General features: G+C 54.0%; 55 protein-coding genes, 4 tRNA genes and 1 other RNA gene (1 of these 60 only partly in view). 38 read left to right on the top strand and 22 right to left on the bottom strand.

The window, feature by feature from the left end; translation table 11 throughout:
• From GM557_RS08395 to GM557_RS08370, 6 genes are all read right to left on the bottom strand, one after another.
• Positions 1-361 carry the start of a hypothetical protein gene (locus GM557_RS08395; protein ID WP_155573894.1) on the bottom strand. 401 nt of this gene lie to the left of the window's left edge, so the window shows 361 of its 762 coding nt (coding positions 1-361); it begins with the start codon at positions 359-361; the stop codon falls past the left edge of the window.
• Complete coding sequence (locus tag GM557_RS08390; RefSeq protein ID WP_155573893.1) at positions 358-1,422, bottom strand: hypothetical protein; 1,065 nt, start codon at positions 1,420-1,422, stop codon at positions 358-360. Before GM557_RS08390 ends, GM557_RS08395 begins: the two co-directional genes overlap by 4 nt.
• On the bottom strand, positions 1,419-2,405 hold the full coding sequence (locus GM557_RS08385; protein WP_155573892.1) for an Hsp33 family molecular chaperone HslO: 987 nt from the start codon (positions 2,403-2,405) through the stop codon (positions 1,419-1,421). Before GM557_RS08385 ends, GM557_RS08390 begins: the two co-directional genes overlap by 4 nt.
• A gap of 50 nt (positions 2,406-2,455) precedes the next feature.
• Positions 2,456-3,424, bottom strand: a complete 969-nt coding sequence (gene argF, locus GM557_RS08380; protein WP_370513461.1) for an ornithine carbamoyltransferase — start codon at positions 3,422-3,424, stop codon at positions 2,456-2,458.
• 13 nt (positions 3,425-3,437) lie between these two features.
• Entirely contained in the window at positions 3,438-4,613 is a 1,176-nt protein-coding gene (locus GM557_RS08375) for an aspartate aminotransferase family protein (RefSeq protein WP_155573891.1), read from the bottom strand.
• A gap of 159 nt (positions 4,614-4,772) precedes the next feature.
• Positions 4,773-6,455, bottom strand: coding sequence for a D-aminopeptidase (locus GM557_RS08370; protein ID WP_155573890.1), 1,683 nt, complete (start codon positions 6,453-6,455; stop codon positions 4,773-4,775).
• Between the two features lie 90 nt (positions 6,456-6,545).
• Between GM557_RS08370 and GM557_RS08365 the strand changes: the two genes are divergently transcribed.
• From GM557_RS08365 to dld, 9 genes are all read left to right on the top strand, one after another.
• Complete coding sequence (locus tag GM557_RS08365; protein ID WP_155573889.1) at positions 6,546-7,151, top strand: regulatory protein RecX; 606 nt, start codon at positions 6,546-6,548, stop codon at positions 7,149-7,151.
• A gap of 26 nt (positions 7,152-7,177) precedes the next feature.
• Positions 7,178-7,654 (top strand): CHAP domain-containing protein, encoded by a 477-nt coding sequence (locus GM557_RS08360; RefSeq protein WP_370513460.1) that lies wholly within the window; start codon positions 7,178-7,180, stop codon positions 7,652-7,654.
• 108 nt (positions 7,655-7,762) lie between these two features.
• Entirely contained in the window at positions 7,763-8,065 is a 303-nt protein-coding gene (locus tag GM557_RS08355) for a twin-arginine translocase TatA/TatE family subunit (RefSeq protein ID WP_155573888.1), read from the top strand.
• Between the two features lie 31 nt (positions 8,066-8,096).
• A complete protein-coding gene (locus GM557_RS08350) occupies positions 8,097-9,026 on the top strand; it encodes a bifunctional riboflavin kinase/FAD synthetase (RefSeq protein ID WP_155573887.1) in 930 nt (309 codons plus the stop codon).
• A 67-nt stretch (positions 9,027-9,093) separates the two neighbouring features.
• Positions 9,094-12,063 (top strand): isoleucine--tRNA ligase, encoded by a 2,970-nt coding sequence (gene ileS / locus GM557_RS08345; protein WP_155573886.1) that lies wholly within the window; start codon positions 9,094-9,096, stop codon positions 12,061-12,063.
• Positions 12,060-12,605 carry a signal peptidase II gene (gene lspA, locus GM557_RS08340; RefSeq protein ID WP_230880654.1) on the top strand — a complete coding sequence of 182 codons (546 nt, stop codon included), beginning with the start codon at positions 12,060-12,062 and terminating at the stop codon, positions 12,603-12,605. The genes ileS and lspA overlap by 4 nt, the downstream gene beginning before the upstream one ends.
• An 82-nt stretch (positions 12,606-12,687) precedes the next feature.
• Positions 12,688-13,224, top strand: a complete 537-nt coding sequence (locus GM557_RS08335) for a DUF3035 domain-containing protein (protein ID WP_155573922.1) — start codon at positions 12,688-12,690, stop codon at positions 13,222-13,224.
• Positions 13,225-13,271: 47 nt separating this feature from the next.
• Positions 13,272-15,161 (top strand): DNA mismatch repair endonuclease MutL, encoded by a 1,890-nt coding sequence (gene mutL / locus GM557_RS08330; RefSeq protein WP_155573885.1) that lies wholly within the window; start codon positions 13,272-13,274, stop codon positions 15,159-15,161.
• Between the two features lie 167 nt (positions 15,162-15,328).
• On the top strand, positions 15,329-17,044 hold the full coding sequence (gene dld / locus GM557_RS08325; RefSeq protein ID WP_155573884.1) for a D-lactate dehydrogenase: 1,716 nt from the start codon (positions 15,329-15,331) through the stop codon (positions 17,042-17,044).
• A 14-nt stretch (positions 17,045-17,058) separates the two neighbouring features.
• On the opposite strand, the gene GM557_RS08320 is transcribed toward dld, so the two are convergent.
• Positions 17,059-17,619: a DUF1643 domain-containing protein gene (locus GM557_RS08320; protein ID WP_155573883.1), complete on the bottom strand. Its 561-nt coding sequence runs from the start codon at positions 17,617-17,619 to the stop codon at positions 17,059-17,061.
• A gap of 26 nt (positions 17,620-17,645) precedes the next feature.
• Complete coding sequence (locus GM557_RS08315) at positions 17,646-18,827, bottom strand: transglycosylase SLT domain-containing protein (protein WP_230873328.1); 1,182 nt, start codon at positions 18,825-18,827, stop codon at positions 17,646-17,648.
• A 199-nt stretch (positions 18,828-19,026) separates the two neighbouring features.
• Between GM557_RS08315 and GM557_RS08310 the strand changes: the two genes are divergently transcribed.
• On the top strand, positions 19,027-19,242 hold the full coding sequence (locus GM557_RS08310; protein ID WP_155573882.1) for a hypothetical protein: 216 nt from the start codon (positions 19,027-19,029) through the stop codon (positions 19,240-19,242).
• A gap of 84 nt (positions 19,243-19,326) precedes the next feature.
• Positions 19,327-20,193, top strand: a complete 867-nt coding sequence (locus GM557_RS08305; RefSeq protein ID WP_155573881.1) for a hypothetical protein — start codon at positions 19,327-19,329, stop codon at positions 20,191-20,193.
• A 70-nt stretch (positions 20,194-20,263) separates the two neighbouring features.
• Here GM557_RS08305 and GM557_RS08300 read toward each other — a convergent pair whose 3' ends face one another.
• The 3 genes from GM557_RS08300 to ssrA form a co-directional block, all read right to left on the bottom strand.
• Positions 20,264-21,361, bottom strand: coding sequence for an AbrB family transcriptional regulator (locus tag GM557_RS08300; protein WP_155573880.1), 1,098 nt, complete (start codon positions 21,359-21,361; stop codon positions 20,264-20,266).
• A gap of 15 nt (positions 21,362-21,376) precedes the next feature.
• Positions 21,377-21,970: an SspB family protein gene (locus tag GM557_RS08295; protein WP_155573879.1), complete on the bottom strand. Its 594-nt coding sequence runs from the start codon at positions 21,968-21,970 to the stop codon at positions 21,377-21,379.
• A gap of 113 nt (positions 21,971-22,083) precedes the next feature.
• Positions 22,084-22,403: a transfer-messenger RNA gene (gene ssrA / locus GM557_RS08290) on the bottom strand.
• A 90-nt stretch (positions 22,404-22,493) separates the two neighbouring features.
• Between ssrA and thyX the strand changes: the two genes are divergently transcribed.
• Entirely contained in the window at positions 22,494-23,399 is a 906-nt protein-coding gene (gene thyX / locus GM557_RS08285) for an FAD-dependent thymidylate synthase (protein WP_155573878.1), read from the top strand.
• A gap of 7 nt (positions 23,400-23,406) precedes the next feature.
• Positions 23,407-23,715 (top strand): hypothetical protein, encoded by a 309-nt coding sequence (locus GM557_RS08280; protein ID WP_155573877.1) that lies wholly within the window; start codon positions 23,407-23,409, stop codon positions 23,713-23,715.
• A gap of 39 nt (positions 23,716-23,754) precedes the next feature.
• Here the strand turns inward: GM557_RS08280 and fbaA are convergent, their stop codons facing one another.
• Positions 23,755-24,864 (bottom strand): class II fructose-bisphosphate aldolase, encoded by a 1,110-nt coding sequence (fbaA, locus tag GM557_RS08275; RefSeq protein WP_155573876.1) that lies wholly within the window; start codon positions 24,862-24,864, stop codon positions 23,755-23,757.
• 186 nt (positions 24,865-25,050) lie between these two features.
• Here fbaA and GM557_RS08270 point away from each other — a divergent pair, with 186 nt between their 5' ends.
• From GM557_RS08270 to GM557_RS08230, 9 genes are all read left to right on the top strand, one after another.
• Positions 25,051-25,614 carry a NifU family protein gene (locus GM557_RS08270; RefSeq protein WP_155573919.1) on the top strand — a complete coding sequence of 188 codons (564 nt, stop codon included), beginning with the start codon at positions 25,051-25,053 and terminating at the stop codon, positions 25,612-25,614.
• Positions 25,615-25,620: 6 nt separating this feature from the next.
• Positions 25,621-26,259 carry a malonic semialdehyde reductase gene (locus tag GM557_RS08265; protein WP_155573875.1) on the top strand — a complete coding sequence of 213 codons (639 nt, stop codon included), beginning with the start codon at positions 25,621-25,623 and terminating at the stop codon, positions 26,257-26,259.
• On the top strand, positions 26,256-26,939 hold the full coding sequence (gene tsaB, locus GM557_RS08260) for a tRNA (adenosine(37)-N6)-threonylcarbamoyltransferase complex dimerization subunit type 1 TsaB (RefSeq protein ID WP_230880659.1): 684 nt from the start codon (positions 26,256-26,258) through the stop codon (positions 26,937-26,939). The genes GM557_RS08265 and tsaB overlap by 4 nt, the downstream gene beginning before the upstream one ends.
• 20 nt (positions 26,940-26,959) lie before the next feature.
• Positions 26,960-27,457, top strand: coding sequence for a ribosomal protein S18-alanine N-acetyltransferase (gene rimI, locus GM557_RS08255; RefSeq protein ID WP_155573874.1), 498 nt, complete (start codon positions 26,960-26,962; stop codon positions 27,455-27,457).
• A 435-nt stretch (positions 27,458-27,892) separates the two neighbouring features.
• On the top strand, positions 27,893-28,312 hold the full coding sequence (locus tag GM557_RS08250; RefSeq protein ID WP_155573873.1) for a MucR family transcriptional regulator: 420 nt from the start codon (positions 27,893-27,895) through the stop codon (positions 28,310-28,312).
• 110 nt (positions 28,313-28,422) lie between these two features.
• On the top strand, positions 28,423-28,932 hold the full coding sequence (locus GM557_RS08245; protein ID WP_155573872.1) for a Fur family transcriptional regulator: 510 nt from the start codon (positions 28,423-28,425) through the stop codon (positions 28,930-28,932).
• A gap of 82 nt (positions 28,933-29,014) precedes the next feature.
• Positions 29,015-29,884, top strand: a complete 870-nt coding sequence (locus GM557_RS08240; protein WP_230880653.1) for a GNAT family N-acetyltransferase — start codon at positions 29,015-29,017, stop codon at positions 29,882-29,884.
• A gap of 91 nt (positions 29,885-29,975) precedes the next feature.
• Positions 29,976-31,469: an apolipoprotein N-acyltransferase gene (gene lnt / locus GM557_RS08235; protein ID WP_230873327.1), complete on the top strand. Its 1,494-nt coding sequence runs from the start codon at positions 29,976-29,978 to the stop codon at positions 31,467-31,469.
• 80 nt (positions 31,470-31,549) lie between these two features.
• Positions 31,550-32,005 (top strand): helix-turn-helix domain-containing protein, encoded by a 456-nt coding sequence (locus tag GM557_RS08230; RefSeq protein ID WP_155573869.1) that lies wholly within the window; start codon positions 31,550-31,552, stop codon positions 32,003-32,005.
• Positions 32,006-32,030: 25 nt separating this feature from the next.
• On the opposite strand, the gene GM557_RS08225 is transcribed toward GM557_RS08230, so the two are convergent.
• On the bottom strand, positions 32,031-32,690 hold the full coding sequence (locus tag GM557_RS08225; RefSeq protein ID WP_155573868.1) for a tyrosine-protein phosphatase: 660 nt from the start codon (positions 32,688-32,690) through the stop codon (positions 32,031-32,033).
• A gap of 60 nt (positions 32,691-32,750) precedes the next feature.
• Here GM557_RS08225 and GM557_RS08220 point away from each other — a divergent pair, with 60 nt between their 5' ends.
• The gene (locus tag GM557_RS08220) at positions 32,751-33,140 is read left to right on the top strand and encodes a hypothetical protein (RefSeq protein WP_155573867.1); all 390 of its coding nucleotides are present in this window, start codon (positions 32,751-32,753) and stop codon (positions 33,138-33,140) included.
• A gap of 22 nt (positions 33,141-33,162) precedes the next feature.
• On the opposite strand, the gene GM557_RS08215 is transcribed toward GM557_RS08220, so the two are convergent.
• From GM557_RS08215 to GM557_RS08205, 3 genes are read right to left on the bottom strand one after another with little or no spacing between them, the layout of a single operon-like run.
• Positions 33,163-33,348, bottom strand: a complete 186-nt coding sequence (locus tag GM557_RS08215; RefSeq protein WP_155573866.1) for a Trm112 family protein — start codon at positions 33,346-33,348, stop codon at positions 33,163-33,165.
• 30 nt (positions 33,349-33,378) lie between these two features.
• Positions 33,379-34,059, bottom strand: coding sequence for an LON peptidase substrate-binding domain-containing protein (locus GM557_RS08210; protein WP_266137918.1), 681 nt, complete (start codon positions 34,057-34,059; stop codon positions 33,379-33,381).
• Between the two features lie 50 nt (positions 34,060-34,109).
• On the bottom strand, positions 34,110-35,030 hold the full coding sequence (locus GM557_RS08205) for a tetratricopeptide repeat protein (protein WP_155573865.1): 921 nt from the start codon (positions 35,028-35,030) through the stop codon (positions 34,110-34,112).
• Between the two features lie 174 nt (positions 35,031-35,204).
• On the opposite strand from GM557_RS08205, the gene GM557_RS08200 reads away from it, so the two are divergent.
• Together GM557_RS08200 and GM557_RS08195 are read left to right on the top strand one after the other, a co-directional pair.
• Positions 35,205-35,279 (top strand) — tRNA-Gly (locus GM557_RS08200).
• A gap of 37 nt (positions 35,280-35,316) precedes the next feature.
• A tRNA-Gly gene (locus GM557_RS08195) sits at positions 35,317-35,391 on the top strand.
• Positions 35,392-35,525: 134 nt separating this feature from the next.
• Here GM557_RS08195 and ppa read toward each other — a convergent pair.
• Entirely contained in the window at positions 35,526-36,050 is a 525-nt protein-coding gene (ppa, locus tag GM557_RS08190) for an inorganic diphosphatase (protein WP_099027418.1), read from the bottom strand.
• Between the two features lie 179 nt (positions 36,051-36,229).
• Between ppa and GM557_RS08185 the strand changes: the two genes are divergently transcribed.
• The 5 genes from GM557_RS08185 (at position 36,230) to GM557_RS08165 (ending at position 39,734) form a co-directional block, all read left to right on the top strand.
• Positions 36,230-36,303, top strand: a tRNA-Ile gene (locus GM557_RS08185).
• Between the two features lie 116 nt (positions 36,304-36,419).
• Complete coding sequence (ettA, locus tag GM557_RS08180; protein WP_099027417.1) at positions 36,420-38,099, top strand: energy-dependent translational throttle protein EttA; 1,680 nt, start codon at positions 36,420-36,422, stop codon at positions 38,097-38,099.
• Between the two features lie 21 nt (positions 38,100-38,120).
• Positions 38,121-38,630: a GNAT family N-acetyltransferase gene (locus GM557_RS08175; RefSeq protein ID WP_266137920.1), complete on the top strand. Its 510-nt coding sequence runs from the start codon at positions 38,121-38,123 to the stop codon at positions 38,628-38,630.
• A gap of 20 nt (positions 38,631-38,650) precedes the next feature.
• Entirely contained in the window at positions 38,651-39,556 is a 906-nt protein-coding gene (argC, locus tag GM557_RS08170) for an N-acetyl-gamma-glutamyl-phosphate reductase (RefSeq protein ID WP_155573864.1), read from the top strand.
• Between the two features lie 93 nt (positions 39,557-39,649).
• Positions 39,650-39,734: transfer RNA gene (locus GM557_RS08165), tRNA-Leu, on the top strand.
• 15 nt (positions 39,735-39,749) lie between these two features.
• Here GM557_RS08165 and GM557_RS08160 read toward each other — a convergent pair.
• Positions 39,750-41,420 (bottom strand): phosphoethanolamine transferase, encoded by a 1,671-nt coding sequence (locus GM557_RS08160; RefSeq protein ID WP_155573863.1) that lies wholly within the window; start codon positions 41,418-41,420, stop codon positions 39,750-39,752.
• A gap of 107 nt (positions 41,421-41,527) precedes the next feature.
• Between GM557_RS08160 and GM557_RS08155 the strand changes: the two genes are divergently transcribed.
• The 4 genes from GM557_RS08155 (at position 41,528) to GM557_RS08140 (ending at position 45,667) form a co-directional block, all read left to right on the top strand.
• Positions 41,528-42,712 carry a phosphoserine transaminase gene (locus tag GM557_RS08155; protein ID WP_230880657.1) on the top strand — a complete coding sequence of 395 codons (1,185 nt, stop codon included), beginning with the start codon at positions 41,528-41,530 and terminating at the stop codon, positions 42,710-42,712.
• Positions 42,709-43,854 carry an ATP phosphoribosyltransferase regulatory subunit gene (locus GM557_RS08150; RefSeq protein ID WP_155573862.1) on the top strand — a complete coding sequence of 382 codons (1,146 nt, stop codon included), beginning with the start codon at positions 42,709-42,711 and terminating at the stop codon, positions 43,852-43,854. The genes GM557_RS08155 and GM557_RS08150 overlap by 4 nt, the downstream gene beginning before the upstream one ends.
• Positions 43,855-43,903: 49 nt before the next feature.
• Positions 43,904-45,193: an adenylosuccinate synthase gene (locus GM557_RS08145; protein WP_155573861.1), complete on the top strand. Its 1,290-nt coding sequence runs from the start codon at positions 43,904-43,906 to the stop codon at positions 45,191-45,193.
• Positions 45,194-45,403: 210 nt separating this feature from the next.
• Positions 45,404-45,667, top strand: a complete 264-nt coding sequence (locus GM557_RS08140; RefSeq protein ID WP_230880652.1) for a hypothetical protein — start codon at positions 45,404-45,406, stop codon at positions 45,665-45,667.
• A 92-nt stretch (positions 45,668-45,759) separates the two neighbouring features.
• On the opposite strand, the gene ftsY is transcribed toward GM557_RS08140, so the two are convergent.
• Genes ftsY through dapF form a run of 3 tightly spaced genes read right to left on the bottom strand, consistent with a single transcriptional unit; the run spans position 45,760 to position 48,751 of the window.
• Positions 45,760-46,674 (bottom strand): signal recognition particle-docking protein FtsY, encoded by a 915-nt coding sequence (gene ftsY / locus GM557_RS08135; protein WP_155573860.1) that lies wholly within the window; start codon positions 46,672-46,674, stop codon positions 45,760-45,762.
• 44 nt (positions 46,675-46,718) lie between these two features.
• Entirely contained in the window at positions 46,719-47,945 is a 1,227-nt protein-coding gene (locus tag GM557_RS08130) for a MiaB/RimO family radical SAM methylthiotransferase (RefSeq protein ID WP_155573859.1), read from the bottom strand.
• Positions 47,942-48,751, bottom strand: a complete 810-nt coding sequence (gene dapF, locus GM557_RS08125) for a diaminopimelate epimerase (protein ID WP_155573858.1) — start codon at positions 48,749-48,751, stop codon at positions 47,942-47,944. The genes GM557_RS08130 and dapF overlap by 4 nt, the downstream gene beginning before the upstream one ends.
• Before the next feature lie 137 nt (positions 48,752-48,888).
• Between dapF and GM557_RS08120 the strand changes: the two genes are divergently transcribed.
• On the top strand, positions 48,889-49,524 hold the full coding sequence (locus GM557_RS08120) for a class I SAM-dependent methyltransferase (protein ID WP_370513459.1): 636 nt from the start codon (positions 48,889-48,891) through the stop codon (positions 49,522-49,524).
• A gap of 132 nt (positions 49,525-49,656) precedes the next feature.
• Positions 49,657-51,462: a DEAD/DEAH box helicase gene (locus GM557_RS08115; protein WP_155573914.1), complete on the top strand. Its 1,806-nt coding sequence runs from the start codon at positions 49,657-49,659 to the stop codon at positions 51,460-51,462.
• A gap of 18 nt (positions 51,463-51,480) precedes the next feature.
• Here GM557_RS08115 and GM557_RS08110 read toward each other — a convergent pair whose 3' ends face one another.
• Complete coding sequence (locus GM557_RS08110) at positions 51,481-52,242, bottom strand: SDR family NAD(P)-dependent oxidoreductase (RefSeq protein WP_155573857.1); 762 nt, start codon at positions 52,240-52,242, stop codon at positions 51,481-51,483.
• Between the two features lie 84 nt (positions 52,243-52,326).
• On the opposite strand from GM557_RS08110, the gene GM557_RS08105 reads away from it, so the two are divergent.
• Together GM557_RS08105 and clpB are read left to right on the top strand one after the other, a co-directional pair.
• Positions 52,327-52,929: a YqgE/AlgH family protein gene (locus GM557_RS08105; RefSeq protein ID WP_099027405.1), complete on the top strand. Its 603-nt coding sequence runs from the start codon at positions 52,327-52,329 to the stop codon at positions 52,927-52,929.
• A gap of 195 nt (positions 52,930-53,124) precedes the next feature.
• Positions 53,125-55,725, top strand: a complete 2,601-nt coding sequence (gene clpB, locus GM557_RS08100) for an ATP-dependent chaperone ClpB (RefSeq protein WP_155573856.1) — start codon at positions 53,125-53,127, stop codon at positions 55,723-55,725.
• Positions 55,726-55,938 lie beyond the last annotated feature (213 nt).

The raw sequence follows: 55,938 nt of genomic DNA, 5'->3' as shown, positions 1-55,938 counted from the left end.
GCTTTACGCCATAAGTCCCGCTGAAGCTGTGATGGGATTTTGTCATCTCAGCTTGGGTGACGATAAATTGCGCCGTGCCGGAGGTTCCCGTTGTGTGTAATCTTTGATGCGCCATGAGCTGCAGGTCCTGAGCGGGGTCATCAGGGCTACGTTCTGTTAAATCATCATAACCCGGCTGGACTTGATTATTGATGGCGATTTGGCCGACATTCAGATTCAGCGGCGGTAGGTAGCTATAATCTGTTTTTGGGAAGGTCTCATGGCCATCATCAGAGGCACAGCCTGATAAAAAGGCCAGCCCGCAAAGGAGGGCCATGCACGGCCAGAAGCGCATGAGAGGGGTAAAGCGTTTTATGGTCATGACCGGCGTTTGCGTCCTTTTTTACGTTTCTTCTTACGAGGCTGATAGGGTTTCTTTGTCTGTTTTCTAGCGGGTGTGGGCGTTACGTCACCCGGCACTGTATCCTCTAAGGGCGATAGAGGCCGCAAGAGAGCAGATTGTTCCCATAATAGGGATGAGAATGGAAAGCTAGAGGCGATTTGTCCAGCCTTCTTTGGGCTAGAGACGCTATTATCCCATAAGGCAGAAGCATGGCCGACACCATAATCCTCTAACGTGAAGGGCCGGGCCTGTTTGAGGTCCTCAACGCATTGTGGTGTTCCGATAAACCATGAGAGTAAAAAAGCCGGGACAAGGGGTGTAAGCGTGCTATCCCCCACCAAAAGAGAGGCATGAGGGAGGTAAAGAATAGGGGGGGCGTCTTTAACAGGGCTTTCATCGGCATCTTGATTGGGCCAAAAGAGGTAGAAAGTTAGGCCCTCTTTGTCATCTGTAAATCGGCATGCAACAGCTTGCTCCAATATCATAGTGAGATTTGTGCGGATAATCCCCCCATGAAAAGGGGAGCATGCTAAACTATGCGGCCCCGCTGGGCGTGTGCGGAGGAGCTTTTGGAGGAGGTCTTTAGAGAAAGGGCTTTCCTCATCATGCTCTAAAAGCGTTGCAGGGGGAATAACATGCAGAGCCGCGCGCATGGTTTGGAACCAGAGCGTGACGAGCTGTAGCCGTCCTGTTGCAGGCAATGTGCGGAGCAGGGCAAGTGTCTCGTTTTGTAAGGCTTCCTCTGTGGGCAGAGGGGCTGTGCCATCCAGCAAACTTGCGCTGATGGTTTGTAAAGTGGGGTCCAATGTTTTGATGAGCGTATCCCGCCATGTGCCGCGCAGGGCAAGGGCATGGCAGGCTAAGAGCTCATTATCAGGGGAGAGCCACCAGCACGCCTCTTGCCCTGTTTTAGGGTGATGTAGAATTAGAGCATCCACACCCGCAGGGCCGGAGAGGCGTTCCCCCCTCTCCCAGCCGGGATAAAGCCGCGTGAGGGATTGTCCCCGGCTGTGGAGTTCTGCGGGGTGTGCTGCCGTCATGGCGTCTCGGCAGAGAGTGTGTTTGTATGATGCGTAAGGCTATCACGAGGGAAGGTGAAGGCCGTGTTGCAGAAATGGCATTCCATAGAAATCACCCCATCTTGGGCCATATGGTCAAGGTCATCCGTGCTGAAACGCTCTAACACCCCTTGCAGGCGGGCACGGCTACAGCGGCACCCAAAGGAGAGCGGCCTCGCCGGGGCAAGCTCTACCCCCAATGTGCCAAAGAGCCTTGTGATAAGGGTAGAGGCTGAAAGAGCAGGGTCGAATAATTCATCCGCTTTTAGGGTATGAGCAAAGGTGCAAGCCGTCTCCCAGAGGTCTTGGATGGTCGCCTCGGAATGTTGCTGGTCATCATTACCGGCAACGGGGTCGCTATCGGGCAGACGCTCTAACACCAACGCCCCCGCTTGCCACCCGCTCTCTGTTAAGCGGGAGAAAAGTTGGATGGCACAATCATGTTGCTCACTGGTTTGAAAGTAGTGCGTCGCCATGGCGGCGAGGTCTTTACCCTCTAGCCCAACAATCCCTTGATAACGCTCCGTCTCTGGCCCTTGGTCCACTGTAAAGGCCAGATACCCCTTGCCAAGCAAGCCCGGAGCGGTTTCAGGCAGGGGGGTGGTGTAGTCCTCTGCCATGCGGGCGGTAAAGCGCAACGCCCCTGTATCGGTGCAATCGGCCAGAAAGAGCGAGACCGGTCCATCGCCTTTAACTTGTAGGGAGAAGGAGCCTTTAAACTTTAAAGCCGTTGCCATAGCCGCTACCAAGGCAAGGGCCTGGCCCCCAAGGGCGCGCACAGGCTCTGGAAGTTCATCATGGCGGGAGAGGATGGCATCAGCCAATGGCCCAAGCGTAATTAATCGCCCCCGAACAGGCACATGGCCGAGATGGAAGGGCGTAATCGCATGGGCAACCGTCAGGTCTGGCACATCCTGCGGGCGGGTCGTGGCTGTAGGGGTGGTTTCTGTCACCGGGTTTGTCATGGTCCTATCCTCCCTTTTGGCCCCGATAGAGGGGAGAGGGGTGTGCCCTCTCAGCCCTGATAAGCGGAGAGGTCATCTTCCCCCAAGCACCAGAGCAGCAATCCCTTTTGGGCATGTAGGCGGTTTTCTGCCTCATCAAACACAACAGAGGCCGGGCCTTCAAACACGGCCTTGCTGACTTCCTCCCCTATATGGGCAGGCAAGCAGTGCATAAACAGGGCCTCCGGTGCTGCGAGAGCCATGAGGGCTTCATCAACATGATAAGGGCGGAAGATTTGATGACGTTTTTCAGCATCTTTATCCCCCATGCTGACCCATGTATCGGTGACGATGGCATCAGCCCCCGCGGCAGCCTCGCGCGGGTCGTGGGTGAGTTGAATATCACCGCCCTGTGCGCGCGCCCAGTTTACAGCCGTCTCAGAGGGCATAAACTCCCCTTCTGGCGTGGCGAGATGCAGGGAGAAGCCTAGCCGTGCGGCGGCCTCAATCATAGAGGTGGCGACGTTATTGCCATCGCCAATCCAAGCTAGTTTTTTGCCGGTAATGGAGCCGCGATGTTCCTCAAAAGTGAGAATATCGGCCAAAATCTGCACAGGATGGGAGACTGGCGTTAGCCCGTTAATGACGGGCACATCACTCCAGCGGGCAAGCTCCCGAAGGTTCGCATCTGTCCCCGTGCGGAGGGTGATAACATCCAAAAAACGGGAGAGGACACGCGCCGTATCGGCAATGCTCTCGCCTCGGCCAAGCTGCATATCCGCAGGGGAGAGGACATTAACCGTCCCGCCAAGCTGCTTCATCCCCACCTCAAAAGAGACACGCGTGCGGGTGGAGGGGCGGGACATCATCAGCCCCAAAGCACGTCCGGCTAATGGCAGACCAGGGCAGAGAGGGCGTTTGCGTTCTTGCTGTAGAGCCTTGATATGGGCCGCAAGGTCCAGAATATGGCGTAAGGTCTCGGTGGAATGGTCTTTAATATCCAGGAAGTGCCGAGGGGATGAGGTATAATCGTTGCTCACGCTACTGCTCTCCTTATTGGTTGCTTAGGGCGTGAGCTGCACGCCCGATGCGGGTGCAAGCCTCCGCGCAATCTGCTTCTGTGGCGATGAGGGGGGGGACGAGGCGCAATACATTATCGCCCGCCCCAATGGCGAGGAGCCCTTCTGCCATAACAGCCTCAAGCACCTCCCCTACAGGGATGCGGCACCGCAAACCCCGCATCAGCCCAGTGCCGCGTATTTCCTCAAAAATGGAGGGATGGTCTGCAACACAAGCCTCGAGCATTTTTCCAAAGGCCGCGCCTGTTGTGCGGACATGCTCTAGGAAGCCGGGGCGGAGGATTTCGCTGACGACAGCAAAGCCCGCTGCACAGGCCAGCGGGTTCCCCCCATAAGTTGTGCCATGCGTGCCGGGGGTGAGATGCTGGGCTAAATCTGCACGGGCTAAAACAGCCCCAAGGGGGAAGCCCCCGCCAATCCCTTTGGCAGAGGAGACGACATCTGGCGTAATGCCAGCATGTTCAAAAGCAAAGAATGTACCGGTGCGGCCCATCCCACTTTGGACCTCATCAATCCCTAAATACAGCCCTTTTTCATCACAAAGAGCGCGTAAAGCGCGTAAGAACGCAGGCTCTGCAGCACGGATGCCACTTTCCCCTTGGACAGGCTCTATGAGGATGCCAGCGGTCTTGTCTGTGATTGCTGCGCGAACGGCCTCAATATCGTTAAAGGGGACATGGTTAAACCCTTCTACGGGGGAGCCGAAACCTTCCAAATAAGCGGGATTTCCCGTGGCGGAGATGGTCGCTAATGTCCGACCATGGAAGGCATGATGAAAGCAGATAATCCGCGTGCGTTCAGGATGGCCGTTTTTATACTGTGCCCGGCGGATAAGCTTAATTAGCCCCTCATTCGCTTCTGCCCCAGAGTTACAAAAGAGAACGGAATCCGCAAAGCTATGGGCTACGAGCAGGTCCGCTAAGGCTTTTGCTTGCGGCACCTGATAGAGGTTGGAGACATGGATGAGCTTCTTTGCTTGTGCGGTAATCGCTTCCACAAGGGCAGGATGGCTATGGCCGAGGGAGGAGACGGCAATCCCCGCCCCGAAATCAAGATAACGTCGTCCATTTGTGCCTGTAAGCCAGAGGCCCTCGCCATGCTCAAAAGCAAGGTCGAAGCGTTTATAGTTCGGCATGATGGAGGCGATCATGATGGACGCGTTCCCGGTTTTGACAAAACAATGGCTATCCAGTCCCCGTTAATCCAACGGAAAACGCCCCTGTCTGAAGGAGCAGAGCAGGGGGGATAGGATGCTATACTGCGTGGAGAAAGAGCTGGCGTCAATTCCTCTATGCGGGAAAAGGGCTCTTTAAGCCGGTGTTCTGGCTATATTATCCGCTTCATGTTTCGGAAGGCGTTGATAAATCAGGTTCCGGGCCAGCCAACAGCTAATGCGGAGTTGATGGATATGGCCGTGGCGGCGTTCAAAATGGAGTGTCCAATCACCGGGGGCGGTATGGTCTAAAGCGCGCGGGCAGGGGAGAACCCATAAATCCGGGCCTAAATGTTCTAGCCGTTCCATCCGTCCAGTGCCTAAAAAGCCAGAGAAGCCTCCATATAATAAGCCCCCTTGGTTTGTAATGGTAATGCGGGCGTTATCAAGCTCCTCACAGTCATAAAGGCCGGTGAGATCCTCTAGGGAGGGTTGAGGCGTTGTGGGGTAGGGACGGAGGAGGGCGTGACGATTTTCCCCCGGGCGAATCATGAGGATATGCGCGCCTTCCGTTCTATTAGGCGGCGTTGTATGCATGGTTTTATCGTGGATATGCCGCAGCGTGACAGACCCGTTCTCTGCAAGGTGAGGGTCAATCATATCCAGTGTTTCCGGCAGCATAAGGTAGCGGAGCTGCAATTTCCCCGGTTCTGCTGCGCTGATGCGGGCGGAGAGCCCTGTTTCCTCATCTAGCCAGAGGCCTTCTAACATATGGGGGGATGTAGGGCAGGAGCGTGCAGGGCTGGGGGTGGGTTTAGCGGCTTCGTCACCTAAGAAGGCATGAGCCAGATCCGCCGCGGCCTGTTGGGCTGGGGCCATATGATTGAAAAGCACAACCACGGATAAACGCTGCTTAGCACAATGCAGCCGATTAGACCGCCAACCGCGTAAGGCTCCCCCGTGTGAGGTGATGTCGTAGCCTGCGATTTTACCATGCTGGAGGCCGTAGCTATAGGGGGCCTTATGGCCGTTATCAAACTGTACAATAGGGCAGAGACGGTTATAGAGGCCTTGAGGGTCATCACGCTGTTGGTCGATAAACCGCTCCCATGCGATCATATCTTCAAGAGAGGCTGCCATCCCGGCATCACCTGTCCAATAAATATGATTACGGGCAGGCCAATAGCCTCCCTCCTTTGTGCCTTCATAACCGGTTGTCCCGTCTGGGAGGGCGGTTGTCTCGGCGGCGAGGATGGCATGGTCCATGCCTACAGGCTTAAAGATATGCTCTTGGAGTAATGAGGCAAAGCTTAGCCCGCTTTCTTCCTCCATCGCTTCGGAAATGAGGCGGAAGTTCTGATTCACGTAGGAATAGGATGTCCCCGGTATAAAATGGAGCGAGCGCGTCCCCGCTATCACTCTCTCAGAATCGGCAGGGCTGAAATGCCCTTCAATCGCTGCACCATGGAGCATCGCTACAGCCCAATAATCGCGCAAGCCCGATTGATTATGGGCTAAGTGGGCAATGCTTGGTGGGTCAGAGAGGAGATGGGGGAGGCGTTTACGAATATAAGGGGCGAGGATTTCGGGGTCGTTATAACGGGCGAGCATAGTCGCGCAGGTAAATTGTTTGGTGATGGAGCAAATACGAAACAAACTTGTTGGGGTGAAAGGGATTCGGCGTTCAAGTGACGCATAGCCCCATGTCTGGCACGCAATAACCTTCCCTTCATGGAGGACCGCCACGGCCCCACCCGGACCGGGATAACGGTGCTGAATAGCGGTAATAGCCTTCTTTATACGTTCAGAGCGGGAGATGTGGGGATGAGGAGCAGACATAAATGTCCCTTCACGAACGGGGCTAGGGGCAGGCGGTGATTAAGCAGGGAGTTTGGACGTTTAGAGCAAGACAGGCTATAGGCTGAAAGCATGTCTGACCTTCCACCAGCACCGGACTATCAAAAACTACGCGAGGCGGCTTTGGCACATCTGGCCCGCTTTGCCACCACGCGGCAAAGTTTGCGGCAGATGTTGCAACGGCGTGTAAAACGCTGGGGCATACGGGCTTTACGGGCCGGTATGTTCGCCGAAGATATCACTATCAAGGAGCAAGACTGCCAACCGTGGATTGAGCAGATTATAGAAGATATGCAACGGCTAGGCGCGGTGGATGATGCTGTATTTTCGCGTTCAAAAGCGCGTTATCTGGCGCGGTCGGGTCGGTCACGCCGGGGCGTACAAGCGCAGCTTCAAGCGAAAGGGGTGGAGCGAGAGACCATCCAACAGGCATTGGATGAAAGTTTGGGTGAGGTTGGGGATGAGCAGGCCCGTCAGGCGGAATTAACAGCGGCTCTTATTTTGGCTCGTAAGCGTGCTATCGGGCCGTTTCAACGGCCTGATAGGCCGGAGAAGGAACGGCTTAAACTCCTAGCCATTTTTGCGCGTAATGGATTTTCACATGATATTGCTGAAGCCGCTTTGACGATGGAGCGCGAGGAGGCTGAGGATATGATTATCGCATTCCGGTCCTTATAAATCGGCCTTGAGGGAGGGGGAGTATCATGGTGATGCGTGGGATAACATGGCGGGTTATGGCTCTTTTTGCCGTGTCGTTATGTCTCGCCCTTGGGGCCTGTAGCAGTTCCTCGGTGGGGTCTTATCATGGCCCGGTACAATGCGCGCCTTATGCACGGCAGGTGAGTGCAATCAAATTGCGTGGTCGGGCGGCAGCATGGTGGTGGGAGGCTCGTGGCCATTATCCGCGTAGCCATAAGCCTGCGGTGGGGAGCGTGTTGGTTTTTAAGGCAAGTAAGCGCATCCCGGATGGTCATGTGTCTGTCGTACGGCGTATTCGTACGCGGCGGCAAATTGAGGTTGACCATGCCAACTGGGTTGGCGGGCGGATAGAGCGTCATGCGCTAGTAGAGGATGTTTCCGCGCGCGGGGATTGGTCGCTTGTGCGTGTATGGTGGGGCCCCTCCGGGCAGATGGGGCGTGAGCGTTACCCAACCTATGGCTTTATTTTACCAATGCGTTAGGATGGCTTGCGTCATTATTGAGGTGTTTCATGTATGGGGAGGGGTTGCACAATCGTGCTGGCCCTGCCACATGGAGAAGGCCTTAATGTTATAAGGGAGTTTGGTCCTATGGGCAGCATGAGTCCGATTCACTGGGTAATCCTTGCCGTTATAGTTTTGGTACTATTTGGAGGTGGGGGTAAAATTAGCAGCTTGATGGGGGACTTTGCCAAAGGGATTAAATCCTTCAAAAAAGGCATGGCAGAGGATGATAAAGAAGGGGCCTCTCCCGCTCAGACGGAGGAGCGTCTTGCCCCACCAGCGCAGGCCCCGCAGGCCGGTCAGCCGAATGTTCCTCCTCAAGGCCAGCCTACACAACATGCTGATGTCCGCATGGCTGATGATGAACCTCAGCACCCTCCGCGCTCCTAAGCTGTGGCGTTGATACGGCGGTAAAGCTGTTATGATTTTCTGTACAAATTGGCAGGCTGTGCCGCCCTCCTGTTGGGGGGCGGCTATTGCCCTTGGTAATTTTGATGGTGTGCATCGGGGGCATGTCCATCTTGTGCAGAGCGTAAAAATGGCCCGCCCCGGCTGCCGCTTAGGGGTTTTGACCTTCGAGCCACATCCGCGCACTCTGTTTCGCCCGCAAGACCCGTCTTTTCGGTTGATGAGCCCGGAGATGCGTGCTCAGGCGTTGGAGGAGCAAGGCGTAAGTTGTGTTGTGCAGGCTCGTTTTGATGAGGCTTTCTCTCATATAGGGGCGGAGGCCTTCGTGCGCGATGTGTTGATTGGCGGGTTGCATGTGGCCCATGTGGCCTGTGGAGCGGATTTTGCGTTTGGCCATAGGCGGGAAGGCGATGTGGCCTTATTGGAGGCCCTGCTGGTTGCCCATGGGGTAGGTGTGAGCATCGTCCCGCCTCTTGCTGATGTTGCTGGGCCGATTTCCTCTAGTCGGATTCGCCGTTTATTGCAGGAAGGCTATCCTGAAAAAGCAGCAGAATTATTAGGCCGTTATTGGGCTATTACGGGGGAGGTTGTGAAAGGGGACCAGCGCGGGCGCGAGCTTGGCTTCCCAACAGCTAACATCGCACTTGGTGAGCATATCGAGCCTGCACGGGGTGTTTATGCGGTGCGTGTTCATTTACCTGATGAGCGTCTTGTGCCCGGCGTGGCGAATATTGGCCGCCGTCCCACAATTAATGATGGGCAGGAAAGTCGCTTAGAGGCGCATCTTTTCGATTTTGATGAGGATCTATACGGCCAGATACTAAAAGTAGAGCTTGTTGCCCTTTTGCGGGAGGAAAAACGCTTTGCTTCCTTGGATGATTTAAAAGCCCATATCGCTCTTGATGCTGCCCAAGCGCGGGAGGTTCTTGCCACAAGGGCTTGACCAAAGAGGCGGCATCTCTCCATAAATAGGGGTATTTTCTTAGCTATTAAGCGGGCGCGCCTATTCCATGTCTGAGTCTGTCGAGAAGACCGATACCCTGTTTCGTGAACAACAAGACCGTTATCGCGGTACGGTGTTCCTTCCCAAAACTTCTTTTCCTATGCGGGGGAATCTCCCCAAGCGGGAGCCAGAGATTTTGGCGCAATGGGCCGAGACTGGGCTAGATGAGCAGATTCGCGAGGCAGGACGTAAGGCGGAGCGTATCTTCACCCTTCATGATGGCCCGCCTTATGCGAATGGGCATATCCATATCGGCCATGCGCTTAATAAGGTGATGAAGGATGTCATCAACCGGGCGCATCGGATGGATGGGGCGGAGGTCCGCTATATGCCGGGGTGGGATTGCCACGGCCTGCCGATTGAATGGAAAGTTGAGGAAGAATATCGCAAAAAAGGCAAGGATAAGGACGCTGTGCCTGTCCTCCAATTCCGTGCGGAATGTCGTGAGTATGCGGCAAAATGGGTCGAGGCCCAGCGGGAGGATTTTAAGCGGTTAGGCATTCAGGCAGAGTGGGATCATCGCTATGTGACGATGGATTTCTCCTCCGAGGCCCAGATTGTAGAAGAAATTGGCAAGTTTTTGCTCAATGGGCGGCTTTATCGTGGGTTACGCCCTGTAATGTGGAGCCCTGTAGAAAAGACAGCCCTTGCCGAAGCGGAGGTCGAGTATCACGATATCACCTCCACAACGCTTTTTGTGGCCTTCCCGAATGTGAAGGACCCGACAGAGGGCCATAAGCTAGAGGGTGTCTCTGCAGTTATCTGGACGACAACGCCATGGACCATCCCCGTCAATCGTGCCCTCGCGGCAGGGCCGGAGATTCTCTATAGCGTCATTCAGGTTACCAGCGTGAAGGAGGGCAGCCTCGTGCCTGTGGGGGCCAAGCTGCTCATCGCTGAAGATCGTCTTACAGCTTTTGCGGAGGAAGCGGGCCTTAACGCCTATAATGTGCTGCATAGCTTGCCCGGCCAAGCCCTAGAGGGGGCTGTGTTTGCGCACCCTTTGCGGGGGCGTGGGTTTGATTATGACGTGCCGCTCTTGCTGGGAGAGTTTGTCACGACTGATGCCGGTACAGGGTTAGTTCATATGGCTCCGGCCCATGGTCATGATGACTTTATGCTCTGTCGCGCTCATGGGGTGGAAGTCACGGAGGAGGTCCGTGATAACGGCACTTATGTGGAGTGGATGCCAGAGCTTGGCGGTGTGCATGTCTTTAAGGCTACGCAGCCTGTATGCAGCTTGCTGACCGAGGTACGCGAGGTTGCGCAGAAGGCAGGTCGGCCCGCTTGTGGCTTGATGGCCCAGGCAGAGATTATCCACTCTTATCCTCATTCTTGGCGGTCTAAAAAGCCGGTGATTTTCCGGGCAACGCCGCAATGGTTCATCGCGATGGAGCCGCGTGAGGGTGATGAGGGCGGCCCCGGCCTGCGGGAGAAAGCTCTTAATGCGTTGGAGGATATTACCTTCGTTCCTGCAAGCGCGCGCCGCCGCTTAACCAGCATGATTGAGCAACGGCCCGATTGGTGTATTTCTCGCCAACGCTCTTGGGGCGTGCCGATTGCCGTATTTGTGGAGAAGCGCACCGGTGAGGTGCTGCGTGATGCGGAGGTCATGGCCCGCGTGGTGCAAAGCTTCCAAGAGCGTGGGGCAGATGCATGGTACGATACGGACCCTGCCATTTATCTTGGTGAAGGCCGCAACCCGGACGATTATGACCAAGTCTTTGATATTGTCGATGTCTGGTTTGAGAGTGGATGCAGCCATCGCTTTGTTCTGCATCAGGAAGGGGTGAATTACCCTGCTGATTTGTATTTGGAGGGCTCAGACCAGCATCGCGGTTGGTTCCAATCCTCTTTGTTGGAGAGTGTTGGGGCAGAAGGTGAGGCCTCCTATAAGGCGGTTGTGACCAATGGCTTTGTGCTGGATGGCCAAGGGCGGAAAATGTCCAAATCCCTCGGCAATACAATCGGGCCAAAGGATGTTACAGAGACTCTAGGGGCGGATGTATTGCGCCTATGGGTGTTGAACTCCGATACAAATGAGGACCTCCGCATCAGTAAGGAGATTCTCAAACAACAAGGCGAGCTGTATCGCCGCGTGCGTAATACGCTGCGTTGGTTGCTTGGCGCGCTTGAGGGGTTTGAGGCAGAGGAAGCTATCCCGCTTGGGTGGGAGGATGTTTCTGCCCCAGCTGATAAGGTGTTGCATAAGCTGTTCCCAGAGGATGCCGCGCGCGCATTACGCTATAAAACGACCGAGAAAGCGCGTAAGGCCCTGCCGCTTTTGGAGCAATATATCCTCCATCGCCTTTACGAGCTGTATCAGCGTATTCAAGAAGCGGTGCAGACTCATCAATGGAATGGCGTTTACCCGCTGCTGCATAATTTCTGCAACAATGAGCTTTCAGCCTTTTACTTCGACATCCGCAAAGATTGCCTCTATTGCGACCCGAAGGATTCGCCTAAACGCCGTGCAGCACGCACCGTGCTGGATATTCTCCATCGTGCTTTAACGACATGGCTTGCCCCGGCTTTGGTTTTTACGGCAGAAGAATCATGGCAGGCGCGTTTTGGGACGGAAAGTAGCGTACATGCAGAGCGTTTCTTCGTGCCTGAAGATGGCTGGCATAACCCGGTTTTAATCGAACATTGGGAGCTGGTACGTCAGGTACGTCGCCGGGTGAATACAGCGTTAGAGGCTGCACGGCGGGAAGGGCTTATTGGCTCCTCGCTGGAAGCACAAGTGATCCTTTCTCTCACGCCGGAGGAGCAAGCGGCTTCGGAGGGTGTGGATTGGGCGACGCTGTGCTTGGCTTCGGAAGTACATCTACAAGAGGGTAGTGATGCAGACCCCGTACAGGTGCGCCGTGCAGATGGGCAGAAATGCGCGCGCTGTTGGCGTGTCCTACCTGATGTGGGGCAGAATGAGGAACATACGCATCTCTGCTTGCGCTGTGTGGAGGCGGTAAGCGCATGATGTCCCCAACCGGGTCGGAGCCTCAGAGTGAGGCGAAGGCTTCCTCGCCTGTGACGTCTCAATCTACGCCGCGTTGGCGGCGTGTTGGGGTGGTGGTCGCTTTGCTCGTCTTATTGGTGGATCAAATCAGTAAGGCATGGATTTTACAGGGATTAGACCTCCCTGCAAAACGGAGTGTTGTGATCTTCCCGTGGCTTAATTTTACGATGGTGTGGAACCACGCTGTGACCTTCGGCATGTTTGGAGGGCATGGGCGATGGGTGTTTATCATCATTTCGGCTTTAGCTGTACTGGGGCTGTTATGTGTGCTGGCACGTTCGCGCCGCCGGTTGGTAAGTGTTGCCTGTGGTGGGATTATTGGCGGGGCGATTGGGAATGTGATTGACCGCCTACGTTACGGGGCTGTGGTGGATTTTCTCCATTTCCATATTGGGCAATGGTCTTGGTACGTTTTTAATATTGCAGATTCGGCCATTGTGTGTGGTGTTGGGCTGTGGCTGCTTGATTCTTTCTTGGTAGAGAGGCGGTCACATCATGGATAAAATGACAAGCGGCTTGCTCATTAAGGGTAGGACGGCTATAGGATTGAGCTATCTTCTTGTCAGTGCAATGCGGGAACCTGTCATGCGGCGTTTTGCTCCTTCAATTATGCGTTATGGGGTTCGGTTGGGGATTACGGCCTCGGTCGGGCTTGCGCTGGCGGGCTGTTCTGGTAGCGATGTTGCGCGCGGCTTTGGCCTGAAGCGTAGTTTGCCGGATGAATATGTGGTCACAACGCGTGCGCCCCTCTCCATGCCACCATCGGAGCAACTGGCTCTACCGGGTTCTGCCAGTGCGAACCGTCCCGATGAAAGCCCGCGTATGCAAGCTCTTGAGACACTGGACCCTGATGCGGCCTTGCATCCTAATGCTGGGGCGGATAGTGCAGGCCAAGAAGCCCTTGTAAAGAATGCGGCTACTGCCTCACATGCACCGACTAATGCCGAGCTAGGTGATGCTGATGCAGGCTTTGTGGATAGTCTGCTCTTCTGGCGCGGGGGCCGTGCGGGGAGTGTGGTTGATGGTGAGGCCGAAAATCGCCGCATCCAAAAGGCAGAGGCTTTAGGGCAGAGCTTTACAGAAGGCGCTACGCCTACTTTAAAGAAAAGCGGTAAGAAGTAAGGAGGTTTGCCCTCCTCTCTTACGAGGCCTTCTTACGGGGAGGGTATATGGCACGGCCTGTAATTCGCCGTTTGTCTGATCATGTTGTGGACCTTATCGCAGCGGGTGAGGTGGTGGAGCGGCCTGCTGCGGCCCTTAAAGAGCTTGTCGAAAATGCGTTAGATGCCGGGGCCACACGGATAGATGTGGCTCTGCGCGGTGGTGGTCGTGACGTTATTGAGGTTGTCGATAATGGTCGAGGGATGGATGCGGAGGAGCTTCCCCTCGCGGTGCAGCGTCATTGTACCTCCAAGTTACCTGATGATAATTTAACAGCCATTCAGACTTTAGGCTTCCGTGGGGAGGCTTTGCCCTCCATTGGGGCGAGTGCCCGCTTATCTTTAGTATCCCGTACGGCAGAGGCAGAGTCCGCATGGGAGTTATCGGTGGAAGGCGGGGTGATGAAAGGCCCCTTCCCCGCGGCAGGCAGCGTAGGGACGCGCGTTGTGGTGCGGGATTTGTTTTTCGCCACACCAGCGCGGCGGAAGTTTCTTAAAACCGTGCGGGTTGAAAGCGGCCATGCTGAGAGCGTCATGCGCCGGATTGCCCTTAGCGCGCCAGAATGTGCCTTTCGCGTTACCTTTGATGGGCGAGAGATTATGAATCTACCGCCGCAAGATATGCCGGGCCGTGTTGCTTCTATTTTAGCGGTGCCTGAGGATAACTTGCTGCATCTGGATGAGCAACGCGGGGCTATGCGGTTAAGCGGCTATTTATGTGGGCCGGGGGAGAGCCGGCGCACGGGGGCAGGGCAATTCATGCTCGTCAATCATCGTCCCGTGGTGGACCCCGTTTTAAGAACAGCGGTGCGCGTTGCTTATAGGCCTGTGATAGAGCGTGGGCGTTTTCCCATTTTCTTATTGCATCTTCAAGTACCGTTAGAGCGTGTGGATGTGAATGTTCATCCCGCTAAAACGGAGCTGCGTTTTGCTGATGAGGCCGAGGTGCGTGGCTTTGTGATTGGGGCGGTAGGCCGTGCCCTTGCGCGTGGGGCAGGTGAAGGCGGTGGGATTCAGGCAGACCTTAGCGTCATTGGTCGCCATGCAGGGCAAGAGGCAGCCCAGTTAAGCCAAAGCCACGCCTCCGCTTCCCAACAACGGTTAGACACTATTCCTGCGCGGGATTTTGGGTTTGGCCCTTCCGTACGGCGTCTAACACCTCCGCAAGGGGGGCGTAGCCAGCATGGTGAGGGCGTAGCAGAGGGGCAGCGTTCTTACACTACGGCATTTGCTGGGTTGGATGAGCGTGCGATGGCCGTGCAGCCGGATTCATCAGAGCCGCAAACTGTACCGCCTTCTTATCCTCTCGGTGTGCCGATTGGGCAGATTCACGCCACTTATATTCTCTCCATCGCGCCGAATGGGGATTTAATCCTCACCGACCAACATGCCGCGCATGAACGCTTAACGCATGAGCGTTTGCGTGCGCGTTTTGCAGAGGGGGCTATAACCGCACAGGCTCTCCTCATGCCGGAGGTTGTGGACCTCCCTCATGATGAAAGCATAGCCCTTTTGCAGTGCGCGGAGGAGCTTGCCGGTTTGGGGTTAGAGATTGAGGCCTTTGGCAGTGGGAGCATCCTTGTCCGTAGCCTTCCTGCCCCGTTAAGCGGTGGTGATGTTGCCGGGTTGCTGCGCGATGTAGCCGAAGAACTCGCCCAAATGCCCGATTTAGCAGCACGGCAGACGGATAGTTTGGAGTCCCGGTTTGAGGCCATCATGGCGCGGATGGCGTGCCATGGCAGTATTCGGGCCGGGCGCATCCTCAAGCAGGAGGAGATGGAGGCTCTCTTACGGGGGATGGAGCAGCACCCGCGCGCTAATACCTGTCCTCATGGTCGTCCTACATGGTTACGGCTAGACCGCGCAGGGCTAGAGACATTATTCGGCCGGGTAAAATAACGTCCCATCAACAGGCCCCTCACAGTCTTTTGACATATTTTCAGGCAGTTATGGGGCGCACCCTATAGGTTTTAGGCAGAAAAGAGCGGTAAGGCTAACGCCACAGAGGTGGGGCCTCTCTTGACTGGAAGGAACCTCCTAAAAGAATGTCTTAAAAAGAGGATGACATGACCGCGATTGTTGATGACCTAAAAACCGTTGTTGGGAAACGTAACGTCCTAACAGCGGAGGGAGCCACTTATGGGTATCGTAAGGGCTTTCGCTTTGGTGATGGCAAGGTGGAAGCGGTCGTGATTCCACGTTCGTTGGTCGAGCTATGGCATGTGGCAACGCTTGCGGTAGCAGCAGGGCGTATCATTTTAATGCAGGCCTCTAATACTGGCCTGACAGGTGGTTCCACCCCCGATGGGGATGATTATGACCGCCCCATCATTCTCATCAGTACAAGGCGATTAAAAGGGATTCAGCTTCTTGGGGAGGGTAAGCAAGTTGTCTGCCTCCCCGGGGCAGACCTCTACGAGCTGGAGGACCGGCTTGCGCCTCTTGGGCGGGAGCCTCATTCAGTGATTGGCTCATCTTGCATCGGGGCTTCTGTCTTGGGTGGGGTGAGTAATAATTCCGGCGGTGCACTCGTCCAGCGGGGGCCGGCCTATACGGAGATGGCCCTTTATGGTCAGGTAGATGCACACGGTAAGCTGCATCTGGTCAATCATCTAGGCATACGCTTCCCCAATGCGCAAACGGCCGAGGAGGTTTTAGAAGCCTTAGAGCATGGCCAATATCATCCAGAGGATGTTGATTGGTCGGGTCAGCAAAAAGCCCATGATGATGATTATGTAACGCGGATTCGGCAGGTCGATGCAGAGACGCCGGGCCGGTATAATGCAGATCCCGGCCGTTTATTTGAGGCCTCTGGCAATGCGGGGAAGTTGATTGTCTTTGCGGTGCGGTTAGATACATTCCCCGCCGCGCAGGAGACAGCCGTATTTTACCTTGGGACAAACCAGACCAAAACGCTGGAAACTGTGCGCCGTGCCTTGTTGACAGAGTTTGAGGAACTTCCCATCGCTGGTGAATATATGCACCGTGATGCTTTTGAGGTCACCGATCATTACGGGCGGGATACTGTGGCGATGATTCGCTATTTGGGGACGAAGCATCTACCTGCGCTATTTCGTGCGAAAGCGTGGGTGGATTCGCTATCTCGCCGGTTTCAGTGGGTGCCTGATGGGTTGAGCGACCGGGTGATGCAGTCTGTAAGTCGTCTTTTGCCCTCGCAAGTCCCCGCGCGTTTAATGGCTTATCATAAACGCTATGAGCATCACCTCATGCTACGGGTGTCAGGCCGTTTGGCGCAGCAGGTGCAGCCATGGTTAGACCGCTTTTTTGCTGAGGGTGGGGAGGGTGAAGGGGCCTTCTTTACCTGTACTGCAGAGGAAGGCAAATTAGCCTTTTTGCATCGTTTTGCCGCAGCCGGGGCGGCTAATCGTTATAATGTCGTCCACGCCCATATGACGGGCGGTATGATGGCTTTGGATATTGCCCTCCGCCGTAATGACTGGGATTGGTTTGAGCAACTCCCCCCAGAGATAGACGATAAATTAGTCATGAAGCTCTATTACGGGCACTTCCTCTGCCATGTCATGCATCAGGATTATGTGGTTAAAGCCGGTGTGGACCCGATGGAGGTGGAAAAAACTATGATGTGGCCTCTGCTCGATAAACGCGGAGCTTGTTATCCTGCTGAGCATAATGTAGGCCATCTCTACCAAGCCCCGCAAAGCATGGTGGAGCATTATCGCAAATTGGACCCCTGTAATTGTCTAAATCCCGGCATTGGCCGTCAGACCAAGCAAAAAAACTGGGTTGCTGAGAGCGTTTAAGGGAAGAAGAACTTTTAGAGAAAATCGTCTTCCCTAAGGGGGATGGGGGTGAGGGTTTCTGGCAGATAGAGCGGATGTTCTGGCCGGTGGCCCTTGCGGCTAAGCCTGAGGGCTGTGACCTCGTACCCCGCGCGCAGTAAGAGCAAAGCAACCTCAGGCCCACGGGCACGGAGTGCTTTGGCTTGTGGCGTGCCATAGGCTAGCACGATGCGCTCTGCATGGGCGGCCATCTCTAAAAGATAATGATTTGTTTCAGGCCCAATAGGGTCTGGGACTTCCAAAAGGCGTTTTTGGTCTGTGCAGCGATACGCAAAGCTATTGCCTACAAACATCCCGCCATAGCCCCATTTGCGACTATAACGCTGGCATTTTGCAACAGAGCGATCATCTCCATATTCTGTGGCGACAGAGGGGTTCATCATCACCCACATAATGAGCGGTTTTGTCTCATCCCACACACGGCGTAGGGTGTAACGGTAGCATTCCCCCGGTCCGTCATAACGGGCTGTGCTGGTGACATCATCCGCCAAACGCAGCGGTTTAGCCGTCCCGACATGATGCGTTGATTTAGCCATAAATCATCTCCAGAGATGGGGAAGGCTTAAAAATGGGCCCCGGGGGGGACTGTTACACAAGGGGAGATGCCATGGAGGCGTCTGCACGCATCGACAGCCTGACTATGGGTAAGATTTGTCAAACGAGCGCGGTAGAGCGTGCCGTGATTTGTGTGTGTTTGCATAATGTGGATGACGGCCTCACCGGCAATGGGGGTGATGCGGGGGCGTAATTTTGTGGCCGTCATATGAGCTTGGTTTTTCCCTGCATAGCTCCCAAGCTGAATGGCCCAATCATGGGTGGATTCCGCCATCATATCTGTAGCGCGTGTACGGCTGGTGGGGGCGTCAGCTAGCGGGATAGAGCGGATGCGGAGCGTATTGGCCTCTGGCCGCGGCTTTGCCCGTTGGGGGGCTGTGTGTTGCAGTGGAGGAGCGACCGGCTCTACCGGTGATGGCGTGAAGCCGCGTGAAGCCCAAGCGGCGCGTATATCCTGCGTCTCCGCAGTTTGGACGGCTTGCTCGGCGATTGGGGCGGCATCAGCCGGTAGGGCAGCCTCTGGATTATAATGGCGGCTCATCCTCGCTGTACGGTCGTGGCGGGCGACAATGAGGTCATTTTGCGAGCGTTGACGTGGCCAAATCCCAACGATTTTAGGCGCAATGGCCGCAACATAATTGCGTGTCTCGCGTGGGAGGGCACGATTTTGGCGGAGATAATGGTCCAAACTTCCGGGGCCATAATTATAGGCCGCTAAAAAGCCTGGGGAGCCATAAATATCATACATTTGGCGGAGATAGGCCGTGCCTGCCAAAATGTTATCGTGCGGGTCGTAAGGGTCGGGGCCGAGATTATATTGGGCGCGGAGATCATCATAAGAGGGAGGCATAATCTGCATTAGCCCCATTGCGCCGGGCGTAGAGGTAATAAAATTGCCCGAACTATCATAAAGATGCCCACCCGATTCTTGATGAATGACAGCGCGAATCCATTCCGTGGGGACATCAAAACGGTTGGAGGCTTCCTCAATATAAGGCCCCCAAGGGTCATCAGGGGGCCCGGGAGGTGTGTAATGTGAGCGCGCATGAGCGCGATAATCAGCTTGTTCCTCCATCACAGGCATGGCCGGTGTGGTTGGGTGGGAGGCACAGGCCGCCAGCAAAGTAGGCAGGAGCAAAGCCAAAAAGAAACGGACCATACGTGCAGGGGCAGCAGCAGTGCAAATCATGGAGGCGTCCAGTGCAAAGGCGGTAAAGGAGGTTTTTTTATCATGAAATTATAAAAATGGAGATAAATAGGTGCGTTTGGTAAAAATTATGTTAACTTATAAATCTAGCCTTCGCTGCTCTGATTTTCTATAAGGTCGTTAAGACTATGCAGTGTTATGGGTAGTGATGTGTTGAACTTAGAGATTGGGGTATAGAAGGATGTCATATGCCGCGTTGGATGCAGGCCGTGTTGCGAAAGTAGCAGAGCAGGCGTTGCAGACCCTAAAGGCAGAGGAGCCATCTGAAGTGACCCAGCGTAAGACTCTCTTGATAGAGCGGATCCATGCTCTTGCTAAAGCCGCTGCGGAGACAGGGCATCAGGGCACTATCACCCTGACATCAGAAGAGTTTTGGTTGATTTCTAAGAACTGGTAATCATCTTTTAAATAGATCGGCATAGAGTGGTGCGCGATCAAACTATTTCGATAGGGCTTATACGGCTTTAAGGGACGTTAAATAATGAAGTGGTTTTTTGCAATTACAGAGGCAACGCTTTCTAATGACCCGGACCATGGGTTCATAGATTGTATTCGTGTTGCCGTGCGCTCCGCACGTGAGAATACGAACTTGGTTCCACACATGGTCTTTGATGGTAATGAATGTGACTTCACGCGGGAAATGCGGGCTGCGGGTGTGACGGTTATCTTTCACCGTTTGCATTTTTATGACCGCTTATTAGACGCACAGCGTCGCCTAAAGCCGGAATGGCCCAATTACATCCTTACCGCTGCTGGGGCGTTTATGCGCTTGGAGCTGCCCTTGCTGGAGACGGAAGATCAGTATGTTCTTTATACTGATTGCGATGTGATGTTCATGAAGGACCCGCAGCTTGAGTTCTGCAAGCCCGCCATCTTCGCGGCCTGTGGCCAATTTGGGAAGCAGGATTATTATAGCGACATGAACTCCGGGGTCATGGTGATGAACCTTGAGCGCATGCGTAATGACCTCCCCGCGATGGTGGATTTCTTATGTGAAAATCTTGACCATATTGCAGGATATGACCAAGAACTATTGCGCATCTTCTATAATGCGCATTGGAGTCCGCTATCAGCTCGTTTCAACTGGAAGCCTTATTGGGGTGTGGATGAACGCGCAACGATTGTGCATTTCCACGCCGCTAAGCCTCCGGCCGCGCGTCATTTGCTGGACGACCCTGCTTACCGTGAGCATGACCATGTCTTCCATGCGTGGCGGCATTGGTTCTTCCAAAACCCTGCCGGGTATGGCTATTACGTTCCGCTTTGGGAGTCTCATTTAGAGAAGGCAAAGTCAGATTATAGCCTTGATATGGTTGATGAGTTTGATGCGCTGCGTGCAGAAAGCTAACACTTGTTGCTCTCTATTATAGGGAGTACGGTATGGGGGCTTGCCGGTGAGGTAGGCCCCCTTTTTATGCTTAATCTTTTGTTTGTGGGATGAGCTTTTCGCTCAAAGGGGTGCGTGCGTGGCGTTCTAGCCAACGGCCAAGGGGGCGGGCAATGGTTGGGCCAAGTGTGACAACGGCAATCATGCGTGCGGTCTGCATTGCAATGATAAATGGTAACGCAATGGGGATGTTAGCACTGATGACGATGATGGTATCCAGCCCGCCGGGGCTGGTGGCAAGATAGGCACTGAGCAGGTCAATCTTTGCAAAATAGGCAACGGGAAAGGCTAGTAAAGCACAGACGATAATGAGCGTAAGGGATGAAAGCAGAACAGCGGGAATGGAACGCAGCGCATAGCGTAATACGGGGGCCGTAAAGCGCAGCCCGATAGACCAGCCAATAATAAGATAAGCAGGGATACGCAGCCAGAATGGCGCGCTAATATGTAAAAGATCGCTCAATTGTAGGGCCGTCCCGATGAGGATGGTCAGCAAAAGGGCTAAAGCTGGCATCCGTAATTTGAGGCTGATGAGCGTACTAAGGATGATAAGGCTGAGGGTGGGGAGGAGATTGCCCTGTGTAAGAGGGGGTATCCCAATATCATGATGGGTACGGACAACAACCCATGAGACAAGCGAGGTCGCCACAGCTACCATAATAACGCGGAAATAGAGCATAAAAGCTGTAAGGCGCGCATCTGCTCCAAAGGCCCCACAGAGCATGACCATAGTGGAAGCCGCACCGGGGGAGGTGCCCCAAAGGGCCGTTGTTCCCGGCATGACACCAAACCACGCAAGCCCTGCACCAGTGGCGAAGCTGACTACAATAACCGACAGCACACTAAGGAGGACTAACGCCCAGTGTGAGAAAATATGATGCAGGACAGAGAGCGTAATGCTATTGACCACCACACAAGCAAGAATGGCTTGGGCCATTGTAAAGAATACAGGCTTTACAGTTACGGCACGGCCTTTGAGCGACATAATAATGCCAGCAATCATTGGCCCTAGCATCATCCCCGCTGTGAGATGGAGTAGTAAAAACACCCCAGAGATAAGCGCGGAGAGACTAACAAGCCCTGCCCATCTTAGGCTGTAAGATTTCCATGAGAAGGAAAAACGGCTCACACGCTCAGCCCCTGCTTAGCGGTCAGAATCATCGGTATCGTCTGAATGTTGTGCCGCGGGCTTTTTACGAAATGCGGCTAAGCTGACAACTTCCGCACCTTCGGCAGCGGGGGTAGGTGTATCATCTTTTGCCGCATGATCAGGCTTTTGCTCATGCGGTGTGGGACGGAAATTATGAACCTCCGCCGGGGGAGCTTCTTCCTCATAATGAGGTGTAAAGCGGAGGACGAGATGAATATGTGGGTCGGCAAAGGCTGTAATGGCGGCAAAGGGGATATGCAGCGTACTGGGCACCCCCCCAAAGGAAAGCCCCACAGAGAAAGAGCGCGCACTACGATCCACCGTGAGGTTTTGGAACTGATGTTGCAGCACGATGGTCATTTCCTCTGGGTAGCGTTCTTTCAACGCAGCAGGGATGACAACACCGGGAAATCTGGTGAGGAAGGTCATATAGAAATGATGCTCCCCCGGCAGGCCATGCACACTAATATGCTCTAAAGCTTTGAGCATGACCTCGCGATGCGCTTCTTCAAGCCATGTATCGTAAGGGAGGAGGCTGCTGGGCGGGGTCGGATCGAACCCATCTGGGCCTTTGGTATCATCACTCATGGAGGGACCCTCACCTGTTTCATAAAAAGCTCTCTAGGTGTGCGACAGCTACGATAAAATCGCAAGGGTCGAGCCGTATATTCTTTACGGTTTTGCACATTTAAAAGGGGATGGGTGGGGGGCTTCTGTTGCCCGGTGCCCCCCGGACCGCGCTTATCGCTTATGCAGCAACAGCGAGCACCTCAGAGTTATCGTTGGCACTTGTAAAATTAGCCCGATAACGGCGGTACAATGCCGGGCAAAAAGTAAATCTTTACCATGCGTGTCGAGCCTGTTTCGTCCCCCTAAGCCAACCTAAAAGGTTGATGGTGGAGACGCCGGGCACTGCCCCCGGGTCCACAACACTTATTTCATTTACCGTTTATCGCCATAGCTAAGGCCGAAGCCTCCAGCAGGAGAAGATATACGCTCTCTTAACGCCGATAGCAAGGATAAGAGAGTAGCCTACTGGTTAGGCTTGCAGGAGGGGCAGTTGTAAGGCTACATCAAGGCTTCCGCTAAGCAGGTGAGCAGGAGAGACATCATGGCCCTAACAGACGAGCAACAATCCGAAATTACGGCGTTGCGTGCCTCCCCGCATAAAACGGTTCGTCCTACCGTCCCTGCGATGGAGGAGATTTTGTTTGAGCCTTTCCCGTTGCTGGATCATGGGTTCATCCGGGTTGTGGATTATATGGGCGGCGATTCTGCCGTCGTGCAGGCTGCGCGTGTGTCTTATGGGAAGGGGACGCGTAAAACATCTGAGGATGCGGGGCTGATTCGTTATCTCATGCGGCATCGTCACTCCACACCTTTTGAGATGTGTGAGATTAAGTTCCATGTGAAACTCCCGCTCTTTGTCGCACGGCAGTGGATTCGCCATCGCATGGCCAGCGTGAATGAATATTCCGCGCGTTACTCTGTGTTGGATAAAGAGTTCTATCTCCCAGAGCCTGCTCATATTGCCGCGCAAAGTACGGTGAATCATCAAGGCCGTGGTGAAAGCTTGAGCGCGGAGACAGCACAACAGGTGCTTGCCATTCTCCAACGTGATGCGCTGCAATGTTACGGCGATTATGAGGAGATGCTGGACCCAGAAGGGATGGGCGTAGCGCGGGAGCTTGCCCGTATTAACCTTACCCTCAATACCTATACACAATGGTATTGGAAGATTGATTTGCATAATTTGATGCATTTTCTCGCCTTGCGGGCTGATTCCCACGCGCAATATGAGATTCGCGTTTATGCCCAAAAGATGATCGAGATTCTCAAGGCATGGGTGCCTCATACCGCTCAGGCGTTTGAGGAATATCGCCTAGGGGCTTATAGCTTCTCCGCTGGGATGTTGAAGGTCTTACGCCGCCGTCTTGCTGGTGAGGTCGTCACGCAGGAAAGCTCTGGCCTGACAAAGCGGGAATGGACAGAAATGCAAGCCGTGTTGGAAGGTTGAAGGAATAGTGCCTTCCTCCCCCGCCCCTTTTGATGATGAGGACCGCCCCACCGGGCCTGTGCAGGATTCTGAATCCTTGTTGGCAGAGGGGCGGCGTTTTCAATATGAGCAGGGGATTCCACCTCTTTTAGGTCGTGAGCCGCGCTTTTGGCCGTGGGCTTTATTAGCGGGTCTTTTAGTGGCTATTTCATTAGGGATAGAGCTTTTCTGGCCCTTGCCGGGGCGGCATGGTCCCTTACCTTCATGCGAGCATGTTACAGTGGGGACGGCCTCCTGCCAGCGTGTCCCACAAACACCGCCTCATATGGCGCATTGAGGGCTATGATGCGCCCCTCTAGCCCCTAGCTTTTAGCGTCTAAGAGACGACAACGCTTTTCCCACGGCTGCCGAGGACATCAAAGGCGCGTGTGAGGCGGGCGATGCAGTGTTCTTCTCCTGCGCGCATCCAGTTACGAATATCATATTCATGTTTGAGCGGCCGTCCCGTGTCAGGTGCCACTTGGCGGCGAAAAGCTTCTTTATGAGCATCAATATAGGTCGCAACACCCTGGGCATAGGCAAATTGCGTATCAGTATCGATATTGAGTTTAAAGACACCATAATCCACAGCGTGGCGGATATCCTGCTCATCCGAGCCTGACCCACCATGAAAAACGAGCGGGACCGGGTTAGGCTCGGTTTGGAATGTCGTAGCGATAAGAGCCTGTGAATCGCGCAAAATAGAGGGGCGGAGGCATACATTGCCGGGTTTATAGACGCCATGCACATTACCAAAAGAGGCCGCGATGGAGAGCATCCCTAAAGGGGAGAGGGCCTTCCATGCGGTAAGAACATCTTCCGGCTCTGTATAAAGCTCTGGGTTTTTTGCGGCATGATGGCCGGTAAGCTCTGTACCGATGCCATCTTCTTCCCCACCGGTGATGCCAAGCTCAATTTCCAACCCTATGCCGAGAGGGGTTAGTTTTTGCAAAAGCGTGGCGGCGGTAGCGATGTTCTGCTCCAATGGTTCCGTAGAAAGGTCTAGCATATGGGAGGAGAAAAGCGGCTGGCCTGTTTGCCCATAATGCTGACGATTTTCCTCAATCAGCCCCTCCAACCAGCCCAATAAAGGCCGGTTTGCATGGTCTGTATGGAGGATGACCGCTACACCATAATGACGCGCCAGAAGATGAACATGTCGTGCTAAAGCAACAGCACCAAGGATGTGAGCCTGTTGCTTATCCGGCAAGCCGCGCCCGGCATAAAATTGCGCCCCACCGGCAGAGATTTGGATGATGATGTCCGCACGATTCCGCCGCGCTGCCTCTAGGGCCATATTGGCCGTGGTCGAGCTACTAACATTCACCGCAGGGAGAGCATAACGGCCCAAATGGCAGCGTTGTATAAGGGCTTTATACGCTGCCCCAGTAACAACACCGGGTGTGATGGGTGTTGTCGCAGAGGGGGGAGATATAGACGCAGACATCTAAGGATTCTTTATAGAGGAGGGCAAAAGCCAACGCTGACAAGCATAGCCTGTTTTGCTAGCAGGATATATAGTCTAGAAAAATAGGACTATAAAGGTCATTGTTAAAGCATTAGCGTATATAAAAAAGATGCTCAGCCTGTTGAGTATCTGATAAGAGAGGCCCTTATGACACAAGATACCCTTATGATGATCGAGACAGAAGATACCCCTAATCCCGCAACATTGAAGTTTCTACCCGGTTGCGATGTGACGGGGGCGCGTCCCTCGGTTGATTTTGCAGAGGCAGGCCTTGTAGCAGGGCGTTCTGCTCTGGCTGATGCGTTATTTGGTTTGGGCGAGATTAAGCGTGTTTTTTTAGGGAGTGACTTCGTCTCTGTTACAAAGGCTGATGCGGCAGATTGGGCCACGCTACGGCCTCGTATTCTCATTACCTTGACAGATTTCTTTAAAAGCGGCGTTCCTGCTCTTGCAGGTGAGATTGCTGCTCCAGAGGCTGATATTGCCCCAGAAGATGCCGAGATTGTTGCCCAAGTGAAGGAGTTGTTAGATACACGGGTGCGTCCCGCCGTAGCGAGTGATGGGGGGGATATTGTCTTTCGTGGGTATCGCGAAGGGGTCGTGTATCTTAGTATGCAGGGGGCTTGCTCTGGCTGCCCATCCTCCCGTGCGACATTGCGTCACGGGGTAGAGAATATGTTACGCCATTATGTGCCAGAGGTGACGGCGGTTGAAGCTGTAGAGGAGTAAACGTTCATGACAACATCCCCCCCATCAGGCGTAACGCCTGACGGACAGCAGGTCGAGCAGCCTAAAAGCCCCCTCCTTGCGGAGGAGCTTTTTACCCATTGCCGCACAGCGGAAGGGTTCTCCACTAAGGCTGTGGGGGATGATGTGTTGCACCAGCTTTATGATTTGCTCAAACTCGGCCCAACCTCTGGTAATTGTTCTCCCGCACGTTTTGCGTTTCTACAAACCCAAGAAGCGCGCGGGGCGATTCGCCCCGCTTTGTCCCTTGGCAATGTAGAGCGTGCCATGGCCGCCCCCGTATTGGTGGTTGTGGGGTATGATCCTCTATTTTTCGAGCAGCTTAAAACACTCAACCCATTGCCGGGTCTGCGTGATTGGTTTGCCGCCGATGTAGGGTTGAGCGATGAGACGGCTTTTCGCAATGGGACGTTGCAAGGGGCGTATCTCATCATGGCTGCCCGGGCTTTAGGGCTGGCAGTGCGGCCAATGTCGGGTTTTGATGCCATGATGGTGGAGGAGCAATGCTTCCGTAAAAAAGGATGGCGGGCGAATTTTCTAGTCGCTTTGGGCTATCCCGATGAGGCTATGGAGCCTCCCCCTCGCGCTCCTCGCTTACCGATGGATGAGGCCTGCTTGTGGTTATGAAGCCCGAGCGGTGCTTGGTTTTAAATGGGGCTGGGGCCGGTCGGGGCTTGAGTAATCTTATCGCTTTGTTGGAGGGCGGTACGGTTATCGCCCAGCAGAGCTTAGCAGGGCGTGGCGCATCAGAGCGTTTTGCTCCTACAGTGCAGGCTTTACTAGCACAAGCGGGTTGGTCTCACCCGCCCGATTTGCTTGCAGCGATTATCGGGCCGGGGTCTTTTACTGGTTTACGCGCCTCTCTCTCTTTAGCCGCCGGGCTGGCACGGGGCTGGTCATGTCAGGGTGTTGGGGTTCGTCTGGGTGATGCCATGCGGGCGAGTCTGCAACGGAAGGATGCAACGATTCTCTGCCTCGCACGGCGTGGACGTGTTTTTGTGGACCCTCCCGGTAATGCGGTTTATGCCTTGCCGGTGGAAGAGATATCCCCCGGTTTATGGCCCGCCATTGCTGGTGATGCCGTGTATGGGGAGGATGCTTTGCCGGATCTGACAGGCGCGATGGGAGAGGCACGGTTAGGGCGTGAGAGTGAGCGGTTGCCATTAGCCGCCCCCACGGCGGAAGGCATTTTCCAAGCAGCGATTGAGGGCCTACAAACGCCGCAACCTTATGCGTTAGAGCCCCTTTATATCGACCCGCCCGAAGCACGGCCTCCTGCTGGTGGCCTTCGCCTAGCTCCGCGTTGAGAGGGGATGATGGTGCATTATTGTCTTACGAGCATGCCATGATTGTGATGATGCAAGTGGGGGTAGAGGCAACGGCTCTTTTATCTGCCTTGCATCATGCGGTTTTTGCGGAGCATGAGCCGTGGTCACAAGCTGCGTTTGAGCAGATTTTTACAATGCCCGGTGCAGAGGTGTGGTTGGCCTGCAAAGTTGCCTCCCAGAGTGTAAATAATGAACTAAAGGAGGCTCTGCCGATTGGCTTCATCGTCAGTCGTTCCGTGTTGGATGAAGGGGAGATATTAAGCCTCGGTGTTCATCCTGCATGGCGGAGACGGGGCATAGGGCGATACATGTTACGCCACCTTTTGCATAAAGCGCGGCAAGAGGGGATGACACTCTTTTTAGAGGTCCGTTTGAGTAATAAGCACGCAGCCGCTCTTTATGAGCAAGAAGGTTTCCAGCAGATAGCGGTGAGGCCTCATTATTATCAAGATGGTGAAGATGCTCGTATTTTCCGGTACTTAACGGATTCAGTATGATGATTAGGGCAAGATAAGTTTGGTTTTAAACATTAATTAACAATTTTTTACGTCTCTATACGGTCCACAAGGATTGGGCGCGTTCTATTTTATAAAACAATATGTTGCCGCGGTGAGTTGGCTTTTTCTTCATTTAAAATGAATGTTGTGAGTGTTGCTTTTCATAGGAAAAGACGAAAGAGGTTTATTGAATAAAAGTTACAGAGCCATAAAAAGGGGGAAGTAGGTGAAAGAGATTCCCCATAGAATGTTATGATATGGTGTTTCTTGAAAAGATGTTAGGTTAAAGCTGTAATTTTGAACAGTTTATAAACATGTTAGCAGGTCTCTGTTAGCAATAAGGCTTCACTATTACAACATAGGGGATTTTCATTGTTGTGCTTTTTCTGGTAATCAGGTATTGTTCCAAGCGAATTTCTTAGGAGTCAACTATTTATGTCATCTGAGACAGAAATGCAGGATCTGCGCCAGCTTACAGCACAGATCATTACCGCTTATGTAAGTAGTCATGATGTCGCCTCTGAGGCTTTGCCTGATCTTGTTCGCTCCGTTCATGGGGCGTTGGCTAGTGCGGGGGCCCCTGCTGATATAGAGCCGGAAAAGCCTGTACCGGCTGTTCCACCGCGGAAGTCCGTTTTCCCGGATTATATTATTTGCCTTGAAGACGGTAAAAAATTAAAGCTTCTGCGCCGTCATCTTAAAACTGCTTATAATATGACCCCGCAAGAATATCGGGAGCGTTGGGGCTTGCCAGCAGAATACCCGATGGTTGCCCCTAATTATGCGAATCATCGCTCATCTTTGGCACGGCGCATTGGTTTGGGTCGCCGCCGTGAGGATAAGACTGAGCAATAAGGGCACGATTGCTCTATATGGCTCACTGATAGATTAAGGCTCAAGGGGGGCACCGTCCCGATTATGATGTGTGTTGGACAAACCCCATCATAATCGGGTAAATCATCTGTATGGTGATGAGCACAAAAAAAATGGGACGCGAGAGTGCTGCGTCCGGCGGCGATGTGGGGGATTCCCCCATTGCGCGCCTATGCGTTAAGCATGGTTTAAAAATGACAGGCCAGCGGCGTGTAATCGCGCGCGTCCTCTCGGAGGCTGAAGACCATCCGGATGTAGAGGAGCTTTATCGCCGCGCCTCTGCTTTGGATAGTCGAATCTCTGTAGCGACTGTGTACCGAACAGTACGCCTTCTCGAAGAAAAAGGTATATTAGAGCGGCGAGACTTTGGTGGTGGCCGCGCGCGATATGAAGCGAGTGAGAATGGCCATCACTATCATTTGATTGATATTGATAGCGGTAATGTTATTGAGTTTGAAAATGATGAGTTGGTAGGACTACTCGCAAAGATTGCGGCTAAATTAGGTTTTGATCTTATGTCTCATCGTGCTGAGTTGTTTGGGCGGCGCACGAGTGGCGGTGAAAACTCATCCGTTGCTTCGCGATCTGGGCATGAGAAGTGAGTCATTTCATATGACCAGGAAAAGCGTGCTAGAGCATATGAGAGCGGAAGAGATAACTTCCTCGCCTGAAGTGGATTCGGATATGAGTGACTTGGTTACTAGCGAGAAGACGCGGCAACAAATGGATACATTGGCGGGTCTTGCCCTTAATCGTGACGGTGGTTTTCAAGAGTTGCGAGGTGGGAGTTTAGGCGTTCGTCTTGCTGCTAATGAGGAGGAGATTCGCGCCGCTCAGGCTTTGCGATATCGGGTTTTCTTTGGGGAAATGGGGGCGCATCCAAGTGAGGAAGCTCTCAAGACGCAGCTAGATGCCGATAAGTTTGATGAGATAGCCGATCATTTGTTGGTAGTTGATCACGCCTCTGGGGAAGATAAGCCCGTTGTGGTGGGGACTTATCGGCTGTTGCGCTCTGATATGCTTGGTCCGCAAGATCATTTTTATACAGCTGATGAATATGATATTTCTTGCTTAACAAATTTCTCTGGCCGCTTGCTGGAGGTGGGGCGTTCTTGCGTGGCGAAGGAGTATCGTGGTCGTGCGGCGATGCAGCTTTTATGGCGTGGCATTGCTTCTTATATTTTCTTGCATCGCATTGATATTTTGTTTGGTTGTGCCAGCTTACATGGTACCTCGCTGGAGGAGATGGATGAGGAGCTGACATGGCTTTATCATAACCATCTAGCCCCACCTGCTTTGCGTGTACGAGCCTTGCCAGAGCGTTATGTGGATATGCGGCGTGCAGACCCTGCGATGCTCGACCGCCGCCGCTGCCTAAGCAAATTACCCCCCTTAATTAAAGGATATTTGCGCTTAGGGGGGTATGTTGGTGATGGTGCTGTGGTGGATGAGCAGTTCAACACAACAGATGTCGCTATTTTGGTAAAAAGCGAGTTGCTGGCCGATAAATATTACCGGCATTATGAGCGTCGTCTGCGCGATGCGCTGGATTGAAAACATCACTTAAAAGGTACTTCACATGAGGATAAAGGCATTGTGTTCCCTACCGCAAAAGGGAGGGTGGCGCGGTGCCCTATATCTTATCATGGCGGGATGTATAGCAGCGTTATCTTTGCCGCCGCTTTGCTTTATCCCGGCTCTTCCTCTTGCTTTGGGGGTTTTGTATCAGGCGGTCGGTCTGGCCCCCACTAAACGGCAAGCGGCGTTATGGGCTTTTTTGTTCGGGATGGGGTTTTACACAGCAGGTTTATATTGGCTGACGAACGCTATCTTAACGCGTGTTGAGGAGTTTTGGTGGGCTGTGCCGTTCGCAGCCCCCGGTGTGGCTTTGCTTATTGCCCCCTTATTTATAGTCCCTGCTCTTTTATGCAGGTTGGTACCAGAGGGATGGCCGCGCCTGTTATTATTCGCCGGGAGTTGGACATTGGCCGATATGGCGCGTGTTTTTTACTTTTCTGGCTTCCCATGGAATCCCCTTGGCAGCGTGCTGGAGCTTCCCGGTTATGTGGGGGATGTGTTGATTCAACCAGCCTCCCTTATAGGGGTAGATGGGCTGACTTTTATGGTCGTGTTGGCATCGCTGGCTCTATGGCAGGGGCGGCGGGCTGCTTTGGGTGTATGTGTCTGTACTATTTTATGGTGCGGCTGGGGTGCGTGGCGTGTTGAGCATCATGCTCATCATTCTGGAGGGGGCAAACCAGCCATTGCCATTGTGCAAGGTAATGTGCCTGAGGATGATGTTCTGGAACGTGATGGCGCATCGGAGCAATTTGAGTCTTATCTACAGCTAACAGCCCGTGCCGTGGCCGATGCACGGGCGCATTTGCCGGGCCATCTCCCCGTTGTGATATGGCCCGAATCGGCTTTTCCCGGTTTGTTGGATGAGGATGAATGGGCACGCCAAACCATTGCAACAGCTGCGGCAGGGGCCCCTGTTCTGTTGGGGTCTGACCGGCGTGCGGGGAAGGGTCGCTGGTATAATAGTTTGATCGCTCTTGCAGCAGATGGCCATATTGAGGCGATTTATGACAAAAGCCGCCTTGTCCCCTTTGGGGAATATGAACCATGGATACTACCATTCCATCTTTTACCGGCCGTTGTGGTGCCGGGGCTGGGCTTAACACGGTGGGACTTGCCGCAGATAGGGCGTGTAGGTCCTATGGTCTGTTATGAGATTATATTCTCTGGCAGTGTGGTAGCGTCTGGTCAGCGGCCAGAGTGGTTACTGACAATTTCTAATGATGCTTGGTATGGCAATAGTGCCGGGCCACGGCAACATCTGGCAACAGGCAGGATGCGTGCTGTGGAGGAGGGTTTACCCGTAGTTTTTGCTAATAACCGGGGTGTGTCTGCTATTTATGATGCAGAAGGGCGGGATGTAGGCCATACAAAATGGGGTAAAGAGCAGACTTTGATTCGTGTTTTACCTGATGCAGAGGCATGGACAGTTTTTACATATATTGGGCGTTGGGGCCCTTTTACGTTAGCTATTTTGTCAGTTTTAATGGCTGTGTGGGGAGGATACGGGAGGAAGCAAAAACATGTTCATATTAACGAATCGTTAGTCAAGACGCGTTGACGTAGCTTTCGGATTAACTAATTACTAACGACTTCGTGGAGGGGAGTTGGTTAATCTGTGGGGAGCGGGGTTGTTGAGTGATGGCTGATATAGCTTCATCTGTTGATTCACATGTTGGTAAGCGTATCCGCTTGTTGCGGGGCTTGCGAAAATATTCGCAAGAGAGGCTGGCCAAGGCATTAGGTATTACCTTTCAGCAGATACAAAAATATGAGCGCGGGACGAATCGCATCGGTGCAGGCCGCCTGTATGAGATAGCGAAAATCTTAGGCGTGCCGGTTGGGTTCTTTTTTGATGAGCTGGATGGCTTTACAACGGCTGCTAATGTTGGCGTGCATGAGGAGCAGACACCTTTCCATAAAGGGCGAACTGCAGAGAAAGTAGAGGCGTCTATGGCAGAAAAAGAAATAGCAGGGATTGAACTACTCATGATGCCTGAAACCTTAGAACTCGCTAGGGTTTATTATAGCATCAAGGAGGAGCGAAATCGTCAGCAAATCCTTAATTTCATAAGGGAAATGGCTGTTCGCCCATAAAACCATATTGATTTAAAGAGTCCTGTTATGATTTCTTAATTGATGTGGCAAGAAGATGGCTAAACGTGCCAGCGCGATAGGCAGTACGCAACGCATCTTCGTTATATTCATAATGAAGCCAATCGAGGAAGCTTAGGCGGCCTTCGGCTGTTTTTTGATACAGTAGAAAAAATGCATCTAACACACCCGTGCGGGAATGGCGAAAGTGGAGAAAACGCCAATGGAGTTGTTTGAGAGCGTCTTCTGCCGTTCCTCCTTCAAAAAGAATGATAAGGCCGCTAGCAAGGCCCGTTCTATCCGCTCCGGATTTACAATGTAAAAGCAGGGGGAATTGTGCCTGCTTATATAAGCTATGGAAGCGTAAGATACGGTCCTTATGGGGGGCGTTGCGGCTCTCAAAGGCCATATCAAGATAAGGCAAGCCAATATGCTGGCACATCTCCCGTCCTAACGCATCTGCCCCGCAACGGCGATGCCCGCGTAGGTTGAAGACCGTCTTTAAGCCAAGCGTTTTGCGCCAGCGTCTCAGGCGTGATGGTGTGGGATGGTTACTCCGCCAGACACGCCCCGGTATGACAGGGGCTAGATTGGTCCATACAAGGCGGAAAAGAGCATGGTCTTTAAAAAGACCATCTAACCAAGCATGGAGCCTTTGCCGCGGGGAAGAAAGAGTGCCGTCAAACATGCTTTTTCTTTTCATGCTCATGGGTCTTCGTCAATCATATAGACATGCTATAAGGTGGAGATGACGAGGTTTTTTCGCCCTTCCTGTATGCGTATTTTTGCCCCCGGCTGGGCTGTACGTTATGGAGTCTGGCCATGTTTTTTGGCCTGCGCCCTCGTACTTAGTGGTTGCGCAAGAGAGGATGATGAAGGGCAGAGCCATCGTCATTTACCCAAAGCGGATATGACAGAAGCTTACCCGAAGAAGCCATTTCGTGAAGTGCATCACCCACCACCTGTTTATTGGGGCGGGATGGTGCCTGTGGTTCAGACCATCCAACCCACACCTGATGAAATCTCAGGCCGTGCGCCGCGGAGTGCGGCAGGGGGAGCGCCTGGTGTTCCAATGGCACCGCCAGAGACACGGACAGATGTTATGTATGGTGCGCCAGAAGCTCGGCAGAAGCCTTAAAGATGACGGTTACGAGTCGTGTTTAGTCAGCCTCAAGCGGGGTTGCTTGCTCTGGCAGCATGACGGGGATGCCATCACGCACAGGGAAGGCGAGTTGTGCTTGGGGGCTGATGATGCAATTACGCGTTGCATCATAATGGACAGGCCCTTTTGTCACGGGGCAGACAAGGCGCGCAATCAGGGCGGGGGATGGTGGGGCAGAGGTCATAAGCCAAATCCTATTATGCAGGCGGGATGCCTAATGTGCGAGTTCCTCTAGGAGCTTGTGGGCACGGTCGCATGGATTCTTACATTCTAGCAAGGCTTGTTTTGTGAGTGAGGAGAAAGGCAGCAACATCGAGAGCATAGTCACAAGTGTGCTGTTATTGAGGGTCTTTAGATTATCCCATTTGATGGATAGCTCATGGCGTTGGCTATAGCCCTTTAAAGCTTTGGAGAACGCGTTGCGGTCCAGCGTGTAGTTAGGGGGTTCTAGTAGGTCATGAGAGAAGGGCATGGCATTGATGCGTCCTTCTCGCCAGCCGCTCTCTGTCGTTTGGTCTTGCAAGAGGCGGAAGCGACAGACCCCAGTGAGGGTAATGAAGAACTGCCCGCTCTCTTGCTCCATAAAGGAGGTAATACGCCCTAATGTACCGATGGTCTCCAGCAAGGGGGCTTCATCACCAAAACGTGCCTTCATATGAGGCTGGATGATGCCAATCATACGATGATGAGCCAAAGAGGCTTCTAAAAGAGCGAGATAGCGCGGCTCAAAAACGGTGAGTGGAAGCTGCCCTTGGGGCAGTAGAATCGTCTCGGCGAGAGGGAGCAGGCCAACGCGTGGGGGCAAGTCTGCTAGGGTGATGTCCTGCAAGGCAGGGACATGGCGCGGCTTACTGAGAGTTGTTTGCGTATTTTCCGGTGGTGGTTGTCTTAGCACGCGCACAGTCCCCCTTGTGAATATAACGTTAGCTCAGCATGTTAAGAATGTTATGAGAAAAGGAGCGAGGAGAGCTTACGCCGTGCAGCGAGCGTAGCAGGGTCAGTCATACCCCAGCTCTCAAAGAGTTTGAGTAATTGCGCTTTTGCGTCCTGCCCAGCCCCGTCTTTATCTCGTGCGATTATATCCAGCAAAAGCTGGGCTGCATCATCGCGCTGTCCTGCACCATTGAGGGCGGTAGCAAGCTCTGTTAGCAGTGCCGTATCTTCGGGGGATTGGGCAACAGCTTGGCGTAGATGGGAGAGTTTACCGGCGGCCTTTTGCCCTTCCAGATAGGTTTGGAGGGCCGCTTTAGCCTCAGTAATGAGCGGGGCGGTCAGTAAATGCTCAGGGACTTGGCTTGCAGCTTCTTCCGCACCTTCTGGATCATTTAAGCCAATCATACAGCGGATAAGCCCGGCCCAGCCCTCTGGGGAGTCTGGCTCTATTTCGAGGAGGCTCGCATAATGGTTGGTCGCTTCGGCCCATTCTCCAGAGTGGAGGGCTGTTTTCGCTGCGTCCAAAAGGGCGGAGGCCGGTAAGCTTTGTCCGCTTTCTTTAAGGAGTGCCTCAAGACATGTTTTGAGTTGCGACTCCGAAGCTTTACCAGGGAGGATGTCGCGTACTTGCCCTTGCCAGAAGGCAACAAGGAGAGGCACCGTTTGTAACGGTAAGCCCATTTGGGCAAGCTGGGTAATAAGCGTGCGGTTGGTTGTAACATTGACTCGCGCTAACGTAATGCGCCCCTCCATAGCCTGAATTGCTTTTGTGAGCTGGGGCGAGACGTGCTGCGCGCTAGATGATGTTGGGGAGAAGAACTCCACAATAACGGGTGTGGTCGTGCTGGCCTCCACGACCTTTTGCATAAAATTACTTTGGTCAACATCCACAGCATGAGCGGGCGTGTGAGGAGAAAAGAGAGAATCTGTCATGATGGTGGAACTTTATGGCCTGAAAAATCTCCTTTAATATTAGGATGGTTCTCCCTTTTTGCACAGGCAGGGGAGCCATGTTGTAAGGGGATGGCCGTTTGATTTTAGAAAATAAAATCTTCATAAGGGATTGCATCAGGGATAGCTTTGGGGCATAAGCCTCCCACCAGCGATGCGGGCGTAGCTCAGGGGTAGAGCACAACCTTGCCAAGGTTGGGGTCGAGGGTTCGAATCCCTTCGCCCGCTCCAAATGATAAAAGTTTGGGTTGTTGGTAGAGAATCTGATGCGGGCGTAGCTCAGGGGTAGAGCACAACCTTGCCAAGGTTGGGGTCGAGGGTTCGAATCCCTTCGCCCGCTCCAGACCGGTAGAAGAACCACGTTGCTAAGGGCAAGGTGGTTTTTTTATGGCTATGCTGCGCGTAGCACGCCTTTATAAAAAACGGGCCGCCCCTTTTAGAGACAGCCCGCTTTTATAAGAAGAATGTGCTTAGAACTTACTTCTTCGCTGCGGCGAGGGCTGCTTCAATCACCTTGCCGGCTTCTGCTTTATCGCCCCATCCAGCGACTTTTACCCATTTATTAGGCTCTAAGTCCTTATAACGCTCAAAGAAATGGGCGATGGCTTTAAGGGTAATCTCTGGCAGTTGGTCCAAAGACTGCACGGTGCTGAATTGCGGATGGATTTTATCATGCGGCACACAGATGAGCTTCTCATCTTGCCCGCTTTCATCTTCCATCTTCAGCACGCCAATAGGCCGGGCACGGATAACACTACCGGGGAGGACATCAGCCGGGGTGAGAACAAGGGCATCCACCGGGTCGCCATCAGCGGCGAGTGTATTGGGGATGAAGCCATAAGCGGCAGGATAAGCCATGGGGGTAAAGAGGAAGCGATCCACAAAAACAGCCCCGCTCTCTTTATCAACTTCGTACTTTACTTGAGAGCCTTGAGGAATCTCAATAACGACATTGATGTCATTAGGGACATCTTTACCGGGGGAAATTTTGCTAACGTCCATGCCAAGCTCCATTGATCTGATTATGTAGGCGGATGAACCTATCAATAAAGGATACATTCGGCTTTGTATATGTGTATTACAGAGCCATTATGAGGGGGTGGGAGAGGGAAGAAAGAACGTTTTTCATACGGAAGGGGTTGCAAAAAAAGTGCGTCTGGGCGACATGACGGAATGTCTATGCGCCTGTAGCTCAATTGGTTAGAGCTGGCCGCTCATAACGGCTAGGTTGCGGGTTCGAGTCCTGCCGGGCGCAGATGATGCTTCCATAAGGGGGCGTATTTGTATTTTTGGGAGAACGCCCCAAGGTAACAGGGGGCAGGGCCCCGCTTTCTGTATTCTTGTCGCGCGTTTAAGAGGGAGACCGCTACCATGGCCGCCTATCAGTATGTTTATGTCATGAAGGACGTCACAAAGTCCTATCCGGGCGGCCGCGAGGTATTTAAGGGGATTACGCTCTCCTTCCTGCCGGGGGTGAAGATTGGTGTCCTCGGTGTGAATGGTGCGGGTAAGTCCACCCTGCTTAAAGTGATGGCAGGGATTGAGAAAGAGTTCGGCGGTGAGGCTTGGGCGGCTGAAGGTGTGCGCATCGGCTATTTGGAGCAAGAGCCGCAGCTCGACCCGAACTTGACCGTTGGTGAGAACGCTGCACAAGGCTTTGGTGAGTTGAAGAAGGCTGTTGAGCGGTTCAATGAGATTTCCATGAAGTTTGCTGAGCCGATGTCTGATGATGAGATGACGGCTCTTTTGGCAGAACAGGCCGAACTTCAAGAGAAGATTGATGCAGAAGATGGCTGGGAGCTGGACCGTCATTTAGAGATTGCTCTTGATGCGCTGCGTTGCCCCCCAGCCGATAGCCCTGTTGATAAGCTCTCCGGCGGTGAGAAACGCCGCGTGGCTCTATGCCGTTTGTTGTTGGAGAAACCCGATATTCTCCTGCTGGACGAGCCGACCAACCATTTAGATGCCGAGAGTGTTGCGTGGCTGGAAAAGACATTGCGCGAGTATAAAGGTACGGTGATGGTCATCACCCATGACCGTTACTTCCTTGACAATGTCACGAACTGGATTTTGGAGATTGAGCGCGGGCGTGGTTATCCATTCGAGGGTAATTATTCCTCATGGTTGGAGCAAAAACGCAAACGCCTCGCGCAGGAAGAGAAAGAAGAAAGTGCCCGCCAGCGTGCCCTCGCTGCCGAGCAACAATGGATTTCCAGCTCGCCTAAAGCCCGTCAGGCCAAGAGCAAAGCCCGTATTACGCGCTATGAGGAGATGCTGGCCGCAGGGCAGGATGCCGCTGGCAGCACGGCGGAGATTGTCATCACACCCGGCCCTCGTCTGGGCCAGACGGTTATTGAGGCTGAGAATCTCTGCAAAGGCTTTGGTGACCGGCAGTTGATTGATAACCTTAACTTTAAGCTGCCCCCGGGGGGCATTGTTGGGGTGATTGGGCCTAATGGGGCGGGGAAATCGACCCTCTTTAAGATGATTACCGGCCAAGAGCAGCCTGATTCTGGCTCGCTGAAAATCGGTGATACCGTCAAGTTGGGGTATGTTGACCAGTCCCGTAACGACCTTGATGATAGCAAAACTGTGTGGGAGGAAATCTCCGGCGGGACGGATGTTATCCATCTTGGCAAGCGGGCTGTACCTTCCCGTGCTTATGTTGGGGCGTTTAACTTTAAGGGGCCAGACCAGCAAAAGCGTCTTGGCGTCCTCTCTGGTGGTGAGCGTAACCGCGTGCATCTGGCAAAGATGCTTAAAGAGGATAACAACGTCCTCCTGCTGGATGAGCCAACAAACGATCTAGATGTTGATACCCTTCGCGCTTTGGAAGAGGCGTTGGAATCCTTTGCTGGTTGTGCTGTGGTCATCAGCCATGACCGTTGGTTTTTGGACCGTCTGGCCACGCATATCCTCGCTTTTGAGGGCGATAGCCATGTGGAATGGTTTGAGGGTAACTTCCAGCAATATGAGGAAGATAAACGCCGCCGCTTAGGCCCGGATTCAACGGAGCCGAGCCGGATTCGTTATCGTCCCATCGCGCGCTAATGCGTTATAAGGCGGCGCATTGTGGCAGGCAGTGAGCTGCGGACGGCGCGCCTCCTCCTCCGGCCTGTAAATTGGCCGGATATGGAGGATATGGCCCGCTTAAAGGCTGATGGTGCGGCCTTTGGCTCTATGCTGGGCGGGGTGCGGAGTCGCGCCCAAGCTGAGGCTGAGATGGCTGAGGATGTCGCCTTTTGGGCCGAGCGTGGCGTTGGTATTTTCTCCATCATCGAGCAGAATCGCTTTGTCGGGATGACGGGCGTGCATGAGCGGCCCGATGGGCGCGGGCTGGGCCTGCGCTTTGCGTTGTTCCCATGGGCATCAGGGCGGGGAATCGCACGGGAGGCCGCAGCTGTTGCTCTCAATTTTGTGTTGGATACGGGGATAGAGCGTGTTGTGGCGGTTGCGCGGGAAGATAATCGCGCTTCACGTCTTGTTTTGGGCAGTATTGGCATGAGCCTTCTTGACCAGTTCGAGCGGGACGGGCACATCATGCTAGTGTATGAAAGAAGACAGACGCCGTTCTATTGGTAAGGCCAGAGGGAGCAGCCCGGATGACAACGCGCATATTTATTGATGGCGAGGCTGGAACAACAGGGCTTGGGATTCGCCGCCGTATTGAGGCCGTAGCGGAACGTTATGCTCTGACTTTATTAAGCATTGACCCCGCTCGCCGGAAGGACCCTCAAGCCCGCCAAGAGCTTATGGCGCAGGCCGATATTACCGTGCTGTGTTTGCCTGATGATGCCGCGCGTGAGGCTGTGGCCTTAGGGCACGGGACCAAGACGCGCTTTTTGGATGCGAGTACGGCTCATCGTGTGGATCCGGATTGGGTGTATGGCTTGCCAGAGCTGGATTCGACTCAACCAGAGCGTATCCGTAAAGCGCGGTTTGTGAGTAACCCCGGCTGTTATGCTACGGGGGCGATCGCGTTATTACGCCCGCTTGTGCAGGCGGGGATTATTCCGATGGATGCTCATATCTCCATCAATGCTGTTTCAGGGTATAGCGGCGGTGGTAAGGCGTTGATTGAGCAGCAAGAGGCGGAAGGTGGCCCGCCTTTCTTTTTATATGGCCTAAATCTACAACATAAACATTTACCGGAGATGACGCATTATAGCGGGTTGACGCGCAATCCGCTTTTTGTGCCGTCAGTGGGGCATTTCCCTCAAGGGATGATAGTGTCCATTCCTTTGCATCTTGTTTCTCTCCCCGGTGTCCCGATGATTGAGGATGTTACAGCGGCTTTGCAGGCTTTTTATAAGGATGCCCAAACAATCCGCGTTGTAGAGTCTGAGCCAAAATTAGCCGCTGATGCTCTTGCTGGCCGTGATGATATGGAGCTGCGGGTGAGCGGGCATAGCGGGCAGGCATTGTTGACAGCGCGGCTAGATAATTTAGGCAAGGGGGCATCAGGTGCAGCGATGCGTAATATCTTGTTGATGAGCGGGAAAGAGTGACCCGCTAAGATTTTTTCTCTTCACCTCTGGTCCTTTGTGGCGGAATCTTTTATAAGCGGGTCATCACCTGCGGATGAACGCAGGATAATATGGGCGAGAGTGGCGGAACTGGTAGACGCAGTCGGCTCAAAATCGACCGCCGCAAGGCATAGGGGTTCGAGTCCCCTCTTTCGCACCATCATTTCCCAAGCCGTTACGGGGCTTTGGGGCCGGGAAGCCGGTTATAATCGTAAGTCTCCCCATCAGAATGTAAGATGAGGTCTTGTTGCCGGGCTGCGTGTAGAGCCTCTGGGGCGAGTTGATACCCCATCATCGTTAAAAGGATGTATTTCTCCATAAGTTGGGAGAATGTCCCATCAGTTTGGCGGAGTGCCTCGGCTTGCTGGCAATAAGAGGCATGATGTAGGCCTGCGAAATAGATAGGGATACGATATTGCTCTTGCCCGCCATCATAAACCCCATGCATGCCATTATCAGGTGAGGTGAGGATTTCCCCATGATCTGCGCTGTAGAGGAGCGTGCTATGGGGTAATGTCTGCTCCACCATCTGAAGAATCGTTGCGATGAGATGGTCCACATGATGGATGGCTTGGTCATAGCTCCCAGCACGGGGTAGGGCGTGCCGGTCCTCTGGGGTTGTTTTCTCCCGGTATGAAACGTGACTACCAATGAGATGGATAATAATAAAATGCCCCGCCGGCTCCTGCCGATAAATTTCTAATTGATGTTGGAGAGCAGGGAGGAGGCTCTCATCGTCATGTTCACGCACGGTGAGGGGGAGGGTGCTGTAATCGGGCCGAACGACCTGTTCACTAAAGCCGGAGAGATAGCCAATCGGACTATTATAGAGGGATGTCCCCTCATGGCTTCCTACCCATAAGGTTTTATAGCCATGGGCGCGAGCGAGTTCGATGAGGTTTTTCTCAGTCAGGATAGCGCGGCGGTCTTGCGGGGTGAGGAAGGAGATCATCATCGGCACAGCGTTATGCGTCATGCTGGCAGCAGAATGGGCGTTGCTCATGGCGCATAGTGCGCCTTGTGCGGCGAGGGTGCGGAGGTGTGGGGTCGTGTCCTGCTCTGTATAGCCATAAAGGCCGTGATGGCGTGCTGCGTCTGATTCCCCGATGATGAGGATGATGTTTTTCTCTCCTACAACACGCCCCGGCAGAATTGCGGAGTTTATGTGCTCATGCGGGGCAAAGGTGAGGCTATGGCGGTATGATTTTGTTTGCTGATAGCCTTGTTTAAGTGCGAAAATGGCGAGGGAATTACCAATAAAACCGGGAAGATTGATGTAAAAAGCGAGGTTTTTTGCAAAATACGGGTTGTTGACGTAACGATGATGCAGATCATCATAGGTAATAGCGACATTATAATGTCCGGCAACATCGCGATTAAGAGGGCGATGTAAGGCAATGGTGAAGGTAAGCGCACAGCCTATAAAGCCGATTAAAGCATGGAGAGGGCGAAAACGCGCAGCTCGTGCTGTGGTGTATAGCGCACCGCCTAGGAGCAAACCGGCGAGTAAAAAGGGCGTGATAGGGATTGTCCGCAGCATAGTGGCCGCATCGGCTCCATCCGTCCCGGCGATGGCCATACACATATCGTAGGTTATTTTGTGATAATGGATGATGATATAAAGATTGGCGATTATAAGGCTTGCTAATGGTACACTGAGGCAACATGCTAAAAAACGCCCGCAGGATAAAACGCATAGCGGTACAAAGAGGCTCGCAAGGCAGAAAGCCAATCTATGTTGTGCTAGCTCACAATTATTTGCGATAAAGAGGCTAAGGAGGAGGTAAAGCCCTAACCAAGCTAAGGTTATGAGACGCTTTGTGTGGCGGCGCGGCTGTTTTATCATGATGTGTATCTTACGCAATCGGCGTTGTTCTGCCAATCATGCTTCGCTTATCTTGACCCCTCATGATGCGTGTGACACCTAAGAAAAGATGATCCTTTACCGTAATGATGGATGACCAACCCGTTATGCCCCCCGCTAAGCCTTCCCGCCGTCCGCAACGACCGTATTTCTCATCTGGCCCGTGCGTCAAACGCCCCGGCTGGACGCCTGATGCCCTTAAAGGGGCTTTTCTTGGGCGGTCTCATCGTGCGGCAGAAGGGCGCGCACGGCTGCATGAGGTGATAACGCGCTCAGCCTCTTTGCTTGGTATGCCAGAGGGTTGGCAACTTGGCATTGTCCCAGCCTCTGACACGGGGGCAGTGGAGATGATTTTGTGGGCCATAGCAGGGCAACGCGGTGTGGATGTCCTCTCTTTTGAGAGTTTCTCTGGCACATGGGCGCAGGATTTACGCGATGTCCTCGCATTAGATGACCTCCGCGTGTTGGAAGCCCCCTATGGCTCCCTGCCCGATATGACGCAGATCGATTGGTCGCGTGATGTTGTACTGACATGGAATGGCACAACCTCAGGTGTGTGCATCCCTTCGGTTGAGGCGGTGCCAGCCCAGCATGAAGGGTTGGTGATTTGCGATGCGACCTCGGCTGCGTTTGCGATGGACCTGCCATGGGAGCGGTTGGACGTTGTGACATGGTCGTGGCAGAAGGCCCTTGGGGGGGAGGCAGCGCATGGCATGGTGGCACTCAGCCCTCGTGCCGTACAACGGTTGGAGGAGGGCAGCCAGCGGCCTTTGCCTAAGATTTTCCGCCTTACGAATAAAAAAGGGCTGAATGAGGCTATCTTCCGCGGCGATACAATCAACACCCCCTCCATGTTATGTGTGGAAGATGCGTTGGATAGCTTACGTTGGGCGGAATCCATTGGTGGTTTAGAGGCTCTGAAAGCACGGGCACGGAAGAATCTCGCCCTTGTGGAGGCATGGGTGGCTCAGCGTGATTGGGTGGCCTTCCTCAGTGCGACAAAAGAGACACGCTCTTGTACCTCTATCTGCTTAAAGATTACCGCACCGTGGTTTGAGGCTTTAGATGATGCCCAACGTTCTGCGGCGATTAAGAAGATGACCAGCCTTTTAGAGGCCGAGCAAGCGGGTTATGACCTTGCTGGCTATCGTGATGCCCCTGCCGGATTACGGATTTGGGGTGGGGCCACGGTTGAGGCAGAGGATATAGAGGCCCTCTTACCGTGGTTAGATTGGGCTTATGGGTGCGTTGCAGAAGAGGCCGTGCGGGCATGATGGAGACACCAGATTTATCAAACCCGGCTTTGTTGCCTATGGGGTTTGTGGACCTCCTCCCCGCCGAGGCCGAGGCAGAGGCCCGCGGCCTTGCAGCGGTGATGGATGTATTCTCCTGCCATGGCTATGAGCGCGTCCGTCCCCCTTTGTTAGAGTTTGAGGCCTCCTTGTTGAGTGGGTCCGGGGCGGCTTTGGCGGAGCAGAGCTTCCGTTTGTTAGATCCATCCTCGCATCGGATGATGGCATTGCGGCCGGATATGACAACGCAGATCGCCCGTATTGCAGCGGTGCGGATGCAGGATTGCCCGCGCCCGCTCCGTCTTTCTTATGCGGGGGATTGTGTGGTTATCGGCACGCCGGGGCGTGAGGGGCAGCGTCAAATCTCCCAAGCGGGGATAGAGCTTATCGGCCCTGATAAAGCCGAGGCCGATGCCGAGGTCATCGCTCTAGGGGCGGAGGCCCTCGCAAAATTGGGGATTGCTTATGTCTCTTTTGACCTTTCCATGCCTGTTATGGTTTGGAGCTTGATAGAGGATGGCTTTAGCGGGGCTGAGCGTGAGGCGATTATCCATGCGTTAGACCGGCGTGATGCCGCCGCCGTGCGGGAGCATGGTGGGGCATGGGCGGAGTTGCTTTTAGGGATGATGGATGCTGTTGGCCCGGCTCATATTGCGCTGCAGAAGTTAGAGACGCTGACATTCCCTGATAAATTACGCCCTTTTGTGGCGCGTTTACGGGCAGATGTGGCAGCGATTTTAGCACGCCTACCTACGGCTCGCTTGACGGTGGACCCGGTTGATTTCCGAGGTTGGCGGTATCATACTGGGGTATGTGTAACGGTCTTTGCTCTACATTCTCGTGAGGAATTGGGACGTGGGGGGCGTTATCTCGCAGGGGATGAGCCAGCATGTGGGTTGACACTTCATCCCCATGCTTTTTTAAGGGTGGCAGAGCCACCACCACGGCGTAAACGCTGCCTTGTTCCCCCCCATATGGCACAGAAGGACTTGTCCAGCCTGCATGAGGCAGGCTATGCCACCATCGCATCGCTTGGGGAATCAAGTGCGATGGAGCAGGAGGCGCATCATTTACGGTGCAGTCATATCTGGAAAGATGAACAACCCACCCCCCTGCCGCGCTAATAAGCGGGTAGGGATCGTCATTATGAGACGTTGAAGGAAGAGCATTCTTATGGCCAATGTTACCGTAATCGGGACCCAGTGGGGCGATGAGGGTAAAGGCAAGATTGTGGACTGGCTGTCCAGCCGTGCCGATATTGTTGTGCGTTTTCAGGGTGGGCATAATGCCGGCCATACGCTGGTCGTTAATGATCAGGTGTATAAATTATCATTGCTGCCGTCTGGTTTAGTCGGGGGGAAGATTGGCGTCATCGGCAATGGTGTCGTGGTGGACCCCAAAGCTTTGATGAGCGAGATTGACCGCGTGACAGAGCAAGGCCTGACCGTCACGCCAGAAACACTCTGGATAGCCGAGACAGCTCCTTTGATTCTTCCTGTGCATGGGGCGTTGGATCGCGCGCGTGAGCAGGCTCGTGGTACCCATAAAATCGGCACGACAGGCCGCGGCATTGGTCCTGCTTATGAGGATAAAGTAGCCCGCCGTGCCATCCGCATTTGTGACCTGACCGAGCCTGACACGCTGGATTGGAAGATTGATGAGCTGTTGCTCCATCACAATACGCTTTTAGCCGGCTTGGGGGCAGAGACCTTCACAAAGGAGGCGATCCTCGCCTTCCTTAAAGAAATTACCCCGCGTTTGCTGCCTTATGCCTGCCGTGCGTGGGACCGTCTTGCCGAGGCCGACCGCGCTGGGAAGCGCATCCTGTTTGAGGGCGCACAAGCTGTCATGCTGGATGTGGACCACGGGACTTACCCCTTCGTGACCAGCTCCAACACAGTGGCGGCGATTGCTGCTTCTGGGAGCGGGATGAGCCCGAAATCGGTCGGTTTTGTGTTGGGGATTGCTAAGGCTTATACAACCCGCGTGGGGGAAGGGCCATTCCCGTCTGAATTATTTGATGATGTTGGCAAAGGCATGGCCGAGCGCGGGCGTGAGTTTGGCACTGTGACAGGCCGCCCACGCCGTTGTGGTTGGTTTGATGCGGCCATGGTCCGCCGGGCCGTGCGCGTTGGGGGCGTGAGTGGTGTTGCGCTAACAAAGCTGGACATTCTCGATGGTATGAAAGAGGTCTCCATTTGCGTTGGGTATGAGCTAGATGGGCAGAGGATAGAGCACTTCCCCTCCGCACCGGGTGCGCAGGCCCGTGTGAAGCCAGTTTTGGAGACCATGCCGGGTTGGGATGAAACAACAGGCGGTGCGCGTTCTTGGGCGGAACTCCCTGCCCAGGCGATTAAATATGTACGCCGGATTGAGGAATTGATTGGCGCGCCTGTTACGCTGCTTTCCACCAGCCCGGAACGTGAGGATACAATTTTGGTAACAGACCCATTTGAGGGTTGAATGGCCGGAATTGTGTTATGTGAGTGCCAGCCCGTTATATAACTGGGCTGGTATGGCATGAATCTTCTATTGAGAGGAATTGTAAGTTCGATGCGGAAATTATTATGTGCAGGGGCGATGGCTTTTGTGCTGGCAGGTTGTTCATCTTACGGCAATCGGGCCATTAAGAATGAGACGGCTGCAACGATTGATCAAAAAATCTAAGATGGTGTGACAACCAAGGATCAGGTTAAGACCATGTTTGGCGACCCGCTGGAGATTAATTACACTGATGGCGGTCGTGAGGTCTGGAAGTATGAGTTTAAAACTCTGCACGAGAATGGGGAGAATTACATTCCCTATTACTCAGCTTTCTCTAATGGTAGGCATGGGAAGGCCAAAACAGTGCTGCTTATTTTTGATGATAAAGGGCATGTTTGGCACCATACATTTGCGGAATCCAAGATTTCCACCCATAGCGGCGTAGCCGACTAATCCTTCTTTTTAAGAGGGGAGGATGAAAAAAGGAGTGCCCGTCATGGAGGCACTCCTTTTTTAATGTCATATCCTTTTATCAATAGGGGTGGTTATTGCGTTGGTACGTCACCCACTAAGCCACGGGCATAATCAGTAGCGGAGAAGGGGCGGAGGTCCTCTGCCTGTTCGCCAACACCAACGAGATGAACCGGCAACTTAAATTGCTCGGCCAAGGCGACCACAATACCCCCACGGGCAGAGCCATCCAGCTTAGTGACGACTAACCCACTGACATTGACGAGGTCGCGAAAGACGCGCACTTGCTCTAGGGCGTTTTGGCCTGTTGTGGCATCTAGGACAAGCAACACACTATGGGGGGCTGTGGGGTCAAACTTCTGCATCACGCGGATGATTTTGGCCAATTCATCCATTAAAGCTTGGCGGTTATGCAATCGCCCAGCTGTATCAACAAGGAGAAGGTCGGCTTGCTCTTCTGTTGCGCGCTTTAGCCCGTCATAAGCAAGGCCTGCGGCATCTCCTCCCGCCTTGCCCGCTATAACGGGTGAGTGCGTGCGCTCCCCCCAGATTTGGAGCTGCTCTACCGCCGCCGCGCGGAAGGTATCGCCGGCCACCATCATCACGGATTTCCCCTCTTGATGATAATGATGTGCGATTTTGCCAATGGTTGTCGTCTTGCCCACACCATTAACACCCACTACCAGCACAACATGGGGTTTTTTTGTGGTGTCTAGCGCAAAGGGGCGGGCCACAGGCTCCAACACGCGAGAGATTTCTGCGGCGAGGGTCTGGCGGATTTCCTCTGGGGTAATATCCTCCCCAAAGCTTTTCTGGCGGAACTGCTCTATAATCCGCTCCGCAACTGCCGGGCCCAGATCAGCCGCAATCAGCTCATCTTCCAATTCTTCAAGAGTGGCATCATCAAGTTGCCGTTTTACAAACACCGCATTAAGGCGCGCGCTTGAACGGGAGAGACCCTGTTTGAGTCGTGAGAAAAATCCAGCCATAGCAGACGACTTGGTGTGAGAAAGGGGGAGCCGTCAAGCCCTCCCTAGAGGATTTCTGCCAATAAAAGACCATCCTGCACCTTTAGGATGCGGATGCGCTCTAACCGCCCGCGTTGAGTAGGGGGCATGTTTTGTGGGGCAGAGGTGAGGGTAAAGGCGGCGAATTCTGGCGTATGGCCGCTTGTGGGGCTTTCCATAAGGACTGTTTTTTCCTGTCCAATAAAGCGGTGGAGGAACTGCTCTCTCACCTCATGGCCTAAGTGGCGAAGTTTCGCTGCACGTTCTTGGCGAATGGCACGCGGAATAGAGGGCATGCGTGCTGCTGGCGTGCCAGGTCGTTCGCTATAGGGAAAGACATGGAGGAAAGGGATAGCCTGCTCGGCGAGGAACTCATATGTCTCTTGGAATAACGCCTCCGTCTCCGTTGGGAAGCCCGCAATCACATCCGCCCCAAAGCCTGCATCAGGCCGCAAGCGGCGCACATGCTGCACTAACTTTGCGACATCCTGCGTATTATGGCGGCGTTTCATGTGTTTGAGGATGAGGTCCGACCCCGCTTGGAGCGATAAATGCAGATGCGGCATAAAGCGTGGCTCATCAGCGATGAGCTGCCATAAAGCATGGTCGCCTTCTTTAGGGATAAGAATCATGGGGTCGATGGAGGAAAGCCGCAAACGGGCAATCTCTGGCACTTCATCCAAAAGATGACGGCAGAGCTGCCCCAACCCCTGTCCCCCATGCTGCCATGAGGCAATATCCACCCCTGTAAGGACAATCTCACAATGCCCTGCCTCTGTCAGGGCACGCGCTTTGGGGATGATGTCTGCTAAGGACATAGAGGTCGATTGCCCCCGCCCAGCTGGAATCACGCAGAAGGTGCAATCATTATCGCAGCCTTGCTGTACTTGCAGTAACGCCCGAATATAGCGGGAAGGCGGTGGGGTGCGACCTGCCTCCTCCGGCAAACCCCATGTGGAGGGATGTGTCTTTTCCGTATTGGGGATAACCTTCGTAACACCGGGTAAAGCGGCCCAAGCCTCTGCTGCACGCTCGGAGGCACATCCAGTTACAATGATGCGCGCTGAGGGATTCTCCCGATGAGCGCGGCGAATAGCCTGCCGGGCTTGCCGCTCGGCCTCGGCTGTAACAGTGCAGCTATTGACGATGATGGTGTGCCCCTCTTGCCCTAACCCCTGTTGGGCAAGATGTTCCATCGCGTCACTTTCATGCGCATTTAGGCGGCAGCCAAAGGTGAGAAGTGTAACACTCATAGGGCGGGGGCCTGTCCCTCTGCCAGCCATGTCTCATCTAACGTACCGGTGAACACATGTTGGGCGGGGCCTGTCATGAGCACATAGTCATCATCCTGCCATGTGATGGTGAGAGAGCCACATTCCATACTGACAAGGCAGGTCCGTTCCACAAGGCCGCGCCGAGCAGCATTGACAACAGCCGCACAGGCACCAGAGCCACAAGCAAGGGTCAGCCCCGCTCCGCGCTCCCACACACGCAAGCGCAGATGGGTGGGGGATTGTATGTCCGCAAAGCCGATATTGGCACGCTCGGGAAAGAGCGGGTCCGTCTCCAAAACAGGGCCAAGTGTGGCGGCATCTTCGATAGAACGAAAGAGCGTGAGATGGGGATTGCCCATAGAGCATGCAGCCCCATCATAAAGGGGGAGATGGGCTGTATCACACGCATTGGCGAGGGGGATGCTCTGCCAGTCCAGATGAGGCTTACCCATGAGGACAGAAACAAGCCCGTCTGTTTGTGATGTGGGGAGGAGGCCATTTTGGGTTTGTAATGTAGGGTTCCCCCCTAATAAGGCCGCAACACAGCGGGAGGCATTACCACACGCCCCCGCCTCTGACCCATCAGGGTTGAAGAAGCGAACTAACACATCCGCCCCGGCGCGTGTGGGCGGGGAGAGCGTGACGAGCTGGTCACAGCCAATGCCGCGTTGGCGGTTACATAAACGGCTTATCAAGGTGGAGGGCAGGGTAAGGGGGGTTCTTCTGCCATCAAGAATGACAAAATCATTCCCTAATCCGTGCATTTTCGTAAAGGACATGCCCATAAGGCCCTCCTAGAGATGGATGAGATGGCTCTCTTTTATAAGCTTGTGGGGCTGGGGTAAAATGCCCCGTTATAGTGAGCGCATTTTTTCTTTATCTATGATAATGACCGACCTAGCGAGTAAAGGAAGGGAGCACCGTGCAAGGCTTACACGAGAAAGCATTTACACAAGCCTCAGCCGAGCCAGATAAAAGCTTCTGGGCCCGGCAGGATTTAGATTCATTAATGGATATGGGCGCGCGTACAGCCATTACAGCCCTGTATCGTACAGCCCTACCAGTAGGGGGGCGTAGTTTAGACCTTATGTGCGGGGCGATGAGCCATTTGCCAGAGGATGCGACCTTTCAAGAGTTCATCGGGATTGATGTTTATAAAGCCGCCTTGCAGGCGAATCCTGCATTAACGTCCTTTAAGGAGCAGGACCTCAACCAAGATACATCCCTACCATTTGATGATGCGAGTTTTGATGGGGCGTTGCTATGTGATGGCATGGCGTATCTCACTAAGCCACAACAGGTTTTGGAGGAGATACGCCGCATCCTCCGCCCCGGTGCCCCGCTGATTATCAGTTTTTCCGACAGATTCGTCCCTGCCAAAGCCGTGGCCATTTGGCAAGCGTTGGAGCCAGAGGACCGCGTACGCCTCACCAGCGCATTAATGCAGCGTGCAGGCTTTGTGGAGCTTGATACAGGCGAGGTTGTCCCCCCAGAAGACCTTACTGCATGGCAAGATACTGTACATGCTGTGATAGGCCGCTGCCCCGCTGGAAGTTGAAGCGGACGCGCTGCTTTTTAATTTGGTGGTGATCTTCTCTGGCTTTGTGGCAGGTAAAGGAGTATTTACCGCTTTTCTAGCTGTTATATTTTGGTTCGTAACAGCCCGTGTATGACCGAGTGTTCTTTGACGATGCCTTTTCCCGATACCCATCCCGCCTTAACTCGCGCCCTCGCAACGCGTGGCTATGAGCAGCCAACGCCCGTGCAAGAGGCCGTATTAGAGCCAGCGTTGGAGGGGCGGGACCTGCTCGTCTCCGCACAAACAGGCTCCGGCAAGACGGTTGCTTTTGGTCTAGCCTTCTCCTCCGATTTATTGGGTGAGGGGGACCAGATGGCCCCTACAAAAGCACCGCTTGCTTTAGTCATCGCCCCTACGCGGGAGCTTGCTATGCAAGTGCAGGCAGAGCTTTCTTGGCTATATGGTGAGACGGGCGCGCGTATTGCGAGCTGCATCGGCGGGACAGATGCCCGCCGGGAAGCCCGCGCCCTTACCAGTGGGGCGCATATTGTTGTTGGCACACCGGGGCGGCTTTGTGACCATCTCTCCCGTGGTAAGCTCAATCTCGCAGCTTTGCGCGTTGTCGTGCTGGATGAAGCTGATGAGATGTTGGATATGGGCTTCCGGGAGGAGTTAGAACAACTTCTGGACGCCTCCCCTAAGGACCGCCGCACCCTTTTATTCTCCGCCACCATCGCGCGGGAAATTGCCTCTCTGGCACGGCGTTATCAAAAAGAGGCTAAGCGGATTGATACCGTCTCCGGCCAAAAGCAACATGCCGATATCACCCATCGTTGCGTGGTTACAGCCCCGCAAGAGGTGGAGCGGTCGCTCGTTAATGTGCTGCGTTATTATGAGAGCCAAACCGCTATGGTGTTCTGCAATACGCGGCTTTTGGTGAATCAGGTGCAAGCCGCCTTGCTAGAGCGTGGCTTTGCCTCGGTCGCCATTTCTGGCGAAATGGGTCAGAATGAGCGTTCCCGCGCGATTGAGAGCCTACGTTCTGGGGCAGCGCGTGTATGCGTGGCAACGGATGTCGCAGCGCGTGGGATTGATGTCCCCGCTTTGGGGCTTGTTGTACATGCGAGTGTGCCTTCATCCTCCGATACCTTCTTGCATCGCTCTGGTCGGACAGGCCGTGCAGGGCGTAAGGGGGTGAGCGTGTTGATGGTGCCGTTTAACCAACGGCGCAAAGCGGAGCGCGTGCTCGCCCAAGCTCGCGTTAAAGCAGAGTGGGAGCCTGTCCCCACAGCAGAAGCCATTGCCGAGAAAGACGCTCAACGTTTGTTAGAAGACCCGATCTTGACAGGCGAGGTTGATGCCTCTGTCCCAGAGGAGATTGTGGCAAAGTTAGTCGAGCAGTTTGATGCCGCTCATTTAGCCCGTGCGTTAGTGGGCTTTCATAAAGCGCATCTACCGCGCGTGGAGCATATTCGTCCCGTCTCGGTAGAGCCTCCAACTCGTGGGGCGGTGCGCGAGGGCACGGGCCGTGGGCATGATATGTTCGGTTCGTGGTTCCGCCTTGGTGTGGGCCGTAGCGAGAAGGCTGACCCTAAATGGTTGATCCCTCTCATTTGCCGCCTCGGTGGGGTGCAGAAGCGCGATATTGGCAGCATCCGCATCCAGCAAGAGGATACGCTGTTCCAGATTTCTGATGAAAAAGTCGCGCGGTTTAATGCCTGTTGCGCTGGGGCGGATAAGGATGAAGTCACTATCGAGCCTGCCGAGGCCCCCGCTGGTGGGGCAGGCCCGCGCCGTGGGCGTGGTGGCCCGCCGGGCCGCCGTTTTGGGGCCCCGAAAGGACGTTTTGGCGGCCCCGGCGGTGGGGGGCGTCGTGAGGGGCGGGAAGGACGAGAGGGCCGCAGTGGTCCCCCGTCTTCAAAGCGTCGTTCTGGCCCCGCGCGTAATGGGGAGAAATCCTCCCGCCGCCGTAGCTGATGTCATAAGGGAGGGGGCTTACCCCTCCTTTTTGATGACCGCTAAACCACCCGATGCTTGGCAGACAGGCATAATCTCTAAATGATTTACATTCATATGGGCGGGGAGGTTAATCAACCATGAGACGGTCTCGGCAATATCAGCAGGCATGAGTGGCGTTGCATTTTCATAAACAGCGCGGGCTTTGGCATCGTCACGCAAACGCACATTGCTAAACTCACTACCGCCTACAAGACCGGGCTCAATAGTTGTGCTGCGTAAGGCCGTGCCGAGCAGGTCTGTGCGTAGATTCTTCATAAATTGGGCAACGAAGGCTTTTGTCGCCCCATAAACATTCCCCCCGCGATATGCGTAATGCCCTGCCGTACTGCCGATGGAGATAATATAACCACGGTTACGCGCCACCATACCCGGCAAGATTGCGTGGGTAATTCCCACAAGGCCGGAGATGTTGGTGCCAATCATGGTCTCCCAATCCTCAATGGAGGACTCTTGGGCAGGGGTTACACCCAAAGCAAGACCGGCATTATTGATGAGGACATCAATAGCCCGCCATTCCTCTGGCAAGCTGTCTGGCAGAGCGCGCAGGGCGGCATGGTCCTGCATATCTAATGTGAGGGGGAGAAAGTGCGCGCCCAATTCTTTATGGAGGGCAGCGAGTCGCTCACCCCGGCGGCCTGTCCCGATGACACGATGCCCTTCTTTAACAAGGCGCGTGGCTATTGTACGGCCAAAGCCTGCCGTAGCCCCTGTGACGAGAATAATCTGTGATGGCGACATAGTGCGCACTCCGCTCTATGATGTGTAAAAAACAGCACCATATCTTGTTATGATGGCTGCTCATATTGTTTGTAAGAGGTGTTCATGCCGATTCTTGCCCCTCATGAGATATTGACGGACCGTTTGCTCATTGCCAGCCCTGTTTTGGCGGGGACGGAGTTTGCTCAAACCGTCATTTATCTCTGCGCGCACTCTGCGGAGGCTGGGGCGATGGGGATGATTGTTAATCGCCGTCTCACCCACCCAGATATTGGCGAGCTGCTCAGACAGCTTGATGTCTCACCCAACCCACCACAACGCTTATTTGGTGTCGGTGTTGGTGGGCCGGTAGAGCCAGGACGTGGCTTTGTCCTCCACACGCCCACCTCTTTGGGCGAGCAAGGGGCTAAGCGTCGTCTCTCCGTTCTGGCGGAAGAAGGCCCCGTGGCAGAGGTCAGCGCAAGCCTTGAGATGATTAAAGAGCTCGCCGCAGGGCGGGGGCCAGAGCAAGCTATGCTCCTTCTTGGTCATGCAGCATGGGCGGCCGGACAGTTGGAGGAGGAGATTCTCCACGGCAATGCGTGGTATGTCGCCCCGGCACAGGCCGATATTATCTTTGACGTGGACCCTTCCTCAAAATGGCAACGCGCTTTAGCCAGCGTAGGGCTGGAGCCCGCTTCACTCTCTGCATCTGTAGGGGAGGCCTAAGCGTAACACGCAAAGCTGCCCTTCCATTGCCATAAGCCTCATTTCGGCTCACATAATTGATGCGGGGATAATCTCGGAACGCCCTCTTGAAATAGGCGTCATCGTGCCTAAATTTTAGGCACAGCATGTCGCCATAATGGGGCAGGCTGGACATTCATCGCTGCCAAAAATGGGGCGAGACGGAGAGGCAAGATTATGGATATTCAGAAGTTTACAGAGCGGAGCCAAGGCTTCATTCAAGCGGCTCAGACCATTGCTCTGCGTGATTATCACCAGCAATTAACGCCAGAGCATTTGCTCAAGGCCCTGTTGGATGACGAGCAAGGGGCCGCTGCGGGCCTGATTCGTGCAGCAGGGGGTGACCCTAAATCTGTTCAACACGCTAATGATGCCGCCTTGGCGAAATTGCCAACCGTGCAAGGCAGTGGGGCGTCACAACCTCAACCAACACCGGATTTTGTACGTGTCTTAGATGGTGCAGAGGCTGCTGCCAAAGCCGCCGGTGATAGCTATGTCGCGCAGGACCGTCTTTTAGCGGGTATTGCTGCGAGCAAAACCCCCGCCGGGGAGGCTCTGCGGCAGGGCAAAGCGTCCGCTCAAGCGTTGGAAGGGGCCATTGCCGCTGTACGCAAAGGCCGTACAGTTGATTCAGCTTCGGCTGAAAATAACTTCGATGCGTTGAAGAAATATGCGCGCGATGTCACAGCCCAAGCGCAGGAAGGTAAGCTGGACCCCGTCATCGGGCGTGATGAGGAGATTCGCCGTGCTATCCAAGTGCTGGCACGCCGCAGCAAGAACAACCCGGTACTGATTGGCGAACCCGGCGTTGGTAAGACCGCCATTGTGGAGGGGCTGGCTCTACGCATCGTCAATGGCGATGTGCCAGAGGCTTTGCGCAATAAGAAGCTGCTTTCCCTCGATATGGGCGCATTGATTGCCGGTGCGAAATATCAAGGTGAGTTTGAAGAACGTCTGAAGGCCGTCCTCAAAGAAATTGAAAGTGCCGAGGGGCAAATCATCCTCTTTATTGATGAGATGCACACCCTTGTTGGGGCCGGTCGCTCTAGCGGGGCGATGGATGCCTCCAACCTCATCAAGCCAGAACTCGCCCGCGGTGTGTTGCACTGTCTTGGGGCCACAACGCTGGATGAATACCGCAAATATATCGAGAAGGATGCCGCCCTCGCACGCCGCTTCCAGCCGGTTTTTGTGGGTGAGCCCTCTGTGGCGGATACAATCTCCATCCTGCGCGGGATTAAGGAGAAGTACGAGCTGCATCATGGGGTGCGGATTACCGATAACGCTTTGGTCTCAGCTGCCACGCTGTCCAACCGCTACATCACGGACCGCTTCCTCCCCGATAAAGCTATCGACCTGATTGACGAGGCCGCGAGCCGCCTGCGGATGCAAATCGACAGCAAGCCCGAGGCTTTGGACGAGCTAGACCGCCGCATCATCCAGCTCAAGATTGAGCGTGAGGCGATTCGCAAAGAGGATGACACAGCCTCTCGTGAGCGGCTCGAAGCGTTGGAGGCGGAGCTTGCCGACCTACAAGAGAAGTCCGATGCGATGAGTGCAGCGTGGCATGCGGAGAAAGACCGCATGAACGCTGTGCAGAAATATAAGGAAGAACTCGACCATGCACGCTCAGAGGTTGAGGTTGCGCAACGTCAGGGGAATCTCCAACGGGCCTCTGAGTTGATGTATAGCCGCATCCCTGAGCTAGAGCGTCAGATTGAGCAAGCCCAGCAGGCTGAAGCACAAGCAGATGAAACCGGCCTTTTTGCCGATACGGTGACAGACCAAGGCATCGCTGCGGTTGTCTCCCGTTGGACAGGTGTGCCCGTGGACCGGATGCTAGAAGGTGAGCGGTCCAAACTCATGCGTATGGAATCCGTCTTGCGGGAGCGTGTCGTAGGGCAGGAATCAGCCTTGGTTGCTGTCTCTAACGCAGTGCGTCGTGCGCGTGCGGGCTTGCAGGACCCCAACCGCCCGATTGGTTCCTTCTTGTTCCTCGGCCCTACCGGTGTGGGTAAAACCGAGCTTGCCAAGACGCTCGCGCAGTTCCTCTTTGATGATGAACGCGCCTTGCTGCGGATTGATATGAGCGAGTTTATGGAGAAGCACTCCGTCTCTCGTCTCATCGGGGCCCCTCCGGGCTATGTCGGTTATGATGAAGGCGGTGTGTTGACCGAGGCCGTACGGCGTCGTCCTTATCAGGTCATCCTCTTTGACGAGGTGGAGAAAGCGCATGAGGATGTTTTTAACATCTTACTTCAGGTGCTTGATGATGGCCGTCTGACAGACGGGCAAGGCCGTGTGGTGGATTTCCGCAATACCATCATCGTGCTGACGAGCAATCTCGGCTCTGAGATTCTAGCGCATCAGAAGGATGGCGAATCCACCGAGTCCGTCCGTAATGAGGTGATGGAGGTTGTCCGGGCGCATTTCCGGCCGGAGTTCCTTAATCGTCTGGACGAGATCATCCTGTTCTCCCGTCTCCAACGGGCCGATATGGGGCAAATTGTGGAGATTCAGCTTGGGCGGCTGCGGCATCTTCTGGCTGATCGCAAAATCACCCTCTCTCTGGATGATAAAGCACGGGAGTGGATGGCCGAGGCTGGGTATGACCCCGTCTATGGTGCGCGCCCATTAAAGCGGGTCATCCAGCGTGAGTTACAGAATCCTCTTGCGGGCCTCCTGTTAGAAGGGACCATCCATGATGGGGATGAGGTGACAATCTCCGCTAATGAGCAAGGGTTGCTCATAAATGGACATGCCACCGCTCAGAGCTAAGCGGAGGAGGTAACTTGGTAAAAAACCGCCCGTTTTGGGCGGTTTTTTTATTTTTGAGCAGAAACTTTGAGAAAGTTTAAGGAATCGGGTTGCGTGGGTTTTGTGGTGTGGGTATAAGGCGCTCTACCGGCGGCGCTGGGGCGGGAGTTCTGGGGTTGTTTGGGTGGTCATTGAGAATTGAATATTGGTTAATAAGTAGAGACTGGAAGGGAT

Origin of the sequence: Bombella sp. ESL0385, from assembly GCF_009725755.1 — a bacterium.
In the GTDB taxonomy this organism is placed as follows: Bacteria; Pseudomonadota; Alphaproteobacteria; order Acetobacterales; family Acetobacteraceae; genus Bombella; species Bombella pollinis.
The sequence above is the reverse complement of the archived record's forward strand: the minus strand, read 5'-3'. Positions and strand labels throughout refer to the sequence as shown.

What these genes read in the sequence shown, in the direction of transcription:
- GM557_RS08270 (WP_155573919.1), top strand. Translation starts at nt 25,051, where the DNA reads ATGATGATCGAGACAGAAGATACCCCTAATCCCGCAACATTGAAGTTT.
- mutL (WP_155573885.1), top strand. Translation starts at nt 13,272, where the DNA reads ATGGCACGGCCTGTAATTCGCCGTTTGTCTGATCATGTTGTGGACCTT.
- GM557_RS08230 (WP_155573869.1), top strand. Translation starts at nt 31,550, where the DNA reads ATGGCTGATATAGCTTCATCTGTTGATTCACATGTTGGTAAGCGTATC.
- GM557_RS08105 (WP_099027405.1), top strand. Translation starts at nt 52,327, where the DNA reads ATGCCGATTCTTGCCCCTCATGAGATATTGACGGACCGTTTGCTCATT.
- thyX (WP_155573878.1), top strand. Translation starts at nt 22,494, where the DNA reads ATGGCCCTAACAGACGAGCAACAATCCGAAATTACGGCGTTGCGTGCC.
- GM557_RS08375 (WP_155573891.1), bottom strand. Translation starts at nt 4,613, where the DNA reads ATGATCGCCTCCATCATGCCGAACTATAAACGCTTCGACCTTGCTTTT.
- GM557_RS08205 (WP_155573865.1), bottom strand. Translation starts at nt 35,030, where the DNA reads ATGACAGATTCTCTCTTTTCTCCTCACACGCCCGCTCATGCTGTGGAT.
- GM557_RS08225 (WP_155573868.1), bottom strand. Translation starts at nt 32,690, where the DNA reads ATGTTTGACGGCACTCTTTCTTCCCCGCGGCAAAGGCTCCATGCTTGG.
- GM557_RS08130 (WP_155573859.1), bottom strand. Translation starts at nt 47,945, where the DNA reads ATGAGTGTTACACTTCTCACCTTTGGCTGCCGCCTAAATGCGCATGAA.
- GM557_RS08350 (WP_155573887.1), top strand. Translation starts at nt 8,097, where the DNA reads ATGATTTTCTGTACAAATTGGCAGGCTGTGCCGCCCTCCTGTTGGGGG.
- GM557_RS08385 (WP_155573892.1), bottom strand. Translation starts at nt 2,405, where the DNA reads ATGACAAACCCGGTGACAGAAACCACCCCTACAGCCACGACCCGCCCG.
- GM557_RS08250 (WP_155573873.1), top strand. Translation starts at nt 27,893, where the DNA reads ATGTCATCTGAGACAGAAATGCAGGATCTGCGCCAGCTTACAGCACAG.
- GM557_RS08215 (WP_155573866.1), bottom strand. Translation starts at nt 33,348, where the DNA reads ATGACCTCTGCCCCACCATCCCCCGCCCTGATTGCGCGCCTTGTCTGC.
- GM557_RS08245 (WP_155573872.1), top strand. Translation starts at nt 28,423, where the DNA reads ATGGTGATGAGCACAAAAAAAATGGGACGCGAGAGTGCTGCGTCCGGC.
- argC (WP_155573864.1), top strand. Translation starts at nt 38,651, where the DNA reads ATGACAACGCGCATATTTATTGATGGCGAGGCTGGAACAACAGGGCTT.
- GM557_RS08315 (WP_230873328.1), bottom strand. Translation starts at nt 18,827, where the DNA reads ATGATTTGCACTGCTGCTGCCCCTGCACGTATGGTCCGTTTCTTTTTG.
- lnt (WP_230873327.1), top strand. Translation starts at nt 29,976, where the DNA reads ATGGCGGGATGTATAGCAGCGTTATCTTTGCCGCCGCTTTGCTTTATC.
- ettA (WP_099027417.1), top strand. Translation starts at nt 36,420, where the DNA reads ATGGCCGCCTATCAGTATGTTTATGTCATGAAGGACGTCACAAAGTCC.
- GM557_RS08240 (WP_230880653.1), top strand. Translation starts at nt 29,015, where the DNA reads ATGAGTGACTTGGTTACTAGCGAGAAGACGCGGCAACAAATGGATACA.
- GM557_RS08390 (WP_155573893.1), bottom strand. Translation starts at nt 1,422, where the DNA reads ATGACGGCAGCACACCCCGCAGAACTCCACAGCCGGGGACAATCCCTC.
- ftsY (WP_155573860.1), bottom strand. Translation starts at nt 46,674, where the DNA reads ATGGCTGGATTTTTCTCACGACTCAAACAGGGTCTCTCCCGTTCAAGC.
- ppa (WP_099027418.1), bottom strand. Translation starts at nt 36,050, where the DNA reads ATGGACGTTAGCAAAATTTCCCCCGGTAAAGATGTCCCTAATGACATC.
- GM557_RS08160 (WP_155573863.1), bottom strand. Translation starts at nt 41,420, where the DNA reads ATGATAAAACAGCCGCGCCGCCACACAAAGCGTCTCATAACCTTAGCT.
- GM557_RS08110 (WP_155573857.1), bottom strand. Translation starts at nt 52,242, where the DNA reads ATGTCGCCATCACAGATTATTCTCGTCACAGGGGCTACGGCAGGCTTT.
- GM557_RS08360 (WP_370513460.1), top strand. Translation starts at nt 7,178, where the DNA reads ATGGTGATGCGTGGGATAACATGGCGGGTTATGGCTCTTTTTGCCGTG.
- GM557_RS08220 (WP_155573867.1), top strand. Translation starts at nt 32,751, where the DNA reads ATGACGAGGTTTTTTCGCCCTTCCTGTATGCGTATTTTTGCCCCCGGC.
- GM557_RS08365 (WP_155573889.1), top strand. Translation starts at nt 6,546, where the DNA reads ATGTCTGACCTTCCACCAGCACCGGACTATCAAAAACTACGCGAGGCG.
- clpB (WP_155573856.1), top strand. Translation starts at nt 53,125, where the DNA reads ATGGATATTCAGAAGTTTACAGAGCGGAGCCAAGGCTTCATTCAAGCG.
- GM557_RS08265 (WP_155573875.1), top strand. Translation starts at nt 25,621, where the DNA reads ATGACAACATCCCCCCCATCAGGCGTAACGCCTGACGGACAGCAGGTC.
- tsaB (WP_230880659.1), top strand. Translation starts at nt 26,256, where the DNA reads ATGAAGCCCGAGCGGTGCTTGGTTTTAAATGGGGCTGGGGCCGGTCGG.
- GM557_RS08335 (WP_155573922.1), top strand. Translation starts at nt 12,688, where the DNA reads ATGCGGCGTTTTGCTCCTTCAATTATGCGTTATGGGGTTCGGTTGGGG.
- dapF (WP_155573858.1), bottom strand. Translation starts at nt 48,751, where the DNA reads ATGGGCATGTCCTTTACGAAAATGCACGGATTAGGGAATGATTTTGTC.
- GM557_RS08320 (WP_155573883.1), bottom strand. Translation starts at nt 17,619, where the DNA reads ATGGCTAAATCAACGCATCATGTCGGGACGGCTAAACCGCTGCGTTTG.
- GM557_RS08115 (WP_155573914.1), top strand. Translation starts at nt 49,657, where the DNA reads ATGCCTTTTCCCGATACCCATCCCGCCTTAACTCGCGCCCTCGCAACG.
- GM557_RS08295 (WP_155573879.1), bottom strand. Translation starts at nt 21,970, where the DNA reads ATGAGTGATGATACCAAAGGCCCAGATGGGTTCGATCCGACCCCGCCC.
- GM557_RS08370 (WP_155573890.1), bottom strand. Translation starts at nt 6,455, where the DNA reads ATGTCTGCTCCTCATCCCCACATCTCCCGCTCTGAACGTATAAAGAAG.
- GM557_RS08310 (WP_155573882.1), top strand. Translation starts at nt 19,027, where the DNA reads ATGTCATATGCCGCGTTGGATGCAGGCCGTGTTGCGAAAGTAGCAGAG.
- GM557_RS08305 (WP_155573881.1), top strand. Translation starts at nt 19,327, where the DNA reads ATGAAGTGGTTTTTTGCAATTACAGAGGCAACGCTTTCTAATGACCCG.
- GM557_RS08355 (WP_155573888.1), top strand. Translation starts at nt 7,763, where the DNA reads ATGGGCAGCATGAGTCCGATTCACTGGGTAATCCTTGCCGTTATAGTT.
- GM557_RS08145 (WP_155573861.1), top strand. Translation starts at nt 43,904, where the DNA reads ATGGCCAATGTTACCGTAATCGGGACCCAGTGGGGCGATGAGGGTAAA.
- GM557_RS08155 (WP_230880657.1), top strand. Translation starts at nt 41,528, where the DNA reads ATGGATGACCAACCCGTTATGCCCCCCGCTAAGCCTTCCCGCCGTCCG.
- lspA (WP_230880654.1), top strand. Translation starts at nt 12,060, where the DNA reads ATGATGTCCCCAACCGGGTCGGAGCCTCAGAGTGAGGCGAAGGCTTCC.
- GM557_RS08150 (WP_155573862.1), top strand. Translation starts at nt 42,709, where the DNA reads ATGATGGAGACACCAGATTTATCAAACCCGGCTTTGTTGCCTATGGGG.
- dld (WP_155573884.1), top strand. Translation starts at nt 15,329, where the DNA reads ATGACCGCGATTGTTGATGACCTAAAAACCGTTGTTGGGAAACGTAAC.
- fbaA (WP_155573876.1), bottom strand. Translation starts at nt 24,864, where the DNA reads ATGTCTGCGTCTATATCTCCCCCCTCTGCGACAACACCCATCACACCC.
- ileS (WP_155573886.1), top strand. Translation starts at nt 9,094, where the DNA reads ATGTCTGAGTCTGTCGAGAAGACCGATACCCTGTTTCGTGAACAACAA.